Raw genomic sequence first — 55,530 nt, forward strand, 5'->3', positions numbered from 1 at the left:
GCATCTTCGCCGGCCGCGCCGAGATCGGGGCGGCGTGGAAGAAGACCTCGAACGAGGGCCGCGACTACCTCTCGGTCAAGCTCGACGACCCGTCCCTGCCGGCGCCGATCCTGGCGAACCTCTTCGAGATGGAGGGCGGCGAGTTCGAGCTGATCTGGTCCCGCCCCAACGGCAACCGCAGCAGGGAGTGAACGGCCAGCGGCGCCCCGCCCGGGAGGGCGGGGCGCCTCCCCGCGTCACGCAGGGCCCAACAGAACCTCCGCGCATCGCGTGAGCCGCCGAACCCGCGCCTCCACGATCGGGCCGCGCATCTCGAAGTGATCCGTTTCGTACTCTGACATCGCATAGGCCGTAGCCAGCCACAGCGCGTACCAGCGACCGCGCGGACGCCCGGAACGGCCTGTCGCCTCATCGAACACCGCACGAAGAAAAAGAAGCCGCCGGTCCGCGGTGATCCAACCGTGCCCATGCACGCTGCGACGATGGCGCCGCCGCGGCGCTGCAGCCAGGATCTCTGGACCAAGCGCGATGATCGAACGCGTTCGATCCGGGCTGGGCTGCTCGACCGCGCAAAGCATTCGATCAACCAACGCGCGAACGGCCGGTGTGCACGACGCATCGGCGGCCGCTTCCGCCGCCACGTCGTCGATGAGAAACCGCACGAGATCGTCCGACCTTGCCGGCTCCGCGATGCAGGCCCTGGCCAATGGAATGAAGCGCTGCGGCGTCTCACGTCGGCCTTGCCGAAGGTTCTCGGCAACCGCATCGAGCCGCGCCGCAATGCCTGGACGCCGCCGCACGGCCCGGTGAGCAGTCTGCGCCGCGCTCAGCACCGACGAATCAGTTGCCGAGCGCCCCGCCACGCGACCGCCGATCAGCGCGGCGGCGCGCCGTCCGCATGCACCTCATGCGCGCGGACTTCGTCCTCGATCCGCGAGACGAGCTCGTCGATCTCGGCTTCCTCGACCACCTCGGGCCCCAGCGGCGCCTTCCGGATCATCGCAACCGCCTTGTCGTACGCCGACGCCAGCGCAGGATCATGAGGGGCGCCGACGATGAGGTGGAGCTTCAGCGCCTCCGTCACGCCGTCCTTCGCCGTTGTCAGATGCCCAACCAAGCGGCGAGCCTTTTCGAGGATGCCATCCTGGCTCGCGAGGTCGAGCGATACGCCCTCATACGCGTGCCACTGCCCGTTCTTCCACGCGTGCCGGAAGGTGATCGCGTCCACCTCTCCGGCAAATGTCTTCTCCTCGAACGGCACCGTGACACCGCGCGCCACCAGCTTCTCGCGCACCGGACGCCAGATCTCCTCATCATCGCGGCGCCGCGCCACGCGCTCGTCATGCCGCCGCACGAAGCGGTCATACAGGCGGTCGAGCGTCGCGGCTCCGTCGTCAGTCAGGCCCGAGCCGACGGGCGACCACTGCAGCGCGCTGTCATCCTCCGGCATGCCGCGCCGCGCGAACGCCGCGGCGTCGCCCGCGGCCGCAAGGAGGCCACCCTTCTGCATTTCACGAGCCACGCGCTCGATGCCGCGTTCGACATCGCGCAGGGCCTGGTTGAAGGCCTCCCCGTCCAGATCGGGAAACGCCCGCTTCACCCGACCAAAGGTCGAGCGAACGCGAACCAGCAGCTTCTGCTCGGCCGCGACGTGAAGGACCACGCCGACGTTCAGCGCCTCGCCAGCGCGCGGGTCATGCACGTAGCGCAGGATGGTGTAGGTATAGGGCCGCTGCGTCATGCCAGAACCCTCCCGATTTCAGCCAGGCATTCCTCCATCCGGTCGCGGACCTCCTTGATGGTCCGGACCGCGGCGTCCGCATCGGCGCCCGCGCTGGCCCACTCGGCCGGCAAGGCGGCGACATAGCCGTCCACCATGCCATCCGACAAGGCCGCCCAGGCGGCCCGGATGGACGCGAAATCCAGCACCTGCCCGCGCAGCTTGTCACGGAAAATGTGGCGGCCGGGTGTCATCAGGTCCTGCAACGCGCCGGCGCGCCAGGGTGTGAGCCGCGGGATTACCATATGGTGTGTGAACGCCATCTCGTGATCGAAGATCTTGATGTGCTCGCCCTTCACCAGGCAGTTCGGGTTCTCTTTGCGGCGGTCCGGATTGGCGGTCAGCGCATCGAAGACGAAGACGGCGAGCGCGACCGGCACCATGGCGGCGGTCAGCCGCGTCTCCGGCTTCCAGGTGGAGAACTGGCTGCCGACATGGCGCGATCCGAACGCGACCGGCAGGCTGGCACGCAAGGCGCGCTGCACCTCGGCATCGGCCACGCTGCCGATCCAGGCGGCTGGCAGTTCCACTAGGAGCGGTTCGGCGACCGGCAGGCCAAGGTCACCGGCGAGGCAGGCGGCGACGACCTCGCGCGCGAGGCTGACCTCCTTCTGCTCGCAGCCGGCCGACAGCTTCGCGACCACCTCCACCTCCTCGCCGGCTGCGTCGATGCAGGTGAGGAAGAGGGGGCGCGTCTTGCCGCTGCGTGCCGGACGGTCGAACTGCGTGGCGACGACGCGTCTGAGCATCGCTACGGCGCGAAGGCTTCGGCGAGCAGCGCGGGCACTAGGTGGTCCAACTCGGCAGCGGCAGCAGCCTGGGCCTCTCGCGCGGCGCGCGCTTTCTGCTGGAGCGCATCGAACCACTGCTGGGCATCGAGCGAGGGCACCGGCACGGTGATGTTGGGCAGTTCTTCGGCGGAGAGCGTCTTATTGCGAGCGATCGTCCCTGGCGAGGCTGCGACGACCTGGGCGAAGCCCTCCTCGGTCGTGAAATAGAACCACAGGAAGCCCGGCACCAAGCGGTCGCGGTCTGCCTCGCAGGTGAGCATGCGGTGATTGCCCACGCAGCCGTCATCGGCTGCGCCGGCGAGTGCGATCCCCTTTTCCCAGGCCATCAGGTTGCTGAAGATCAGATCGCCTTCGTTGACGCGAAACAGCTTCTGCCACGTGAATTCCGCGCCGCTCACGGTACGGCGATGGAAGACACCCTTGAAGAAGCTGCGCACCCCGATCTCGGTGTAGCTCGCTTCCGGATCGATCATCACCGAACGTCGCACCAGCGGTGCAACGTCACCCATACGCGCGCGCGGCGCGTCCTGGGCGATGCGGTGGAACGCGGCGGCGAGCAGCCTGGCAAGCTCCTTGTCCACGGCGTCGGCCTCGCTCTGCCGCTGCGCAATCCGCGCCTCGACCGCGTCGAGCCGCTCCACGATCCGCCGCTGCACGTCAGGCGGAGGCATGGGCACGGGCATTCGGCTCGCGGCCTCGATGCCGAGCGTTCGGTTCCTTCCCGCACCGCCTGGTGATGCGCGCCCAAGAACTTCGAGACCAGCGGGAGTGCTGAACCACGCCTTGATGAAGCCGGCATCAGCCCGCTTCGGATTGGGCACAAAGGTCAGGAACCGATGCGAGCCAAACCTGCCGTTGTCGTTTGGTCCAGCGACAGCGACCGCGCCTTCCCATGCGAAGACGATATTGAACACGAGATCGCCCGTCTCGATCAGGAACAGCCGCTTCGAGCCAGCATCCGCCCCGGTGAGTGGCGGCTTATGGAATGTGCCGCGGCCGAACGACCGTACGCCAAGCTCGGGATAGAGCCCGTCAATATCGACTTCCACCGGGCGGCGCACCAGCTCCGCCACCTCGCCCAGCGGCACCATCGGCCAACGCACCGTCACGCCACCCGCTCAGCGACCAGCGCCTTGATCTCGTCGAGCAGCGCCAGGACCTGCCGCTCCTTCTCGATCACGCTCGCGACGATCTCGGCCGGCGCGCGGTGGTCCACTGCCTCCTTCGCCGCCGGGTTCTTCAGGTCGAGGTTCACCGCGACAACGCGGCCCGCCTCGTCGCGCCGGATCAGTTCCGGCCCGCTGACCTTCCAGGCCTGCGGGCCCTCCTCCCGCCGGCCCCACCAGGCGATGCAATCGGCGAATTCCTCGAGCTGGACCGGCCGCGTCTTGGAGTATTTCCGCCGCCCCTCCGGCATCGGCTGCTCGTAGAACCACACGTCCCGCGTCGGCCCCGCCGTGTCGAAGAAGATCACGTTGGTGGGGATGTCGGTGTAGGGCGCGAAGACGCCTTCCGGCAGACGCAGCACGGTGTGCAGGTTGAACTGCTCCAGTATGTCCGCCTTGATGCGCGCGCAGACGCCATCGCCGAACAGCGTACCGTTCGGCACCACCACCGCCGCGCGCGCCGGCCGCCCCGCCGAGGTCTGCGCCCGCTTCAGCCGACGCATGATGAGTTGGAGGAACAGCAGTGCCGTCTCGGCCGCCTGCCGGTCCTCCGGGAAGTTGCCCTGGATGCCGCGCTCCTCCTCGCCGCCGAAGGGCGGGTTGGTGAGGATCACGTCCACCCGATCTCGCTCGCCGATCTCGGTGAGGCGATGGCGGAGCGCGTTGCCGGGATCGATGCGCGGCGCATCCAGCCCGTGCAGCAGCAGGTTCATCTGGCAGAGCAGATAGGGCAGCGATTTTGGCTCGCAGCCCATGAGCGAAGCAGACTGCAGCACGCGACGGTCGGCCACGGTCTGCACCTGGCCGGCGAGATGCGCGAAGGCCTCGACGAGGAACCCGCCCGTGCCGGCTGCGGGGTCCAGCACCGTCTCGCCCAGGCGCGGATCGGTCACCTGCACCATCAGCCGAACCACGGCGCGCGGCGTGTAGAACTCTCCGGAATCGCCCGCCGCGTCGCGCATCTCGCGCAGCATGGATTCGTAGAGCGCGCCGAGGGTGTGCAGCTCCTCCGACGAGGTGAAGTGGATGGCGCCGATCTTGTCGATCACGTCACGCAGCAGGTAGCCGCTGCGCATGCGGTTATCGACGCCACGGAAGACGGTGGCGATCACGTCCCGTCGGTCATCGCCGTTCGCGCTCGTCAGCCCGCGCAGATAGGCGAAGAGGCCAGGGCCGCGCGTGCCGTCGGGCCGGACGCCTTCATCGTTGTTGATGAAGGCCAGCAGCTCATCGCCGGTGATGCCCTGCGGGTTGGCCGCCCAGTCGCGCCAGCGATAGGGCGGCTCGATCGCCGGCCGGAAGCGCGTGCCGGCCAACGCCGCTTCCTGCTCCCGCTGCTGCTCGAGGTCATCGAGAAACTTCAGGAACATGATCCAGGTGAGGAGCGGCAGCCGATCGAGGTCGCCGTTCAGCCCCTTGTCCTTGCGCATGATGTCGCGCGCGGATTTCAGCAGCGAGCCGAGCGCCTGGGCCGTGGTCAGCGCCGGCTTCGTGGTGGTGGCGCGTGGCTTACGCGGCATAGAGCTGTTCCTGCAGTTCTGCGACAGCGGCGCGCAGCTGATCCGCCCCTCCGAACAGGCGGATGATGTCGGCGACCTGCCCGTGGTTGGAGATGGGCGGCACCTTCAGCACGTCGGGCAGGACGAATTCGGCCTCGCCGTGGGCAGCGTACTTCTCCAACAGTTCCTCCAGGATGGCGCGGCCCTCGGGGCCGAATTTCGTGAACACATCAGGCTGACGCGTGCGCAGCTGCTGCGCCCGTTCCCGCCGCGTGCGCAGCGGTGCGTTGAAGGCCAGGTGGCAGAGCAGATCGAAGGGGTCGGCCTCCGGCTGCTGCGCTGCCTCGGCCAGCTGGTCGAAGCTGATGCCACGTTCGGCGAGGCGCTGCACGATGGCGGAGCGCTGCGCCGCGTTCATCCAGGCCGCGCGCAGCTCCTTCGAGGTGGGGTAGAGCGAGCGGACGCTCTCGGCGGCATAGTCGGTGTAGCGCACGACGCGAAGCTGCGCGCCGGATGGGTCAAGCTCGTAGACAAGGTGGGCCGCGACCGCGACCTGACCGCTATCGAAGTAGAATTTCTGGCGCCTCGCCTCGGGTGGCTCGATGATCTCGGGCTCACCGGGCTCTGGCTCGGGTTCCGCACCCTCGACCGGAATGTCGGTCTCGGAGACGGTCTCGCCGGCTTCGTTCAGCTCCTCCTCGGTCAGGCGGGCGGGATCGCCGTCGAAAGCAGGGTCAGCGAACAGGCGGGTGGCCGAGCCGGTGTAGTCGATGATGTTGAACCAGAGCTTCCCGTAATCGTCCCTCACCCGCGTGCCGCGGCCGATGATCTGCTTGAACTCGCTCATGGAGCCGACGATGCGCGCCAGCACGACGTTCTTGCAGGTCGGCGCATCCACGCCGGTCGTCAGCAGCTGGGATGTGGTGAGGACGGTCGGCGTGCGCGTGTCCACGTCCTGGAACCGGCTGAGATGGCCGCGGCCGATGTCGCCTTCATCGGCGGTGACACGGCACACATAGTCAGGGTGCTGCGCCACCATGTCCGCGTTCAGCGCGACCAGCGCCTGGCGCATCTCGGCCGCGTGTTCCTGGTCGACGCAGAAGACGATGGTCTTGGCGTAGCGATCCGTCTTTCGCAGGAAGCCGTCGAGGTGCTTCGCGATGGCCTGCGTGCGCGCGCGCAGGGCGATGATGCGCTCGAAGTCCTGGGTGCGATACTCGTCGTCCGGGATCTCGCGGCCGTAGCGGTCAAGGTCGCCCTGGCTCGGCCGCCAGCCAGCGGCGTCCCATTCGGTGATGACACGGTGCACCCGGTAGGGGGCGAGGAAGCCGTCATCGATCCCCTGGCGCAGGCTGTATTCGTAGATCGGGTTGCCGAAGTACCGGTAGCTGTCGCGGTTGTCCTCGCGCAGCGGCGTGGCGGTCATGCCCAATTGAAAGGCGGGCGCGAAGTGTTCGAGGATCACGCGCCAGGAGCTGTCATTGCGCGCGCTGCCGCGGTGGCATTCATCGACGATGATCAGGTCGAAGAAATCGGGCGGGTAGGCGCGGAACAGGCCTTCGCGGGACGCGTCCTCGGCGAGCGCCTGGTAGATCGCGAAGTAGATCTCGCGCCCCATGACGACCTCGCCCGATTCGATCTTGCAGCGGGCGTCGCCGAAGGCGGCGAAGATGCCATCCTTCGGCTGATCGACGAGGATGTTCCGGTCAGCCAGGTAGAGGATCTTCGGGCGCCGATGGGCGCCGTCGCGGTTCCAGCGACTGTTCCAGAGCTTCCAGCAGACCTGGAAGGCGACCGTGGTCTTGCCCGTGCCCGTCGCCATGGTGACGAGCATGCGACGCTGGCCTTGCAGGATGGCTTCGACGATGCGGTTGATCGCGCTCTGCTGGTAGTAGCGTTCGTTCTTGCCGACGGTGTGATTGAAGGGGGTGAGCAGGCGATCGGCTGCCTGATCGCTCGCGAGGCCCGTGCCCGCGCGATAGCGGGCCCAGAGCTCCGCCGGCGCCGGGTAGGAGTTACGTGGCGTCTCGGCGCCGGTGAAGTAGTCGATCTCGATGATCTCGGGGCCGTTCGTCGCATAGGCGAATTTTAGGCCCAGCATCTCCGCGTATTGCCGCGCCTGTTGCACAGCATCCGCGGCGCTCTTGTAGCTGGCCTTGGCCTCGACCACCGCGAGGGGGAAGTCGCGCCGGTATCGCAGCAGGAAGTCAACGCGCTTCGGCGGCTTTCGCACGAAGCCGCGGCCGACCGGGACGATGCGGCCATCGGTGATGGTTCGCTGCTCGGCGATGGAGTGGGGGTCGGCGTCCCACCCGGCGGCCTGGAGTGCGGGCACGACGTGCCGGCGGCAAGTATCGGCCTCCGTCTCCGTCATGCTGTTCCCCGGCCCCCATCCCGAAATGATGTAACCCCTCAACTCACGCCAGAATATCATCCTCGGCGTGCCACCATGAATACCCAAGTGCCTGGGAACAGGCAGATTCAGGCTCAGCGGTCGTCTGGCTCCTTCTCGGCGCTCGGCTTTCTTCGTCCCCCGCGCCGCATCGGCTTCGCCGCCTTCACCTCTCCATCTGGCTCGACCAGTGCGACGTGGCTGACGCCGAGCGCGCTGGCGAGCTCGAACAGCGTCACCACCGTCGGATTGCGCGTGCCGCGTTCCAGGCTGCTCAGGTACTGCTGGCTGAACCCGGACCGCTCGGCAAACGCCTCCTGCGTCAGGCCTTTCTCCAGCCTGATCCGACGCACGTTCCTCCCCACCAGCCGGCGCATATCCATGCCGGCACGGTCGGGTCGTTACATACTTTGAGTTTATCTTCCATAGTGTGTAAATCGCGCGCCTGCGTCCCCATGTAACGCCCCGTCTGGCGCTCGCGGCCCGGATGGGTGACTCTGCGGCGACAGCGCGATGAGACGCCGGCAGAGGGGGCGCCCGCATGACCGCCGCGAGGATCCTCGAGACCCCACCCGACGAGCCGCGCGTCACGGCCTATGACCTGGCCCACAAGATCCTCTACCTCCGCCTGCTCGATGCCGCCGCCGAGGGCGCCGACTGGCGGGAGGTCGCACGGATCGTCTTTGGCCTCGACCCCAACCGCGATCCCGACCAGGCACGGCGAATCCACGACAGCCATCTCGCCCGTGCCCGCTGGATGATCGAAACCGGCTATCGCGACCTTCTGCGCCAGGGCTCGACCAACTGACGGGCGTTGCGCCGACGGCAACACCTGTTGCCCGGCGCGCGCCTCCACAACACACCGGATAGTCGCATCTCTCGGCATGCTGCGCGCGGAGCGTGCGCTCCGCGCTGTGCCGGAGCCTTGCCATGCCGTCGCGAGACTGGCGGTCGGCGGCCGCCTACGCAGAGCTGGAGAACGCCTCGGCGCGCGATCTCGCCTGGGAGTTCCTCCGACGCAACCCGCGCTATGTGCGCGACTGGGAAGAGCTCGACGACACGCGGCCCGACGACGCGGCCGACGCCGTCGCCGAGCGCTGGGGGTTGCGATTTCCCGGCCGACCCGACGCTCGACGCGCCCGCGGCGGGTGTCGTCTGGATGCAGGCGCTCTGCACCGCCACCGTGGCGCTCTCGGCCTTGCCGCCGTCATTCTCGCCACGCTCTCCGGCTGCCCTGCCGCCTGTGAGCTCGCCGCGCCAAGCGAGTGACGGGCTGCACGGCGCGGTCGGCAACCCGCCGATCCCGGTCTGGGTCCCGCGCGGCGCGCCGCCGGACAGCCATCTCGGCGCCCTGATCCCCTTCGATGACGCCCTGCCGCAGCGCCTCGCCGCCGTACTGCGCCTCTGGCACGTACTCCAGGGCCGGGCGCAGCCTGACGTCGGCCTGACAGCGCTACAGCGCCGCCGCCTGGTCCTGGCGCTCCGCGCCCATGACGGGCACCGAGACGGCCACAGCTACCGCGATATCGCCATCGGGCTGTTCGGTGCCGCGCGCGTGCCCCGCGGCGCTGCCTGGAAAACTCATGACCTCCGCGCCCGCACCATGCGCCTCGTTGCCGATGCCATCGCGCTCCGCGACGGCGGCTATCGCGGCCTGCTGCGCGTCGGTCCGCGCGTGAAGCTCACGCATTGACGCGCCGGGGTACGCGGAGCCGACCAGCACCTTCGTACTCCCCCGGCGCTGCCGCCCTTCGCCAGCCTCCGATGCGACCGCCGCGCCCCATGCGCGGCATCCGACAGCATCACCGGAGGCTCCCGATGCCCGACCCGAATGCCGGCCTGCCGCCACGCTACCTCCGCACGCCCGAGGCCGCGCGCTTCCTCGGCCTGTCCGGCCGCACCCTCGAGAAGCACCGCACCTACGGCACGGGGCCGCGCTACTCCAAGATCGGCGGGCGCGTCGTCTATGCCGTCACCGATCTCCAGGCCTGGGTGAACCGCGGCACCAAGGCCTCGACCAGCGACGACACGGGCGAAACCGTGCTGCCCGCCAAGCGGCATGTCGCGGTCTCGCCGGCCTACGCCGCGCGGCTGCGCGGCTGACGCCATGGCGCCGCGCCGTCTCCAGCAGCCGGGGAGCGAACGGGCTCGGCTCGACCCGTTCGACGCGCTCGCCGGCGACGTGCCGCCGCGCGACCAGCGCGACCTCATGGAGCGGCCCTTCTTCTCGTTGGCCAAGGCCAAGCGCACGGCGCCGATCCTCTACGTCGCGGGTGACACGCAGGTGCAAGTCCACGGGCTGCCCGAGCACGGCATCGCGACCATCTGGGATGCCGACGTGCTGATCTGGGCGGCCTCGCATCTCGTCGAGGCGCTGGACCGCGGCCTGCCCACCTCGCGCTTCTTCCGGTTCACGCCCTACCAACTGCTTGGCGCCATCGGCCGCGGCCGCGCGCAGCGCGACTACCTGCTGCTCAAGGGCGCGCTGGCGCGCCTACAATCCACCGTCATCCGCACGACGATCCGCCACGGCGCGCACTGGCGCCGACAGCAGTTCAGCTGGATCAGCGAGTGGGAGGAGCTCACCACCTGGTCCGGCCGCGTCGAGGGCATGGAGTTCGTCCTGCCCGACTGGTTCTACCAGGGCGTGCTTGACCGGCGCCTCGTGCTGAGCGTCGACCCTGCCTATTTCCGGCTAACGGGCGGACTGGAGCGCTGGCTCTACCGCGTCGCGCGCAAGCATGCGGGGCGGCAGGCCGGCGGCTGGCGCTTCGAGCTCCGCCACCTCCACGCCAAGAGCGCGAGCCTCGCCCGCTTCTCCGACTTCGCGCTCGACATCCGGCGCCTCGTCGCACGGCAGCCGCTGCCGGGCTACGCGCTGGCGCTGCGGCAAGAGGCTGCCGGCGCGCCACTTCTCCACATCCGACCTGTGGATAACCTGTGGACAAGTGCTGCAGGTCACGGGACTTCAGGCGCATCCGATATCGGGACTTCGGGCGCACCAGGCACGGGACTTCGGGCGCAGGAATCGCCCGATCCGCCAGCCGGATCAATGCGTTGCGGCAGCCGTAACTTCTCTAACCAAGAGTCTAACCTTCAAGAAGTGGTTGGGCCGGCGCGCGGCGGGGAACGCGACCGGGACGGGGAGCGGGGGGCGGCGCCATGATGGCGCTGACCCGCGTCGAGTTGCTGTGGCTCGAGGGCCGCGTCGAGCGCTGGATCCGCTTCGGGCGGATCGCTGAGGAGACGATCCTCGACCGCCGCCGCCGCGTCGTCGCCTTCGCCGCGGGTGATGTCTTCGCCTTCGTGCGGTGGGCGTCGAACGGCTACGGCACCGTGGTCAGCCGCATCGACATCCTGCGCGCGGTCGAGCCCGGCGAGGCCTTCAGCATGATCGGCTTCGTGGAGCCGGGGGCGGAGATCCTGCTGCGCATCTCCGGCTGGCCAAAGGTCAACGAGGTGCTGCGCGCGATCGACGCGGTCGAGCAGACCGGCGTCGCGCCGGAGGCGGCCTGCCCGGACCACTGGCGGCACGTGATGAACCGCCTCGCAGCCGGCGAACCGCCGCGCGCCTACACGCGCGAGCGCCACCGCGCCTGGCTGCTGCGGCGGAGGATCGACGCATGACGGCGCGGCGGAGACGGCGCGCGGCGCCGGTCGCGGTCATGCTCGCCGGGCTTGGGCTGATCGCCGTCCCGACGGTCGCCGGCTGGCAGCCGCGAATCATTTGGAACGCGTCGGCGAGCGTGCCGCTCGGCCTGTACGCCGCGACGCCTGCTGGGGAGATCGCGCACGGCGACCTCGTGCTCGTCCGCCCGCCGGAGACGCTGGCGGCGTTCCTTACCGAGCGAGGCTATGTCGCGCGCAGCGTGCCGCTGCTGAAGCACGTCGCCGCCATGTCGCCGCAGGTGGTGTGCGCGGAGGGCAGCGCGATTACGGTAGACGGCGAGACCGTGGCGCACCGCCGCACGGCTGACCGCCTGGGTCGATCGCTGCCGACCTGGCACGGCTGCCACAGGTTGGAACCCGGCGAGGTATTCCTCCTCAACCCTGCTGAGCCGAACAGCCTCGACGGCCGCTACTTCGGGCCTCTCCTACGCACGAGCATTGTCGCCCGGCTGCGTCCGGTCTGGATCACGGTGCGCGGACCATGAGTACGACGCGCCCTTCCCACGCGCGCCCATTGGCGACGCCCGGCGCTCTGGCAGGGCGCGCTGGACATCTCGGTTCCTCCCTCCCGTCCCGGTCGTGGCCCTGTATCGCCGCCGTGCTGCTGCTGGTCAGTCTGTCGCCGTCCAGGCTGGCGGCGCAGACGATCCATGCTGTCGAGATCGCGGCCGCCTCGCAGCGCTTCGGCATTCCGGAAGCCTGGATCAGGGCAGTGATGCGCGCGGAGAGCGCCGGCGATCGGCACGCCGTGTCGCACCGCGGTGCCATGGGGCTGATGCAGGTGATGCCAGCGACCTGGGCAGGCCTGCGCGCCCAGCACGGCCTCGGCGCCGATCCCTTCATGCCGCAGGACAACATCCTGGCGGGCACTGCGTATCTGCGCGAGATGCTGGACCGGTTCGGATCGGTGCCGCTGATGCTGGCGGCCTACAACGCCGGGCCGCGTCGCGTAGAGATGCACCTGGCGACGGGGCAGCCGCTCCCTGCGGAGACGCGCGCCTATGTCGCAATCCTCGCGCCGCTGCTTACAGGTGACGCCGGGACCGTTGCGCCTGGCCAGCTTGCGGTGCGTGCTGTGCGCGGCGCTGACGGCATCTTCGTGCGGCCCGGCAGTGAGGATATGGAACCGCCGCGGTCAATCTTCGTGCCGGTTGCCGGTGCGACAATCGCAGCCGATACACCACCCGCGCAGCCGTTCGTCGGCCGATCCCGAGCAGCGGAGGCGCACGAGGCCGACGGTTCAGCGGGCCATCGCGGCTCCATCTTCGCCGTCCGTCGCAGCTCGGGTGGTGCACCGTGAGCGATAGCGTTGGGACGCAGGGCATCGTACGGCCCTGGAGTCTCACCGATGTCGCACGTGCGCGCACGCTCGGGTGCTTCTGTCGTGCTGCTGGCTATCCCAGCGCCGACCACCAGCGTGATGGAGCGCGACGTCCCAGGAACCCCGACCGCAGATTGCAAGATAAAGGCCGCGATGTGCGCGCCGTCGGCCGGGGCGAAGCAGGCAGGCAGATCAACATACTCGCGCGAGGTGCGTCCTGCGCTCGCAGCCTGCGGAACGCGGCAACCCGCTGCACCAGCATCACTTCGCGCGAGGTGCGCGTGGCCAGCCCATGACCCGCGACGATGATCTGCGCGTCCGGCCTGGCAGCATTCGCGATGTCAAGGCGCCGCGCCGGGCGCGCACCTTCATGGCCGAGGCGCTTGCGGCCACCGAGAAGGCTGGCGGCTTCCAGCGCGGCGGCAGCCGTCCCGCTTCCGGCCGCAGCACCTTCGGTCGCGGCCGGGTCGCCGCCATCCAGGCACGCGTCCGGTTGCGGCCAAACAGCCGCGTCGTCGCGATCAAGGCACGCGTGGTCCGCCACGGCACTCGGGGCGCCCCCATGTCGACGCACCTCGCCTACCTGCGGCGCGACGGCGTCACTCGGGACGGCACGCCGGGACGCGTGTTCGACGCGACCGGCGACGCCGATCACCGGGCTTTCGCCGAACGCTGCGAGGGCGACCGCCACCACTTCCGCTTCATCGTCTCGCCGGAGGATGCGGCCGAACTCTCTGACCTCCGCGCCTACACGCGCGACCTGATGGCGACCGCCGAGCGTGACCTCGGCACGCACCTCGACTGGGTCGCCGTCGATCACTGGAACACCGAGCATCCCCACATCCACGTCCTCGTCCGTGGCCGGGCCGACGATGGCGAGAACCTGGTCATCTCGCGCGACTACATCAGCGACGGTCTGCGCGCCCGCGCGGCGGAACGCGCGACGCTGGAGCTGGGTCCACGGACCGAGCAGGATATCCGCCGAGCCATGGAGCGGGAGGCCGATGCCGAGCGCTGGACGGGCCTGGACCGCGACCTCGTGCAGCGCGCTGACGCTGGGATCGTCGACCTGCGACCGGCGGCGGGCGTCGCGGATCGCGACGACATGGCCCTCCGCATCGGGAGGCTTCGGACGCTGGAGCGGCTCGGCCTCGCTGAGCCAGTGGGTCCGGCGCGATGGCGCATCGCCGATGATCTCGAGCCCCGCCTGCGCGCGATCTCCGAGCGCGGCGACATCATCAAGCGCATGCATCGCGAGCTGACGGGCAGGGGCTGGGATCGCGGCGCGGAGCGTTACGTGCTCGACGGCGACCGCGGCGCCGTCGTCGGGCGCCTGGTCGCACGCGGCCTGGACGACGAATTGAAAGGCACGGCCTTCGCCATCGTGGATGGCCTGGACGGTCGCGCACATCACCTGCGCTTCCGTGACCTCGACGCCACCAGCGACGCGGCGCCTGGCGCCGTCGTCGAACTGCGCCACTTCACCGACGCCAAGGGGCGGGAGCGCTCAGTGCTGGCGGTTCGCTCCGACCTGTCGATCGAGGCGCAGGTGACCGCACAGGGAGCGACTTGGCTCGATCACCGCCTGCTCGACCGGGCGTCCAACGCCCTGAGCGGGGACGGCTTCGGCGGCGAGGTCCGCGCCGCCATGGCGGCACGGACCGACCATCTGATCTCGGAGGGTCTCGCGCGGCGGCAGGGTCAGCGCGTGGTCTTCGCGCGTGACCTGCTCGACACGCTGCGGGAGCGGGAGGTGCGGGGCGCCGCCGCGCGGATCACGGCCGAGACGGGAAAGGCATTGCGGCCGATGCAGCAGGGTGATCCCGTCGCCGGGGTGTTCACCCGGAGGCTCGACCTGGCCTCAGGGCGGTTCGCGATGCTCGATGACGGGCTCGGCTTCCAGCTTGTGCCCTGGAAGCCATCGATGGAGCGGGAGCGCGGGATCAGCCGGCGCCTGGCCGGCGGCGCTGACGACCTTGCAAACCTTCATCAACGGCGTACCCGCAACCTGTCCATCTAGCGGCGTCGGATCTCCCCATCCGGCACTGCGGCAGCGCCGTCAAATCGGTGACGCTTGCTGGCACGGTCGATCTTCCACCGCAGGCCCTCTCAACTTCTGCCTACAAGCATCCGCAGCTTCTCCAGCGCCACCCGTTCGCTTTCCTTGTAGTCCAGCGTGCCTGCGAACCGACCCTCGGCGTCCAGAAGGAAGACGCTCGCCGAATGATCCATCGTGTAGCTGCCGCCTTCCAACGGCACCCGAAGGTAGAAGACGCGGAAGGCCCGCGCTGCGGCGGCGATCTGGGCCTCGGTCCCGGTCAGCCCGATGATCCGGCGGTCGAACGCCGCCAGGTAGGTGGCCAGGGCCTCCGACGTATCGCGCTCGGAGTCCACGCTGACGAAGACCCACTGCACGCGGTCGGCGTCGGGGCCGAGCGCCTCGATGAAGCCTGTCATCTCGGTCAGCGTGGTCGGGCAGACATCGGGGCAGTAGGTGAAGCCGAAGAAGATCGCCATCGGGCGGCCACGGAAGTCACGCTCGGTCACCGCGCGGCCGCGATGGTCGGTCAGCGCGAAGGGCCCTCCGATCCCGAGCGACTGCGGCCCCGTCGCAACCCGCGATGGCCCGAGCGGACCGTCGGAGACCAGCCAGCCGCCGGTGGTCGCCAGCAGCACGAAGCCCAGGATGCCGACGGCACCCCAGGCGACCCATCGGATGGTTCGCAGCATCGCGCGCCTCAATGGCCCCGATGTTGCCCGACGCCGCGCGCGCCGGCGGCTTCGACCGCGAGTTCGACGGCGACACGCCCGGCGCGTTCGAAGACCAGCGTCACGGGCACGCGCGCACCCTGCGCGAAGCCGCCCTGCGGGGCGATCAGCATGAGGTGCTGCCCGCCGGGCGCCAGCCGCACCTCCGCGCCTGGCGGCAGGGCGATGCCGTCCGTGATCGGGCGCATGCGCATGATGCCGTCGGTGACGGACATCTCGTGCATCTCGACGCGCGATGCGCGCGGCGTCTCCGCGGCGATCAGGCGATCCGGCGTCGCTGCGGTGTTGCGGATCACCATGTAGCCGGCCGCGGTCGGCGCGCGGTCGCTCACGGCACGGGTCCAGGGGTGTTCGATCAGCAGGTCACCGACACGGAACTCGTGCGCGGCGGCAGGGGTGGGCAGCGAGACGACGGCGATGCCGGCCGCGAGGGCCGCGCGCAGGACGATGGGACGCATGGGCGAAAACTCCGACAGGGATTGGAACAGCCCCGCACAAGCGGGAGCGGCTTCAGTCGAGGGTCGGATCGTCAGGCGGTGCGCGGGCTGGCGGTGGCGTGCGCGGCGAGACCGGCCGCGCCGCATCGACCGTCGCCGCGTGTGGCGAGGGCATCACCGTCCAGGCGAAAGCGGCCGGGACACGCGCTGGTGCCGGCGGCACATCGGCGGTTTCGGGCAGACGACACAAGGGGCAATGCGCGCCGAGGGGATTTCGCGGCGCCTCGTCGGGCGCGCCTGGAGCCGGCAGTCCCGATGGCAGACAAAGGCTGGCGCGCAGCGCGGCGTCGAAGGTCGCCCGGTCAGTCGCGGCCAGGGCTGACAAGGGCGCCAGCAGCCGGGCCAACAGGCCAAGCAGCACCAGCACGGAGATCGGTGCGCGTAGCTCGGCCCAGGCGCGCCTCATGTGCTGCGCGGTCCCGGCATCTGGATCGCCGTGCCGACGAGCGCCATCGCCGAGGCCGCAGATGTCGCCGGCGGCCTCATCGGCGCGGCGACGCCTCCGCGACTTCCATCATCGGCACGCAGGCGGTGGCGGTGAGCCAGGGCCAGGGATCGATGGCGCGCCCGTCCCGGCGGAGCTCGACATGCAGGTTGGCACCCGTCGTGCGCCCCGTCCGCCCCACGTCGCCGAGGCGCTGGCCGGCCCGCACGCTGGTCCCTGCGATGATTCCCGACGCAAAGCGGACGAGATGGGCGTAGCGCGCCCGCGATCCGTCCGCGTGCTCGACCTCGACCATCAAGCCATAGTCGAAGTACCGGCCCGCGAAGACGACGGTCCCGCCGCCCGCCGCTTCTACCGGGGTCCCGATGGGGGCGCGGATATCCACCCCGGGATGCGGCCGCCCGTGGCGCATCCCGAAGCCCGAGGAGAATTGCCCCTCGACGGGCAGCGCCGGCGGGCATGGCGCGGCGATGACGGCAGACGGGATGACGAGCGCGCCCGCAAGTGCGCAAAAGATCTGGCGATGTCGGATCATGCGCGATGCTCTGCCCTTGCAAGCCGTGGGACGCAAGCCCGGGTGTTCAGCCACGCGGAGCCGTCCCCGGCGGCAGCAGCGGCCGCACCAGCGCGGAGAAGCGCTCGAAGCTCTGCACGCCGCGATGCAGCTGCCCGTTGATGACGAAGGACGGCGTGGCGTCCACGCGGAACTCACGCTCGCCCTGCAGCCGCATTAGTAGGATCTGGTCGGTGAAGCCGCGGTTGGACATGCAGGCGTCGATGCGGGCGGCCGGTATGCCCGCCACCGTCCCGGCGCGGCGCAGCCAGGTGCGCGCATCGGCGCTGTGCGCCCAGCTCTCCTTATTCGCGTAGAGCGTGGAGATCAGCGCCTCGTAGCGCTCCGGCCCGCCGCAATGGACCATCGCCGCAGCCTCGAGCGCGACGCGGTCGAGCGGGAAATCCCGCATCACGAACCGCACCAGGCCAGGCTCGATGAAGGCCGTGCGGATGCGCGGGAAGATCGTGGTGTGGAAATTCGCACAATTACCGCAGGTGAGGGAATGATACTCGATCACCGCCACCGGCGCGTCGGCGAGGCCGATGATGCGTTCGCCCGGCAGCGGCCGCGGCGTGTCGGGACCGGGCGCCGTCGGCTCGAAGGCCTGCGGCCCGGGCGCCTGCGCCAGCGCGGTAGCCGCCGGAACGGACAGCGCGGCCGCGAGGGCTGTGCGGCGGTGAATGGCGTGGGACATGCGTCGTTCTTCCTGCTTGCGGACGTGGATCATTGCTGTGTCGCCTGTGGCGCCGCGGCACGAAGGCCGAACAGCACCAGCAGCGTGACGCCGCAGACGATGGCGACGTCAGCAAGGTTGAAGGTCGGCCAGTGCGAGCCGCCGTAATGCGCGTCGATGAAGTCGGTGACCGCGCCGATGCGCAGCCGGTCGAGGATGTTGCCGAGCGCGCCGCCGATGATGAGGCCGATCGCCACGGCCTCGATCCGCGACGCCGCGCGCCAAAGCCAATGCAGCAGCCAGGCGACGATCGCCAGCTTGATGCCGACGAGAAGCCACACCGCGCCGGCCGCGCTTTCGGCGAACATGCCGAAGGTCACGCCAGTGTTGAAGCCGAGCCGCAGGTTCAGGACCGGCAACAGCGTAATTCCCTCGCTGTAGGGCGGCCAGAGCGCATCGAGCGCCCAGGCCTTGCTCGCCTGGTCGATGGCCGCCGCGGTCGGTGCGGCCATGAGGCCGAAATATCGCGCAGGGCGGTGGACCGGCGTCGTCATCCCAGCCGTGCCAGCCATGGGAAGGCCTCCAGGATCCAGACGGCGAGACGTGTCATCTCGCCCGTTGCGATGGCGAGGCCTGCGGCAATCATGATGGCACCGCTGATGACCTGCAGGATGCGCCCGAGCCGCCCCAGGTGGCGTGCCCGCGCCATCGCCGCCGGCAGGTAGAAGGCCGCCAGCAGGAAGGGCACGCCGAGGCCGAGCGCATAGGCCGCGAGCAACCCTGCCCCGACGCCAGGCGTGACCGCGGCGGCCGCCAGCACGCCGGCGAGGACGGGTCCGATGCAGGGAGTCCAGCCAAATCCGAATGCGACGCCGATCAGCGTGGCGGAGGCAGGACCACCGCCTTCGCCGGGTGGCCTGAAGCGCAGATCGCGCATCAGCGGTGCGAAGCGCAGCACGCCCATCTGCACGAGGCCCATGGCTGCGATCAGCACGCCGGCGGCGATGGTGAGCTCGTAGGACCACCGCCGCAGCAGGCCGCCCAGCGCGGTTGCACCGAGGCCAAGCAGCACGAAGACCAGCCCAAAGCCGAGCACAAAAAAGGCCGAGAGCCGCAGCGCCCGCCAGCGCTCCGCACGGGCCGTGGCGAGGTCGGTCCCGGCGACCCAGGCGACATAGCCCGGCACCAGCGGCAGCACGCAGGGCGAGAGGAAGGAGACCAGCCCGCCGCCAAAGGCCAGGAACAGCCCGAACAGGGTGAAGTCGAGCGTCATGCGCGGCGCCGCCCGACCAGTGCGAGCCCTGCCAGCGCCGCGACGCCCATGCCGAAGGGCAGGTCGCCATGCCGTGCGTAGAAGCTTCCGCCGGCGAGTGCCGCGGGCAGCGCCACATCCAGCACGCCCTCGGTCGCAAGCGGCAGCCGCGCGCCTTCGCGGCCCATGGCATCGGTCACCAGCGTGATGCCGCTGTTCGCCACCCGTACCAGCGGCAGCCCAAGCTCGATCGCGCGCACGCGCGCAGCCAGCGCATGCTGGTAGGGGCCCCATGAGGTGCCGAACCACGCATCGTTCGTCACGTTCAGGATCCAGCTGGGCGCCGGCGTCTCCCCGGGCAACGGGCCGGGGAAGATCGCCTCGTAGCAGATCAGCGGCCAGAGGGACGGCAGCCCCGCCACCTGAGTCGGCTGCCGTGACGTGCCCGGGATGAAGTCGATGGCGCCGACGGTGAGCTTCGGCAGGCTCGCGAACAGCGCCCGCAGCGGCTGGTATTCGCCGAACGGCACCAGCCGCACCTTGTCGTAGGCGGCAATGATCGCTCCCGTGCCATCGAGCGCCAGCAGGCTGTTGAGCAGGGCGGGATTGCCATCCTCCGTCTGCGTGCGGCGGACCGCGCCGGTCAGCAGCGCGCCGCCGGGCGGGACGATGCGCGCGATCGCGGCGCGGATCGCAGGCGCCTCGGCCAGCAGGAAGGGCACCGCGCTCTCCGGCCAGACGATGTGCGTCGGCGCCATGCCATCCGCCGCTGGCGCGCCGCTGAGCGCGAGCAGCCGGGCGAGGATGCGCTCGCGCTCGCCTTCCGCCCATTTCAGGTCCTGGGCGATGTTGGGCTGCACGAGGCGCAGCCGGGGGCCAGTTGTCTCGGAGGGGACCGTGCCCGCTATCCGTACCGCGCCCCAGAGCCAGGGCAGTGCGACGATCAGCGCGGCCGCGGCGGCGGGCCCGACGCTGCGCTGCCGCAGCGCGACGGCGGCCAGCACCGACCCGAGCACGGCCAGCAGCCCAAGGCCATGGATGCCGACCAGCGCCGCCGCCTGCAACCCGGCATCGCTGCCGCCCCAGGCATAGCCGGCGATATTCCACGGAAAGCCCGTCAGCACGGCGCCACGCAACCACTCCCCTGCCGTCCAGGCTGCCGCAAGGGCGAAGGCGAGTGTCAGGCCACCGGCCGGTCCCGCAATCAGGCGCGCGGCCGCGGCCGAAACGGCCGGGAACAGCGCGAGGCCGGCACTGAGCGCGAGCAGCGACGGGATCGCGAACGCGCCGAAGCGCGCCGCGTCCACGCTGAAGGCCTCGGTGATCCAGGACAGGCCAACCAGGAATGACCCGAGGCCGAAGAGCCAGCCGATCGCGAAGGCGCCGCGCCGCGATGGCGTGCGGACCAGCAGCATCCACAGACCGCCGAAGCCGATGACCCCTGAAGGCGCCAAGTGCAGCGGCGCCAGTGCCGTTGCGCTGATCGCGCCGAGCCCGAACGCGGCGCAGCCCCGGGTGACACCTCGCCCCAGGGTGCGAAGGGGCAGCCACGCAACCGCCAGCGGATCGCCCGGCACGGTGGGCGCAGCTGCGGAGCGATCCACGCCCGTCACGCGCGGACGCGAGAGGTGGTCGCGGCGGGCGCGGTCCGTGGGAGCCATGGTCAATGCCAGTGCGTACGGAACGGCACGACGACCGTTCCAGCCCGTTCGAAGCGAAGCAGCACGCGGATCTCGTCGCCGAGCGCGAGCGGCCCCTGCAGGTCGCGCAGCAGGAGGTGGGCTCCGCCCGGTTCCAGCGCGAGCAGGCCGCCCGCCGGAATGACGAAGCCCTCGGTGATGACACGTGCCCCACCTTGCGCGGCGGCATCCGGCTCGCGCAGCTCCACCACGGCAGCGGCCGAGGAGGCGGTCATCAGCCGCTCGGCCTCGCCTCCGCGATTGCGGATGGTGACGAATGCGAAGGTCAGGCGCTGGTCCGCATCCGCGGCTCTTGCCCAGGCGCCGGTCAGGACCAGGCTGCCGGCGTGGACTTCCTGTGCCATCGATGTCCCGGACGCGATGAGCCGCCATGCCAGAACCGTCGCCGGCATGAGCCAGCGCCGGTGCACGCTGCCGCCGAGGCTCGCCCACGGGCCGCCGCCGAACGGTCCGGCCTGTGCGTCGTCACGCCGACCGGGCATCAGGCGGATGGCCGTGCTGCAGCGGGCGACCAGCGCAGCAGCCGCAGCGCGTTCAGCGTCACCAGGACGGTCGCACCGGTATCCGCCATGATGGCCGGCCACAGCCCGGTAATGCCGAGCAACGTCGTCACCAGGAACACGCCCTTTAGTCCCACCGCGACGGCGACGTTCTGCTTGACGTTCGCCATGGTCGCGCGCGAGAGCGAGACGAGCTCGGCCACGCCCGTCACACGGTCCTTGAGCACGGCGGCATCGGCCGTCTCCAGCGCCACGTCGGTGCCACCGCCCATGGCGACGCCGACCGAGGCGGCGGCAAGCGCCGGCGCATCGTTGATGCCGTCGCCGACCATGATGACGGGTCCCCGGTCCCGCAGCTTCCCGATCTCGCGCAGCTTGTCGTCGGGCAGCAGCTCGGCCTTGGCGTCGAGGCCGAGCGAGATGGCGATGGCTTCGCCGGTGCGGCGGTTGTCGCCGGTCAGCATGACGGGGCGTACGCCGAGCGCGCTGATCGCGGCTACGCCCGCCGCCGCATCCGCGCGCGGCTCGTCGCGCAAGGCGACCAGGCCCGCCACCGCGCCATCCGCCAGCACGACCGAGACCGTCTTGCCCTCGCGCTCCAGCCGGTCAAGCGCCGCTGCAAGCGCACCGAGTTCGGCGCCGGATTCGCGCGCATGGCGCGGGCTGCCGATGCTCACCCGCAGCCCCGCCACCGTGCCGGTGACCGCGCGGCCGGGCAGGGCCGCCTGCGCTTCGGTGGCCGAGACATCGACGCCGCGCGCGGCGGCCTCGGCCAGGATCGCCTTGGCGAGCGGGTGCGACGATCCCTGTTCGACTGCGGCGGCGAGTGCCAGCACCCCCTCCGCGCTGCGCCCTTCGGCTGGCAGCACGTCGGTGACGCGCGGGCGGCCTTCGGTCAGCGTGCCGGTCTTGTCGAAGGCGACGGTCCGCGCGCCGCCGATCGTCTCGAGCGCCGCGCCGCCCTTGATGAGCAACCCGCGCCGCGCCCCCGCCGACAGCCCCGAAGCCATCGCTGCCGGCACCGAGATGACCAGCGCGCAGGGGCAGGCGATCAGCAGCACCGCGAGGCCGCGGTAGATGCTCGTCCACCAGTCCCAGCCCAGTGCGAAGGGCGGGATCACGATCACCAGCAGCGCGACGATCATCGCGCCGGGCGTCCACCACGACGAAAAGCGCTCGATGAAGCGCTGCGTCGGTGCGCGCGACGCCGTCGCGTCCTCGACCATGCGGATGATGCGGGCGATGGTGTTGTCGGTCGCGGCGCGGGTCACGCGGACCCGGATCGCCCCCTCCGCGTTGATGCTGCCGGCCATCACGGCATCGCCCGGGCCGCGCGAGACGGGGATGCTCTCGCCCGTCACCGGGCTTTCGTCGAGGGCGGAGGCACCATCCTCGATCACCCCGTCGCAGGGCACGCGGTCGCCGGGGCGCACCAGCACCAGGTCGCCGACCGCGATCCGGTCCGCCGGGACCTGCTCCGTCGTGCCATCGGCGCGCAGCCGGAGCGCGACCCGCGGCATCAGCGTGGCCAGCGCACGGATGCCGTCGCGCGCCCGCCCGGCGGCGACATTCTCCAGCAATTCGCCGAAGGCAAACAGCAGCACGACCACGGCCGCTTCCTCGGCCGCGCCGATGATCGCGGCGCCGATCGCGGCCGTGCACATCAGCGTCTCGATGCTGAAGGGGCTGCCCGACCGCGCCAGGGCGATGGCACGCCGCCCGAAAGGCACCAGGGCGACCAGCGTCGCGACGAGGAACAGCGGGTAGGCCAGCCGCGCCGGCAGGACGAGGGAGAGCGCGTAGGCGCCGAGCACGAGCGCGCCGAGCGTCCAGACGAGCATCGCCTTGCCGGTCCGCCACCAAGGCTTTCCGGCATCGGCGGGGCTGTCGTGGTCATGGCCATGCGCCGGGGGCGGAGCCGCGTCATGCGTGTGATCGCCGCGGCTGTCGTGCCCATGGCCGTGGCCACAATCACACCCGGGCGGCGGCGCGGACGCCGGGCCGGCCTCGGCCATCCGCCGCGTGGCATAGCCGAGGGACGCGACCTGCGCCTCGACGGCCTCCGCCCTGCCGTCGTCACCAAGTTCCAGGGTCAGCCGCTCGGCCATGAGGTTGACCTCGACGGCGGAGACGCCTGGCAGGCGTTCCACGGCCTTGGTCACCTTGGCGACGCAGGAGGCGCAATCCATGCCCTCCACGCGCCAGGTCAACTTCGTCGTCGCGCCCATGTTGCCCGTCTGGTCATGCCGAACAGCGGTATGGAACCTACAGCGACTAGAGGTTCAAGCCCCTTTTCGCACCGTCAGGCCGGGCGGCTGCCAACGAAACGCATGAAGGGGCGGTGCGGGCCATCGCCGAAGGCGATCACGTCGTAGGTGTCCGGCGCCTGTCCCGGCACTTCCATGCCTGGCGACCCCACGGGCATTGCCGGCACGGCGAGGCCGCGGACCCCGGCGGGTCGCTCGGCCAGCAGGCGCCGGATGGCGGCGGCCGGCACATGCCCTTCGAGGACGAAGCCCTCGACCTGGCCCGCATGGCAGGAGAGCAGGTCGGCTGGCGTGCCGAGCCGGCGGCGCATCGGTGCGACGCTCGGCACGACCTGATCCTGCACCGCGAAGCCTTCCGCGCGCAGGTGGTCCACCCAGCCGGTGCAGCACCCGCAATTCGGGTCACGCCAGACCGAGACGGGAGAGGCTGACCGAGCCCGGAGGGGCGCGGCGACAAGGCCGGCGAGGCCGGCGGCGATCAATTGGCGGCGTGGTGGCATGGCTCGGTCCTCCGGCTGTCTGAATGGCCGGAGTGCCGGCCCGGGACCATCGCTGGCGTCGCCTGGGCCCCCTCAGTCACCGAACGCCACGTTCAGCAGCACCTTGACGTTCAGCGCCACGATGACCGCCGCGATCACCCAGCCGGTCACCACCTGCCAGCGTGGTGCGGCGAAGGCGCCCATGCGCGCCTTGTCCGAGGCGAACATCATCAGCGGGATGACCGCGAACGGCAGCTGCATGGACAGGATCACCTGCGACAGGATCAGAAGCTGCGCCGTGCCGGAGGCGCCATACATCCAGGTGACCACCACCGCCGGGATGATCGCGATCAGCCGCGTCACCAACCGGCGGAACACCGGTGGCAGCCGAAAGCGCAGGAAGCCTTCCATCACCACCTGGCCGGCGAGGGTGGCGGTCACCGTCGCGTTCAGCCCGCACAGCAGCAACGCCACGGCGAACAGCTTGGCCGCCAGGACACTACCGAGCAGCGGCGCCATCAGCTGATAGGCGTCCTGGATCTCCGCGACCTCCGTGTTGCCGGAGGTGTGGAAGGTCGCCGCTGCGGTGATCAGGATGGCCGAGTTGACCAGCAGCGCGAGCGACAGGGCGATGGTGCTGTCGATGGTGGCGAAGCGGATCGCCTCCTTCTTGCCGGCATCGTCCATCGTCCAGGCGCGGGACTGCACCACGGCGGTGTGCAGATAGAGGTTGTGGGGCATCACCGTCGCACCGAGGATCCCCATCGCGATGTAGAGCTGGGTCTCGTTCGTCACGATGCTCGCGGCCGGGATGTAGCCGCGCAGCACCGCGCCCCATTCCGGGTCGGACAGCGCGATCTGCACCGCGAAGCAGCCGAAGATCAGCACGATGAAGCCGAAGATCAGCGCCTCGAGCCAGCGCACGCCTTTGTTCTGGAGCCAGAGGATGAGAAAGGCGTCGAGCGCGGTCAGGATCACGCCGTAGAGCAGTGGAATGCCGAACAGCAGCTCAAGCGCGATGGCCGTGCCGATCAGCTCGGCGAGGTCGGTCGCGCAGATCGCGACTTCCGCGAACAGCCAAAGCGGATAGGCGACCGGCTTCGGAAAGCGTTCCCGGCAGAGCTGCGCCAGGTCACGCCCGGTCGCGACGCCGATCCGCGCGCACAGCGCCTGCAGAAGGATCGCCATCAGCGAGGAGGTGAGCGCGACGGCAAGCAGTGTGTAGCCGAAGGCCGAGCCGCCCGCGAGCGAGGTGGCCCAGTTGCCAGGGTCCATGTAGCCGACCGCAACCAGGTAGCCCGGCCCCATGAAGGCGAACAGCTTGCGCAGGAAGCCGGCGGCATTGGGCACCGCGACGCTGCGGTGGACCTCCGGCAGGCTCGGCGGGCCCGCCACGGGCGGAACGGCGGCGTCGGATGGCGAGTTCATGGCGTGCCTCCAAAACTTAGCCTAGGCTATAGAGTGATTGTGCGGCTATCAAGAGCGTCAAGCCGGGAGACCCGGAGCACCGCATGCGTCGCAATGCCGTCCTGAAACCGCTGCCGTCCGAGGATGACCAGGCCGCCCGCTTCGTGCGCCAGCGCGAAGCGGACCGAACCGCCGTCGCCGAGGACTATGTCGAGCTGATCGCGGACCTGCTCCGTGCCGAGGGCGAGGCGCGGGCGGTCGATCTAGCCCGGCGCATGGGCGTCTCGCAGGCGACCGTCGCGAACACGATCACCCGGCTGCAGCGCGACGGGCTTGTCGAGACAAGGCCCTATCGCGGCCTGTTCCTCACCGAGGCCGGGGCAGAACTCGCCACACGGGCGAAGGCGCGGCACGAGCTCGTCGTGCGCTTCCTCATCGCCGTCGGCCTTGATGCGGAGACGGCCGAGGCCGATGCCGAGGGCCTCGAGCACCATGCGAGCGAGAAGGCACTCGCGGCCTTCGCCCGCTTTCTCGACGCGCACAATGGCAAGCGCAGATGAGCGCGGCCTACTCGATCGGCGATCTCGCCCGCGCCACTGGCGTCAAGGCCACCACCATCCGCTGGTACGAGCAGGAAGGCTGGCTGCCGCCGCCCGCCCGCACCGAGGGCGGCCACCGGGCCTATTCAGAGGCCCATCTGCGCCGCCTCGGCTTCATCCGCCATGCGCGCGAGCTCGGCTTCGACAGCGCGGCGATCCACGCCCTGCTCGACCTCGCGGACCACCCGGAAGCCGATTGCAGCGCTGCGCATCGGCTGGCGACGGCGCAGATGCGCGAGATCGACGCCCGCCTGCGCCGCCTCGAAGCCCTGCGCGCGGAGCTGGATCGCATGGCCACAAGCTGCGCCGGCGCTGTCATCGGTGAATGCCGGATCATCGAGACCCTGGCCGATTTCGAGCACGGCCATTGCGATGACCCGACCCATGGCGGAGATCGCAGAGCGGGCTGAGCTACTCCGCTGCGGGACGATCGCCTCGCAGCGCGCCCCGCGCCACCTCGATGATCCAGCCGGCCGCGAGGCCGACCGCCGGGTCGAAGGCAAAGGTCCCGAGTGCAGCGGCGGCGATCGCTGGGCGGCAATCCGGCCGCGCCTCGACCAGACGCGTCGAAAGGGCCAGGTCACCCCCGGCGAAGACCAGCAACGCGCCCACGGCCGCCAGTGGAATGGCGCCGAGCAAGGCCGCCGCATCCCCGGCGAAGCCGAGCCCAAGCACGAGCAGGATCGCGCCCCGCAGGGCCGGCGCCCAGCCGGTCCGTGCGCCGAAGCGGTGTTGCGCCACCAGCCCACCGGCGCCGTGGCACATCGGCATGGCGCCGAACGGGGCGAGCAGCAGGTTTCCCGCGCCGGTCGTCAGCGCCAGCCGCCGCTCAGTCACGCGTCCATTCGTTGGAAACATCTCGCGCGCCAGCAGCGCCGTCACGATCACCGCATTGGCAAGCGTCAGCGGCAGTTGCGGCAGTGCGCCGACCCAGATCCCGCGCCATGCCGCCTCCCAATCCTGTGGCAGGACCAGTGCGGGCAGTGCGGGAGCGAAACCCGGCCAGGCCGGCATCGCTGCCCCCGCCATCGACGCGGCGAGACCGGCGACGAAAAGGGCCAAGGGTGCCGCGGGCCAACCCGCGCGCCATCGCGGCAGCAGAAGCAGCACCGCGGCCGCAATGCCGCCCGAGATGGGGTCGTCCATGGCCAGCGTCAGGCCAAGCCATGCCATCGACACGCCGAGACCGAGCTGCAGGCCGATCACGGCGGAACGCGGCACCGCGCGCGCGACCCAGGCCATCGCGCCAGTTGCCCCGAGAGCCAGCAGCATCACGCCAGTGGCCAGCCCTGCCGCGGCGACCTCGCCACCGGAAAGCCCACCGGTCAGGACCACGGCGCCGATTGCCTTCATCGGCTGGACCGGCAGCGGCAGGCGGTAGATCGTGGCCGTCGCCAGCAGGAAGGTGCCGAAGCCGGTCAGCACGCCGCCCGGCGCGAACCCCGCGACGGCGATCGCACCCAGCATGATCGGCAGCAGCGTGCCGAGATCGCCGAAGGCTCCGCCGACTTCGCCCGCCAGGCTGGGTCGCGCGCTCACGCCGGCGGACCCGCGAGCCGGACGCCGCCGCGGCCGTCACGCCTGACCAGGCCCGCGCGCTCCAGACGCGCCAGCGCGCGATAGGTCGCCTCATGCGTGAGGCCGAGCTCCGCGGCGAGCGTCTTCCAGGATCGGCCCAGGTGGCGCAGGCCGTCATCGTCCTCTGGCAGCGCATGCAGCGCATCGAGCAAACGGTCAGCTGCGCGCGGCTGCGCGAGGCGTTCCGCGCGCGCCCGCTCTGCCACGAGCCGCGCGGCGAGATGCGCGGCAAGGCGCCAGCCGATCGACGGATCAGCCGCCGCCGCGCGGCGCAGCGCGGCCGCGGCGTGCACCGTGACGAGGCTCGGTGCGGTCGCGACGGCGTCGCAATGGTGGCGCGGCTCGAACAGCGAGGCCTCGGCGAAGCTGTCGCCCGGCCCTGCGCGGTGCAGGACGATGAGACGCCCCTCGGCCGAGACGCGGCGGAGTTCGAGCGCACCGCGATGGACTAGAACGAGGCCGAGCGGGGGATCGCCGGCGCGGAACAGGGCGTCTCCACGCGCAAGGCGGAGATCCTGACCATCCGGGAGGGCGGCAAGCTGGGCGGGATCCATATGATCACAGTCATACACAGTGGCTCCCTGCTGCGCTACCAGCGCTCGAACAGGAGATTCCGATGCGTCCTGCCGTCGTCGCCATTGTCCTTGCATTCGCTGCCACGCCGATAGCCGCGCAGCATGCCCACATGCCGAGCCATCACATGCCTGGTCACGGTGCGGCGCCGGCGCAGCCCTATGCGGGCATGCAGGAGCGAGGCATCAAGGCGCTGTCAGCGGAGCAGGAAGCGGATCTTCGCGCGGGGCGTGGCATGGCACTCGCCCTCGCCGCGGAACTCAACGGCTACCCTGGTCCGATGCATGTGTTGGAACATGCCGAGGCGCTGCGGCTCACCGCCGCCCAACGTGCGGCCGCCGAGACGCTGCGTCGCCGCATGTTGGCCGACGCAAGCGAAATCGGCGCACGCATCGTTTCGCTGGAGATGGAGCTGGATGCGCTTTTCGCCGGCGGCACGGCTGATGCCGGGCGCCTCGCTGCGATCACGGCAGCGCTGGGTGCAATGAACGGGCGCTTGAGGGAGGTGCATCTCGCGACACATATCGAGATGCGCGAGGCGCTCGAAGCGCCGCAGCTTGAAGTCTACCAGCGCGTGCGCGGATATCGCCCGACGCCATAGGTGGGACGTTGCGTCGCAGGCCATCACGCGCTTTGCGTCGGATGGCTGACGAGCCAGGAATCGATTTGACCGACACCCGTCGATCGAGCTGGATCGCGCGCTATCGGCGTGATGCACGCCGAGAACACGTCCCGCCTTTTTGCGCGACACGGTCGCCTGTTCTGCGCGACGCGTGTCATGCGCCTTGAAGCCACCGCCATCGGCCGCGCACGTCTCGCGCCATGGTCATCACGATCCCCACCCACCCATGACGGCCACCAAGATCCTCTGGGGCCAGGTGCTCGTTGTCTTCCTGATCGTCCTCGCCGCGGTCTGGGGCTCGACGCAGTGGGTCGCCTGGCGCCTCGGCTATCAGGCGCAGCTCGGCCAGCCGATGGATGTCTGGGCGGGCGTGCCGGTCTATCCGCCGCCCGCCTTCTTCCTGTGGTGGTACTGGTACGACGCCTACGCGCCGCGGGTCTTCTACGAGGGCGCCGTCATCGCCGCGGCCGGGGGCTTCGCGGCGATCGGCATCGCCATCGGGATGTCGGTGTGGCGCGCCCGCGAAGCGCGGGACGTCACCACCTACGGCTCGGCCCGCTGGGCGACGGAGCGCGAAGTGCGCGACGCCGGGCTGCTCGCCCCCGATGGTGTCGTGCTCGGCTGGTTCGCGCAGCGCTACCTCCGGCACGACGGGCCGGAGCATGTGCTTTGCTTCGCGCCGACCCGCTCCGGCAAGGGCGTGGGCCTCGTCGTGCCGACGCTGCTGACCTGGCCGGGGTCGGCCATCGTCCACGACATCAAGGGCGAGAACTGGCAGCTCACCGCCGGCTGGCGGGCGCGCTTCGGCCGGGTGCTGCTGTTCGATCCCACGAATCCGGCGAGCGCCGCCTACAACCCGCTGCTCGAGGTCCGCCGCGGCGACAGCGAGGTTCGCGACGTGCAGAACATCGCCGACATCCTTGTCGATCCGGAGGGCGCGCTGGAGCGGCGGAACCACTGGGAGAAGACCAGCCACTCGCTGCTGGTCGGCGCCATCCTGCACGTCCTCTACGCCGAGCAGGACAAGACGCTCGCTGGCGTGGCGGGCTTCCTCTCCGATCCACGTCGCCCGATCGAGCGGACGCTGGCGTCGATGATGGCGACGCTGCATCTCGGCGACCGGCCGCATCCTGTCGTCGCCTCCGCCGCGCGCGAGCTGCTCAACAAGTCGGACAATGAGCGATCCGGCGTGCTCTCGACCGCGATGAGCTTCCTGGGGCTCTACCGCGATCCCGTCGTCGCGCAGGTCACTCGGCGCTGCGATTGGCGGATCACCGACCTGGTCGAGGCACGCGAACCGGTGACGCTCTACCTCGTCGTCCCGCCCTCCGACATCGTGCGGACAAAGCCGCTGGTGCGGCTTGTACTGAACCAGATTGGTCGCCGACTCACCGAGGCGCTGGAGAACGAACGGCGGCGCCATCGCCTGCTGCTGATGCTCGATGAGTTCCCTGCCCTCGGCCGGCTCGACTTCTTCGAGAGCCAGCTCGCCTTCATGGCCGGCTACGGCATCCGGTCCTTCCTCATCGCGCAGTCGCTGAACCAGATCGAACGCGCCTACGGGCCGAACAACGCGATCCTCGACAACTGCCATGTCCGCGTCGCCTTTGCGACGAATGACGAACGCACGGCCAAGCGCGTGTCCGATGCGCTCGGCACGGCGACGGAGATCCGTGACAGCCGGAACTATGCGGGGCATCGCCTGTCGCCATGGCTCGGCCACCTGATGGTCAGCCGCCAGGAGACCGCGCGGCCGCTGCTGACGCCCGGCGAGGTGATGCAGCTGCCGCCGACGGAGGAGATCGTCCTGGTGTCGGGCTGCCCGCCGATCCGCGCGCGGAAGGCGCGCTACTACGAGGACCGGCAGCTGCGTGCACGCGTGGTGGTGCCGCCGGACCCCGCGGCGGCGGCGTGCGCGCCTCGTGAGGATGACTGGAGCGCGCTTAAGCCGGTCGCGCCTGACACAACACCACCAACCGCCGGCGCGGGCGACGATGCCGACGGTGGCATCCGCCGCGAACCGACACTGCCCGAGCACGAACAGATCGCGCCGGAGCCAGGCCCTCCGTCCGAAAAGGAGCTGCCGCTGCTCGACGACGACCAGGAAGACGATGCCGTGCGTGCGCGTGCGCTACGCATACGGTCCGGGCGGCTCGCGCGCCAAGCGGCGCTCGACCCCGATGACGGCATCTCACTCTGACGCGCCACCGTGAAGAAAGTCCGACTCTCCGTCTATCTGGACCCGAAGCTCGCGAAGCAGCTCGAGTCCTACGCGCAGGAGCGCCGCCGCTCGCTCTCCGTCGTAGCCGAGGCGTCGATCGCGTCATTCCTCTCACCCGACGCGCCGGATCGGATGGAGGCGGTGATGGCGAAGCGCCTCGACCGGATGAGCCGCCAGATCGAACGGCTGAACCGCGACACTGGCATTGGCCTCGAAACGCTGGCGCTCTTCGTCCGGCACTGGCTGGTCGCCGTGCCGGCACCCCCCGAGGCACACTATGCCGCCGCGCAGGCCAAGGGCCGAGAACGCTACGAGCGATTCCTCGAAGCCCTCGGTCGGCGCCTGTCGAAGGGGCCTACGCTGCTGCGCGAGGTTTCGCTCGACGTCGCGGGCACCGCGGAGGGCGCGCTTGTAGGCGAGGGCGACGAAGTGGGCTGAGTTCGGTTTCGCCAAGCCGCTTCTCTCTACACGCCACCCCGCTACGCCCATGCTGGACTTGTTGAACCCACCCAGACTTGCCGCTCTCTAATCGTCCCCGTCCGCTCCGGCGCTTCCGTCGCGGCACCACCACGGGGACCGCATGTCGCTGCATCCGCTCAAGGCCGAGACGACCGCCCGTGGCGCGAGGATGTTGCGCACAGCCTTTGGTCCCGACATCGCGACCTGGCTCGAGGACCCCGCCGTCGTCGAGGTGATGCTGAACCCCGACGGCCGTCTCTGGATCGACCGCCTCGCGGGAGGCCTCACCGACACTGGCAAACGCCTCGCCTTCGCCGATGGCGAGCGCATCATCCGCCTCGTCGCGCATCATGTCGGCGCGGAGGTGCATGCGGACTGCCCCTGCGTCTCGGCTGAACTGCCCGAGACGGGTGAGCGCTTCGAGGGTCTGCTGCCACCCGTCGTCGCCGCCCCGGCCTTCGCGATCCGCAAGCCCGCCGTCGCGGTCTTCACGCTGGAGGACTATGTCGCAGCCCGCATCATGACGGCTGCCCAGGCCGCCGTGCTGCGCACCGCCGTCGCGGATCGCCGCAACATCCTCGTCGCCGGCGGCACGTCGACCGGCAAGACCACGCTGACCAACGCCCTGCTCGCCGAGGTCGCACGCGAGGGCGGCCGCGTCGTGCTGATCGAGGACACGCGCGAACTCCAATGCCGCGCCCCGAACCTGGTCGCGCTGCGCACCAAGGACGGCGTCGTCTCGCTGTCGGAACTCGTCCGGCGCGCGCTCCGCCTGCGCCCCGACCGCATCCCCATCGGCGAGGTGCGCGGCGCCGAGGCGCTCGACCTGCTCAAGGCCTGGGGCACCGGCCATCCCGGCGGCATCGGCACCATCCACGCAGGCTCTGCCCTCGGCGCACTGCGCCGGCTCGAGCAGCTGATCCAGGAAGCCGTCGTCACCGTCCCGCGCGCGCTGATCGCCGAGACCATCGACGTCATCGCCGTACTCGCCGGCCGCGGCGCCGACCGCCGCCTTGCCGAACTCGCCGAGGTCCGCGGCCTGACCCCGACCGGCGACTACGACCTCACCCCCACAGGAGACACACCATGACGTCCACGCTGCGCACGCGCCTCGCCGGCGCGGCTGCCTTCACGCTCTGTCTCGCCCTCGCGGCACCCGCCCATGCCGCCGGCTCCAACATGCCCTGGGAGCAGCCGCTGCAGCAGGTGCTGGAGTCCATCGAGGGGCCGGTCGCCAAGATCATCGCGGTGATCATCATCATCGTCACCGGCCTGACGCTCGCCTTCGGGGATACCTCGGGCGGCTTCCGGCGACTGGTGCAGATCGTCTTCGGGATCTCGATCGCCTTCGCGGCATCGAGCTTCTTCCTGTCGTTCTTCCAGTTCGGCGGCGGGGCGCTGATCTGATGGCAGCGCCGGCCGACCCCGTCCCGGGCTACTCGGCGCCGGTGCACCGCGCGCTGATCGAGCCGATCCTGCTCGCCGGCGCGCCGCGCGCGGTCGCCATCGCCAACGGGACGCTCGCCGCGGCGATCGGCCTCGGGCTGCGGCTCTGGGTCGCGGGCGTGCTGATCTGGCTGGTCGGCCACCTCGCCGCGGTCTGGGCGGCGCGTCGGGATGCGCAGTTCGTCGAGGTGGTGCGCCGGCACCTGCGCTACCCGGCCTGGCTGCGCGCGTGAGGCGGCGATGCTTAACCTCGCCGAGTACCGCCGGAAGCCCCAGACCCTCGCGGACTTCCTTCCGTGGGCCGCGCTCGTGGCACCCGGCGTCGTGCTGAACAAGGACGGCTCCTTCCAGCGCAGCGCCCGCTTCCGCGGCCCGGACCTGGACAGCGCCACCCCGGCCGAGCTCGCCGCCACGGCCGCGCGATTGAATGGCGCGCTGCGCCGCCTCGGCTCGGGCTGGGCAGTCTTCGCGGAGGCGCAGCGCGTCCCTGCGCGCGGCTACCCGGCCAGCACATTCCCAGAACCCGTCTCGGCTCTGGTCGACGCTGAGCGGCGCGCCCAGTTCGAAGAGGCCGGCGCGCATTTCGAGAGCAGCTACGTCATTACCTTCGCCTGGCTGCCGCCGGGCGATGACGCCGCCCGTGCCGAGGGCTGGCTGTACGAGGGCACGCAAGGCGTCGACGCCGCGACCGGCAGAGAGGCGCTGCGCAGCTTCATCGACCGGACCGACCGCGTGCTCGACCAGATCGAGGCCTTTGTGCCGGAGGCGCGCTGGCTCGACGACGCCGAGACGCTGACCTTCCTGCACTCGACGGTCTCGACCCGCCGCCACCTCGTCCGCGTGCCCGAGACGCCGATGCATCTCGATGCGCTGCTGGCTGACCAGCCGCTGGTGGGCGGCCTCGCGCCGCGGCTCGGCGACGCGCATCTGCGCGTGCTCACCATCATCGGCTTTCCCAGCGCGACCTTCCCCGGGATCCTCGACGAGCTGAACGCGCTCGCCTTCGAGTATCGCTGGTGCACCCGCGCGATCTGCCTCGACCGGACCGATGCGCAGAAACTGCTCACGCGCATCCGCCGCCAGTGGTTCGCCAAGCGCAAGTCGATCGCCGCCATCCTCAAGGAGGTGATGACCAACGAGCAGAGCGTGCTGCTCGACAGCGACGCCGCCAACAAGGCCGCCGACGCCGACGAGGCGCTGCAGGAACTCGGGCAGGATTCTTGGGGCTGGGCCTATGTCACGGCGACCGTCACCGTCTGGGACGAGGACGCCCGCGCCGCCGACGACAAGCTCCGGCTGGTCGAGAAAGCCATCCAGTCCCGCGACTTCACCGTCATCCGCGAGGGGGTGAACGCCGTCGAGGCCTGGCTCGGCAGCCTGCCGGGGCATCTCTACGCCAATGTCCGGCAGCCGCCGATCTCGACGCTGAACCTCGTCCACATCGTCCCGATCTCGGCGGTCTGGGCAGGGCCGGAGCGGAACGAGCATCTCGTTGGCCCGCCGCTCTTCCACGCGCGGACGGAGGGTGCGACGCCGTTCCGCTTCTCGCTGCATGTGGGGGATGTCGGGCACACGCTGGTCATCGGCCCCACCGGCGCGGGCAAGTCGGTGCTGCTGGCGCTGATGGCACTCCAGTTCCGCCGTTACGCGGGCGCGCAGGTCTTCGCCTTCGACTTCGGCGGCTCGATACGTGCTGTGGCGATCGCCATGGGCGGCGACTGGCACGACCTCGGCGGTGCGCTCGCCGGCGACATGGCCGAGCCGGTCGCGCTGCAACCGCTCGCGCGGATCGACGCGCCAGAGGAGCGCGCCTGGGCGGCGGAGTGGATCGCCGGCCTGCTCGCGCGGGAGGGCGTCGCGATCGACCCGGCGGTGAAGGACCATCTCTGGTCCGCGCTGACCAGCCTCGCCTCCGCGCCCGTGCACGAGCGCACGCTGACCGGCCTCGCCGTGCTGCTGCAGTCCCAGGCCCTCAAGCGGGCGCTCGAACCCTACACCCTCGCCGGCCCCTGGGGCCGGCTGCTCGACGCCGAGGCGGAGCGGCTGGGTGCGGCTGAGGTCCAGGCCTTCGAGACCGAGGGGCTGATCGGCACCGCCGCAGCCCCCGCCGTGCTGGCCTATCTCTTCCATGCCATCGGCCGGCGCCTCGACGGCCGGCCGACGCTCATCATCGTGGATGAGGGATGGCTCGCGCTGGATGACGCCACCTTCGGCGCGCAGCTGCGCGAATGGCTCAAGACGCTCCGCAAGAAGAACGCCTCGGTGCTCTTCGCGACGCAGTCCCTGGCCGACGTGGATGGCTCGGCCATCGCGCCGGCGATCATCGAGAGCTGCCCGACCCGCGTCTTCCTGCCGAACGAGCGCGCGCTCGAGCTGCAGATCGCCGCCATGTATGCGCGCTTCGGGCTGAACGACCGACAGGTCGAAATCCTCGCCCGGGCCACGCCCAAGCGCGACTACTACTGCCAGTCCCGCCGCGGCAACCGGCTCTTCGAGCTGGGGCTGTCCGAGGTCGCGCTCGCCTTCTGCGCCGCCTCCTCCAAGACCGACCAGGCCGCCATCGCGGAGATCCTCGCCACCCATGGCCGCGCCGGCTTCGCGCGCGCCTGGCTGCTGCGCCGCGGCCTCGACTGGGCCGCCGAGCTCCTGCCCGACCCTCCGGAGGACACCGTTCCATGATCCGCCGCCCGCTCCGCGCCGCGCTGCTCGGCGCCGCCCTCCTCGCCCTGCCACTTTCCGTCGCGGTCACGCCCGCCCAGGCGCAGTGGACCGTCTTCGACCCGTGGAACTACGCGCAGAACATCCTCTCCGCCGCCCGCGCGCTCGACCAGATCAACAACCAGATCGCCTCGCTCCAGAACGAGGCGCAGATGCTGATCAACCAGGCCCGCAACCTCGCGAGCCTGCCCTACTCCTCGCTCATGCGGCTGCAGCAGTCCTTCGCGCGCACCCAGCAGCTGATCGCCCGCGCACAGCGCCTCGCCTACGAGGTCACCGACATCGAGCGCGCCTTCACGCAGGGCTATGGCAGCGCGGCCTCGCTCGGCTCCAGCCAGCAGATGTTCGCCAATGCGCGCGACCGCTGGCAGACCTCCGTCGCCGGCTTCCAGGACGCGCTGATGACCCAGGCGACCGTGGTCGGCAACTTGACCGGCACCCGCGCCGAGATCGAGGCGCTCATCGGCCAGAGCCAGGGTGCGACCGGCGCGCTCCAGGCGGCGCAGGCGGGCAATCAGCTCCTGGCGCTGCAGTCCCAGCAGATCGCCGACCTCACCGCGCTTCTCGCCGCGCAGGGCCGCGCCCAGGCGCTGGAGGCCGCGCGCGTGGCCAGCGGCGAGGAGCAGGCGCGCGAGCAGCTGGAGCGCTTCCTCGCCCCGGGCGCCGGCTACCAGCCGGGCTCGGCGCAGATGTTCCATGGCCGCTGAGGGATGGTCGTGGCGTCGCATCTCCGCACATCCCGAGACGTGCCATGAACGGCACCGGCGTCATCGACCGCTTCCTCGACGTCTTCACCCGCTACATCGACAGCGGCTTCGGGCTGCTCGGCGGCGAGGTGGCGTTCCTCGCCGCGACGCTCATCGTCATCGACATCACCCTCGCCGCGCTGTTCTGGGCCTGGGGCGCCGACGACGACATCATCGCACGCCTGATCAAGAAGACCCTCTTCGTGGGGGTCTTCGCCTGGATCATCGGCAACTGGAACTTCCTCGCCCAGGTCATCTTCGACAGCTTCGCGGGCCTCGGCCTGGTCGCCTCGGGCTCCACCATCACGGCGCAGCAGCTGCTCCAGCCGGGGCGCGTCGCGCAGGTCGGCCTTGATGCCGGGCGGCCGCTGCTCCAGGCCGTCTCCGGGCTCATGGGCTACATCTCGTTCTTCACGAACTTCGTCCAGATCGCGATCCTGATGTTCGCCTGGGCGGTGGTCCTGCTGTCCTTCTTCATCCTGGCGATCCAGCTCTTCGTCACGCTGATCGAATTCAAGCTGACGACGCTGGCGGGCTTCGTGCTGGTGCCCTTCGGGCTGTTCGGCAAGACCGCCTTTCTTGCCGAGCGCGTGCTCGGCAACGTCGTCTCCTCCGGCGTGAAGGTGTTGGTGCTGGCCGTCATCGTCGGCATCGGCTCGACGCTCTTCTTGCAGTTCACCACGGGCTTCGGTGCGAACCAGCCGACGATCGACGAGGCGATGTCCATCGTGCTGGCGGCGCTGGCGCTGCTGGCGCTCGGAATCTTCGGGCCGGGCATCGCCAACGGGCTGATCTCCGGCGGGCCGCAGCTGAGTGCCGGGGCAGCCGTGGGCACGGGCCTTGCCGTCGGCGGTGCTGCGGTCGCGGGCGTCGCGGCAGCCAGGACAGGAATGGCAGCCGTGGGCGCCGCAGCATCAGCGGCCGGGGCGACCGCGCGCGGCGCCGCCTATGCGGCCGGCGCGACAGGCACGGCCTATCGGAGCGGCGGTGCCTCGGGTGTGGTGATGGCCGGAGCGTCCGCCGCCGCCAGTCCGCTGCGCAGCGCCGCAGACAGCCTCCGCGCCAGCCACGCCGCCGGCAGCGCGGCCGTGTCGGGCGGCGGGCAGCCATCGGCGCCGGAGCCGTCGGGACCAGCGGGCGGCGCTCCAGCCTGGGCCCGCCGCATGCGGCGCGGCCAGGCGCTCAGCCACGGCGTCACCACCCTCGGCCACGCCATCCGATCCGGCGATGGCGGCGGTGCGGGCTCCTCCATCCGCCTTTCGGAGGATCGCTGATGTTCCGCCGCCCCTCCGTCCGCTACGGCCGCACGCCGGAACCCGAGACGCCCTACCAGCGCGCCGCCCAGGCCTGGGACGAGCGCATCGGCTCCGCACGCGTCCAGGCGCGCAACTGGCGCCTCATGGCGCTCGGCGAGCTTTTCGTCATCGCTGGCCTCGCCGCCGCCCTGGTATGGCAATCCGGCCGCGGCACCATCGTGCCCTGGGTCGTGCAGGTCGACCGGCTCGGCGAGGCGCAGGCGGTCGCGCCCGCCATCGCCAACTTCCGTCCGACCGAACCGCAGATCGCCTGGCACCTCGCGCGCTTCATCGAGCAGGTGCGCGGCATCGCCGCCGACCCGATCATCGTCCGCCAGAACTGGCTCCGCGCCTATGATTTCGCGACCGATCGCGGCGCGCTCGCGCTGAACGACTTCGCGCGCGCCAGCGATCCTTTCGGGCGCGTCGGTCGCCAGCAGGTCGCCGTCGAGGTCTCCAGCGTGATCCGCGCCTCCGACGACAGTTTTCGGGTCGCCTGGATCGAACGCACCTACGAGAACGGTCAGCTCGCCCGCACCGAGCGCTGGACCGCGATCCTGACCATCGTCGTCCAGCCGGCGCGCGACGCCGAGCGGCTGCGCAAGAACCCACTCGGCATCTTCGTCCACGCCATCAACTGGTCGCGGGAGCTCGGGCAATGAGGTACGCACATCCCACCCTGGCGCTCCTGCTCGGCCTCGGCGCCTGCGCCTTCCGCCCGCCCGAGATCAGCTACGACGACGAGCCGATCCAGGCGACGCAGATCCCCGAGCCGCCACGGCCCGTGGAGATCGTCGAGGTGCCGACGCCGCTGCCGCTCCCGGGCCAGCTTCAGCGCATCCCGCCCGCGCGCCGCACGCCAGAGCCGCCCGATCCCGCGGTCCGCGTCAACCAGGCCAACGCCGCCGCGCGCGTGCAGCCCGTGCGCGCTGGCTTCATCAACGCGGTGCAGGTCTATCCCTTTACGCCCGGCGCGCTCTATCAGGTCTACACCGCCCCCGGCCAGGTCACCGCCATCATGCTGCAGGAGGGCGAGACGCTGGTCGGCAACGGCCCCGTCGCCGCCGGCGACACGGTGCGCTGGATCATCGGCGACACCGAGAGTGGCACCGGCCCGACGCGCCGCGTGCACATCATCGTCAAGCCGACGCGCCCCGACCTCACCACCAACCTCATCATCAACACCGACCGCCGCACCTACCTGCTGGAGCTCCGCTCGATTGAGCGCACTTACATGGCCTCCGTCTCGTGGCAGTATCCGCAGGACGCGCTGATCGCGCTGCGCCGGCAGAACGCCGCCGCCCCCGTCGAGCAGGGGCTCGATCTCGCGCGGCTGCGCTTCCGCTACGAGATCGAGGGCGACAGCCCGGCCTGGCGGCCGCTCCGCGCCTTCGATGACGGCCGGCAGGTCTTCATCGAGTTCCCGCGCGGCATCGGCCAGGGCGAGATGCCGCCGCTCTTCGTCATCGGGCCGGAGGGCGAGGGGCAGCTCGTCAACTACCGCATCCGCCAGAACTTCATGATCGTCGACCGGCTCTTCGCGGCGGCCGAGCTGCGCCTCGGCGACCGGCAACAGCGCGTGCGCGTCGTGCGCACCGATGGCCGGGCGCGATGAGTGGCGCGGCGCCGGAACGGGGCGGGAGCGAGCGCGACATCGCCGCTGCGCTGCGCCTGCGCCCCGATCCGCCGCGCGTGGTGCGGCTTTCCCGGCGGGTGCTGATCGGGCTTGGCGTCGCGGCCGGGCTTGGCATCGGCGCGGCACTGATCGTCGCCCTCCAGGGCCGCAGCGGCGGTGAGGGGCCGCGCGAGCTCTACAGCACCGACCGGAACCCGCAGGCCGACGGCCTCGCCACTCTGCCGCGCGACTACGCTGGTATCCCGCAATTGGGGCCGCCGCTGCCTGGTGATCTCGGGCGTCCGATCGTGCGGGCGCAGGAGCGCGGGCAGCCGGTCGTGCCGCCGGCCACGCCCACGAGCGCTGATCCGGCCGAACAGCGACGCCTTCAGGAGATCGAGGCGGCGCGCACCAGCCGCCTCTTCGTGCAGGTGGAAGCACGCAGCGAGCCGCGCGGTGCTGCGCCCGCCGCGCCGCAAGCAGCAGACCTCGGCGCCATACCCGTGGGGTCCGACGTTACCGACCGAAGGCTTGCCTTCCTGGGCGGCCCGGCGGACCGCCGCACGACATCGCAGGATCGGCTCCAGGCGCCGGCCAGCCCCTTCGTCATCCAGGCTGGCAGCGTCATCCCCGCGGCGCTGCTCACCGGCCTCCGCTCCGACCTGCCGGGCCAGATCACCGCCCAGGTGACGGCGAACGTCTTCGACAGCCCGACCGGGCGGCACCTGCTCATCCCGCAGGGCGCGCGCCTGATCGGCGCCTACGACAGCCGCATGAGCTTCGGGCAGCGCCGCATCCTGCTCGTCTGGAACCGGCTCATCCTGCCCAACGGCCGCTCCATCGTGCTGGAGCGCATGCCGGGCGCGGATGAGGCAGGCTACGCGGGGCTCGAGGATGCCGTGGAGTACCACTGGGGGCGGCTCTTCCTCGCTGCGGGCCTGGCGACCCTGCTGAACCTCGGCCTGGAACTCGGCCGCGACGACGAAAGCGACATCGCCCGCGCCATCCGTGAGAGCGGCCAGGACACCGTCGGCCGCGCCGGCGAGGAGATCGTCCGCCGGCAGCTTTCCGTCCCGCCGACGCTGACCGTGCGCCCTGGCTTTCCGGTGCGCGTCATCGTCCACCGCGACCTCGTGCTCGAGCCCTATGGAGGCTGACCCATGCCGAAGCTGAAGCTCGGCCCGATCCTCGACGACCGTCCGGTGAAGCTCACCGTCGAGTTGCCGGCGGAGCTGCACCGCGACCTGGTCGCCTACGCGGATGCGCTCTCGCGTGAGACAGGGCAGCAGGTCGAGCCCACGAAGCTGGTCGCGCCCATGCTGGCGCGGTTCCTCGCGAGCGACCGGGGGTTCCGCTCAGCGCGACGGTCCGCGCGCCCCACGCTAGCGCGGCAGCGTCAGTCTGCACCGCTACCGCGCGAAGACGGATCCTGAGTCGCGCGGAGCAACGCAAGGAACCGACGTAGCGCCGGATTATCACGCCGAGGGTCCCAATACGCGGACGCCTCCACCATGGTAGGCCCATTCTCGTCGCCGACCGGCCGAAAGACGACACCCGGGTAGGACGCACCCGAGGCGGATTCCGCCAGCACCGCGACGCCGAGGTCGGCGCCAACGAGGTTGAACATCGCCTCGCGGCCGACATCGTGCGCTGTGAAACGCGCCGCATGACCGGCCGGCAGCAACGCCTCGACCTTCGCTCGTGCCTCTGGCCCGGAGCCGCGTGGCGTAACGATAAAGGTCTCACCGGCGAGGCTTTGCCATGGGACAAGCGTTCGATCAGAAAGGTGATGCTGCTCGGGCAGGGCGACCATCCCGGACTCATGCCAAAGAGCCAAACGCTCGAGCCCCGGTTCCTCGTTCGGGCCCAGCAATAGGGCGAGGTCAACATCTCCGCGACGGACCGCGGTCAGGAGGTCGTGCCTCCCTCCCTCCCGAAGCCACACCTCGATCCTTCGACGCTGCCGGACAAATCGGATCAGTGCGTCCCGGAAGCGGCCAGTTGAGGCCGAAAAGTAGGTGCCGATCACCAGCCGACCGGTCGCTGCCGATCCGGCGTCCCGCGCGCGGCTCGCCGCGTCCTGTACCTCGTCGAGCAGCCGCGTCGCGTCCGCGAGGAACCTTTCGCCTGCCTCTGTCAGCTTCATGCCCGATGATCGCCGCTCGAACAGGGACACGCCGAGCCCATCCTCCAGCGCACGAAGCCGCCGGCTGACCGCCGATGCCGTCAGACCCGCGCCGCGCGCCGCCACTCGGATGCTTCGGCTTCGAGCTACCGCGATCGCCAGCGTCAGTCCACGCAGGTCGATCGCCCCCAGGAGGCCGGCGTTCGCTCCCCACCATTTAGGCTGTCGCGGCACCCAGGCCAGCCTCCATTGCCGGCCGACCCCGATCCCGGTCGAGCGCGGGCCATGGAGCGCGATGCCCTCATTCGGTCGCGCAGGACCGGCCGCAGAGATCGCTGAGATAGTATGTGCAGCGGCTGCCTCAACCACCGGCCTCGGCAGCGCCCATGCAGAGGGGCATGACCGGTCGCTGCCAGCCAATGGCGATCTTCTTCAGCGTCACCTCTCCGTGTCCCGGCCCAACCGTGAACCGGATTGTCTCCGCCCACGGCGATCAAAGAAACGGGAGGCAGGTCCGCCAGCTTCCACTGGCGTTGCTCGTATCTCGCGCCTTCGAGTGGGGTACCGCCGATCGTGGGACATGGAGAGAAAGACGCCCTACCGAGGCGGAGCCCGAGTGATGCTCGCGTGTCGCAGTCTCTCGGCGGGGTGCGCGCCTCCGTCGTTTCGCATCGGCGCCAAGGTCCGTGCCCCGGAGATACCCTTGAGGATCGGGCAATCCGGCCGGTGGTCGCCATGGCAGGACGCAGCAAGCTCCCGAAGCGTATCGCCCATCGCCTGCAGCGCCTTCAGCTTCTCGTCGATGGCGGCGACATGCGCCAGCGCGAGGCGCTTCACCTCCGCGCTCGCGCGCGCCCGGTCGCGCCAGAGGCCGAGCAGTTCCTCGATCTCCGCGAGCGGGAAGCCGAGGTCGCGCGCGTTGCGGATGAAGCGCAGCGCGTGCACGTCCTCGGGCCGGTAGACGCGGTAGCCGCTCTCGGTCCGCGTGGCCGCCGGCAGCAGGCCGATCGCCTCGTAGTGGCGGATCATCTTCACCGAGACGCCCGACACCTTCGCCGCATCACCGATATTCATCACCGTCCCTCCCGCCCGGTGGCCGCGGCGGGTTGGAACCGCCGCAGCCGGAGTGCATTCGCCAGCACGAAGACGCTGCTGAGCCCCATCGCGCCCGCCGCCAGCATCGGCGAGAGCAGCGTGCCGCCGAAGGGCCAGAGTATGCCAGCCGCGACCGGGATCAGCGCAACGTTGTAGGCGAAGGCCCAGAACAGGTTCTGCCGGATGTTGGCCATCGTCGCCCGACTGATCCCGAAGGCCGTCGCCACCGCGCCGAGGTCGCCCGACATCAGCACGACGTCGGCGCTCTCGATCGCGATGTCGGTGCCGGTGCCGACCGCGAGGCCGACATCGGCGGCGGCAAGCGCCGGAGCATCGTTGATGCCGTCGCCCACGAAGGCGACCTTCCGCCCGCCTTCGCGCAGGCCCTGCACGGCGGCGACCTTGCCGTCCGGCAGCACCTCGGCCACCACCTCCTCGATGCCGAGGCCCCGCGCGATCGCCTCCGCCGTGCGCCTGTTGTCGCCGGTCACCATGGCGATGCGCAGGCCCTGCGCCCGGAGCGCGGCGAGTGCCGCAGGCGTCCCGGGCTTGACCGGGTCAGCCACCGCCAGCGCCGCGACGAGGCGCCCGTCCATCGCCGCATAGAGCGGGGTGCGTCCCTGGTCCGCGAGCGCGGCCGCCGTGGCGGCGAAGGGGGCCACGTCGAGGCCGAGCCGCGCCATGTAGCGGTCGGCGCCGACCGAGACGCGCTGCCCATCCACCAGCGCCGTGGCGCCGAAGCCGGGCACGGCCTCGAAGGCAGCCGCCTCGGGCAGCACCAGGCCGCGCCTCCGCGCCGCGGCGACGATGGCCTGCGCCACGGGATGTTCGGACTGCGCCTCGACCGCGGCGACCAGTGCCAGGATCGTGGCCTCATCCTCGCCTTGTACGACCGAGAGGTCGGTCAGGGTCGGGCGGCCTTCGGTCAGCGTACCCGTCTTATCGAGGGCGACGACCTCGACATCCCGCAGCGCCTGCAGCGCCTCGCCCTTGCGGAACAGCACGCCGAGTTCCGCCGCGCGGCCGGTGCCGACCATGATCGAGGTCGGCGTCGCCAGGCCCATCGCACACGGGCAGGCGATGATCAGCACCGCGACCGCATTCACCAGCGCGAAGGCGAGCGCCGGATCCGGCCCGAAGACCAGCCACACGCCGAAGGTCAGCGCCGCGATGGCGAGCACGGCGGGGACGAACCACATCGTCACGCGGTCCACCAGCGCCTGGATCGGCAGCTTCGATCCCTGCGCCTGCTCCACCATGCGCACGATCTGCGAGAGCACTGTCTCCCCGCCCACGGCGGTGGCGCGGAAGCGGAAGGCACCGGTGCCGTTCACCGTGCCGCCGGTCACCTTCGCGCCCAGGGTCTTTTCCACCGGGACGGGCTCGCCGGTGATCATCGCCTCATCGACGAAGGAGGCGCCCTCGGTCACCTCGCCATCGGCGGGGATGCGCTCGCCCGGCCGCACCAGGACGATGTCGCCGGCCAGCAGTTGCGCCGCGGGGATCTCCTGCTCCTGCCCGTTGCGCAGCACGCGCGCGGTGGGGGGTTGCAGACCCATCAGCCGCCGGATCGCCTCGGAGGTACGGCCCTTGCTCCGCGCCTCGAGCCAGCGGCCGAGCAGGATCAGGGTGACGATCACCGCTGCCGCCTCGAAGAAGACATGCCGCGCGCCCTCGGGCAGCAGGGCGGGCGCGAAGGTCGCGACGGTCGAATAGGCGAAGGCCGCGCCGGTGCCGATGGCGACCAGGGAGTTCATGTCTGGCGCGCCGCGCAGCAGCGCCCGCCAGCCCTTGGTCTGGAAGCGCAGGCCGGGAATGAACATCACCAGCGAGGCGAGCACGAACTGGATCTGCCAGCTCAGCGCGAAGCCGATGCTGTCGCGAATGGCGTGATGCAGCGTCATCGAGAGATGGGCGCCCATCTCCAGCGCCACCAGCGGCAGGGTCAGCGCGGCGGCGAGGCCGAGGCTGCGCGCCAGGCCGCGGATCTCCGCCGCACGCGCGGCGCGCTCGCGGTCGCCGCGATCGGCCGGGGCCTCGGTGCCGAGGCGCTCGGCGCCGTAGCCGGCGCCACGCACCGCCCCGATCAGCGCCGCGGTGGCGACCGAGGGCAGGTGCGTCACGCGGGCGCGGTTGGTGGCGAGGTTCACCGCGGCCTCCGTCACGCCGGGCACGGCCTTCAGCGCGCGCTCGACGCGGCCGACGCAGGAGGTGCAGGTCATGCCCTCCACGGCGAGGTCGGTCGTCTCGGTGCCGATGCCGTAGCCGGCCTGGCTGACGGCGCCGAGCACCGCCGGCAGGTCCGGCGTGCCGTCGAAGCGGATCTCGGCCCGTTCGGTCGCGAGGTTCACGGCTGCGGCAGACACGCCGGGGACGGCGGCGATGGCCCGCTCGACGCGGCGCACGCAGGAGGCGCAGGTCATGCCCTCGATCGGGACCGAGACCCGCGCTTCGGGCGGCAGAGGGCTGGAGGCCGCACGCGCAGGCATCGCCTCCATCATGTTGGTGTCGGGGGCCATGCCTTGTGCTCCGGCGTCAGGCGCTTGGCGTGTTGCGGTAGCCGGCCGCCGTGATTGCGGCCGACAGACTCATTGCGTTCGCGTTGCTGATCACGCCGATGCTGTGCGTCGCGAGGTCCGCCTGAACCTGCGCGACCGGATCGACCGAGCGCACCGCCTCGGTCACGGTCTTGACGCAATGACCGCAGGTCATGTCGGGGATTTCGAAGCGGGTCATGCTTGTCTCCTGTTCGAGTATTGCGGGAGACACGTCGATCGCGCTTCCCACATTGGGAAGGTCAAGCGAAATCTCAACCTCCATGTCGGTGAGTCTGGTCGGGGGCAGGTCAACGCCACGCGTCTTGCCAGCTTGGCCAGGCAGCCTTGTCGCCGGTCACGCAGCGACAAGCCGACTGCTGCAATGTTTTGTCATGAACGGGAAAAGACCCGTTCGCGTGCGGCGGGCATACGCGGTTCTCCGAGGGGCGCGCGGAAAGGGGATTCGGTGCTGATCCGTTTGGTATTGACCGTCATCCTGACGGGCGGCGCCGTCGCGGCGCAGGCCAACCCGCTGCGCGACGCCTTCGAGGCGGCCGCCGGCCTCAGTCCCGAATTGCGCACCCTCGAGGTGCAGCGCGGGGCCATCGACGCACGCCTTCGCGGCGCAAACGCCCTCACACCGGGCGCGCCCAGCGTCGGGCTCGGCTACACGACCGATCGCTTCACCCAGAACCGCGGCTTTCGTGAAGCCGAAGTGGAGGTCGGTGTGCCGGTCTGGCTGCCGGGACAGTCGCGCGCCCAGCGAGGCCTCGCCGATGCCGAAGGCACGCGGCTCGCGGCGCAGATCGCGGCGCGACGCCTCCTCATCGCGGGGGAGGTGCGTGACGCGTATTGGGCGTGGGCCGTCGCGGACGCGGCCCTCGCGGCAGCGCGTGCGCGCGCATCGAGCACCGCAGCCCTCACGCGCGACGTTGCGCGCCAAGCGCGCGCCGGCCAGGTGTCGCGCGCGGAAGAACTTCTCGCCACAGCGGATGCTAGGGAGAGCGAGGGCGCGTTGCGGGAGGCGGAAGCCGCGGTGCGGGAAGCGCAGCTCGCGTTTCGCGCCTTGACCGGACGGAACGCCGCCCCTGGCTGGCAGGAAGTCCTGCGCGACGGTACCGCGCCCGCCGAGCATCCCCGGATCGTCGCAGCCAGGCTCGGCCTTGATGTGGCCCGCGCGGGCATTCGCATCGCCGAGGTGGAGGACCGCGAAAGCCCGGAGATCGCCGCCTTCATGCGCCAGGAACGCGACGATCGCGACTCCGGCTGGGACACCCGCTTCGGCGTGCGTGTCCGGATTCCGCTGGCGCATCCGCCGCGCAACGCGGAGCGGCGCGCGACCGCGCAGGGCGAACTGACGACCGCGACGGCCGAAGCCGGGTCGGCCGAACGGCTCGTCGCCGCCGAACGCGACCGCGCACGCGCCGCGCTCGCGGATGCCCGAGCCGCTTCCCGCCTCGCCGACCAGCGGCATGCCGCGCTGGCCGAGGCTGCGTCGCTTGGAGAGCGCGCCTTTCGCGAAGGTCAGGCAACGCTCGCAGAAACGCTGCGCGTACGGACCATCGTGACGGCGGCGGATGCCGACCGCCGGCGGGCGCAAGTGGCGCTGCGCCAGGCCATTTCCCGCTACAACCAAGCGATCGGGGTCGAACCGTGAAGCAGCCAGCGTCCATGATCCGTCGCCTCGTCTTCGCAGCCCTGTTCGGTCTCCTCGCTGCCGTACCGGCGCTCGCCCATCCTGGACACGGCGATGAGGCACCGCCCCCGGCGAATGCGGCACCGCGCGGCATCGCACATTCCGACATTTTCGATGTGGTCGGCGTGCTCGGACCCGATGCACGGCTTTGGCTCTACCTCGATCGCTATCCGTCCGCCGAGCCGGTCGACAATGCCGAGATCTCGGCGACCCTGGACGGTCAACCCGTGCCGGTTACGCGAAGCGCCGAGGCGACCTATGTCATCGCACATCCGCTGCTCGGCCAACCGGGCGCGCGCAGTCTGATCCTGACCATTACGGCAGGGGCCGACATGGATCTGCTGCCGCTGGACATCGAGGTTCCGGCCGCTGCGGCGGCGTCGGTCGTGACGCAGGGTTGGCGCGAGACGGCGACGCGGGCCGCGGCGGAACCCGTCGCATGGGCGGCCGGGCTGGCTCTGCTGCTGCTCGGCGTCGTGATCGGCAGGGCCGCGGCACCTCGCAACCTGCCGCCGATGGTGGCGCCGGATGGAATCGCCCTGAAGCCGATGACGGAAGCCGTGTCGGAGCCGCACCACAAGCCGGCGGCCGGGCGGGTGCCGGCGCGGGCGGCAGCAGCGCCGATGGCGCTGATTCTGGGGCTGTTGGCCCTTCCCGCGACCGCTCAGCCCATGGATCAGCCGCGCCGACAGCCAGATGGCAGCGTCTTCGTGCCGAAGCCGACGCAGCGACTGCTCGGCGTGCGCGCTGCGATGGTGGATCGCGCCGACGCGCCGGTTGCGCTCCAGCTGGTTGGCCAGGTCATCGCCGACCCGAACGCCTCGGGTCGCGTACAGGCGCCGCAGGCCGGCAGGGTCGAAGCGCCGCCAGCAGGGTTTCCGACGCTCGGCAGCCGTGTCGAACGCGGCCAGACGATGGCCTATATCGTACCCGTCCTCGGCGCGCAGGAACGCAGCGGCGTGCAGGCGACGCTGGCCGAGCTGGACTCGCAGATCGGCATCGCCCAGCAGCGGACGCAGCGGCTTGCGGGCCTCGCCGGCAGCGTCTCGGCGCGCGAGATCGCTGAGGCGCGGGCCGAGCTCGACGGACTGCGCGCCCGCCGGGCAGCAGTTGCCGAAGGTCTGAATGGCCGGCTCGCCGTGCAGGCGACGGCATCAGGGTTCATCAGCGTCGTCGCCGCCGTGGGCGGGCAGATCGTGGATGCGCGCGAGCCGCTGTTCGAGATCGTCGAGCCGACACGGTTATGGGTCGAGGCGGTGGCCTATGATGGGGGGATGGTCGCCGACATCGCCGGGGCGCGGGCGACGACCGCTGGTGGGTTGGGCCTCGATCTGGCCTTCATCGGACGTGGCCTCGCGCTCCGCCAGCAGGCGGTGCCCCTGCAGTTCCGCATCGTCAACGCGCCGCCCGGCCTGTCGGTCGGCACGCCGGTGACGGTCACCGTGCAGACGAACCGTCGTGCCGCCGGCATCGTCCTCCCCGGCGAAGCGGTGATCCGCAGCGCGGAAGGCCCGCCCATCGTGTTCGAGATGGCGTCGGCGGAGCGCTTCGTCCCCCGACCGGTGCGCGTACAGCCGCTCGATGGGCGCAATGTGCTCGTCCTGGCCGGTCTTGAGCCGGGCAACCGCGTGGTGACCGAGGCCGCAAGCCTCATCGCGCAGATCCGCTGAGGGCCGCGCGCCATGTTCAACTTCCTCGTCTCCACGAGCCTGCGCAATCGGCTCTTCGTTCTCGCGGCCGCGGCCATCCTGGTCGTCTATGGCTCGCTCACGCTGCGGCAATTGCCGGTGGACGTGTTTCCCGACCTGAACAAGCCAGTGATCACGCTGCTGACCGAGGCGGAAGGCCTGGCGCCGGAGGAGGTGGAGCTGTTGGTCTCCTTCCCCATCGAGACCGCGCTCAACGGCATGCCAGGGGTGACGCGCGTCCGATCGGTCTCGGGGGTCGGTCTGTCGATCGTCTTCGTGGAGTTCGACTGGGGCACGGACATCTGGATCAATCGCCAGCAGGTGGGGGAGCGGCTGTCGCTGGTGCGCTCGCAGCTGCCGCCGAATGTCGTGCCGCAGATGGCGCCCGTTTCCTCGATCATGGGCGAGATCATGCTCGTGGCGATGTCGACCGACGGCCGCGCGAGCCCGATGCAGCTGCGCGAACTCGCTGACTGGGTGGTGCGCCCGCGCCTGCTGACCATCCCAGGCGTGAGCCAGGTCATCCCGATCGGCGGCGAGGTGAAGCAGTATCGCGTCACACCGGACGTTGCGCGCATGCATGCGCTCGACATCACGCATGAGCAGATTGTGGCCGCCCTGCGCCAGTTCGGCGCGAACAGCGGCGGCGGCTACGTCGATCAGGCCGGGCGCGAATACCTGATCCGCAACATTGGCCGCACCACCCGGCTCGAGGACCTCGCCAACGCGCCGATCACGCTGCGCAACGGCCAGCCCATTCTGTTGCGTCAGGTCGCCGAGGTGGACTTCGCCGCGCGGCTGCGCCGGGGCGAGGCGGGCAGCATGGGCCGGCCGGCGGTGGTCCTGTCGATCCAGAAGCAGCCCAATGCCGACACGGTCGTCGTCACACGCGCCGTCGAGGAGGCCCTGCGCGACCTTCAGCGCGTCATGCCGCCCGGGGTGACCGCGGACAACGTGCAGTTCCGCCAGGCAGATTTCATCCAGGCCTCGATCGGCAACGTGCAGACCGTGCTTCTCGAGGCTGTGGCCGTCGTGGCCGTGGTGCTGTTCCTGTTCCTGCTGAACGTGCGCACCACCCTGATTTCACTGACCGCCATTCCGCTGTCGGTGCTGATCACCGTGGTCGTCTTTCACCTGCTAGGCCTGTCGATCAACACCATGACGCTGGGCGGCCTCGCGATCGCGATCGGCGAACTGGTGGACGACGCGGTGGTGGATGTCGAGAACGTCTTCCGCCGCCTGCGCGAGAACCGCGAAAGAGGGAATCCTCTGCCGGTCTTCACGGTAGTCGCGAAAGCCAGCCAGGAGGTACGCTCCGGCATCGTCTATGCGACCATGATCGTCATCCTGGTCTTCGTGCCGCTGTTCGCGCTGTCGGGCATCGAGGGACGCCTCTTCGCGCCGCTCGGCATCGCCTACATCGTCTCGATCCTGGCCTCGCTCATCGTGTCCATCACCGTGACACCGGTGCTCTGCTACTACCTGCTGCCGCGGATGAAGCGGATGGACCATGGCGACGGTTGGATGGTCCGCAAGCTGAAGGCCGGGAACAGGATCGCCCTGCTGTGGGCGTTCCGGCGGGAACGCCTGATGTATGTTGTTGCCGGCGGCGCCGTCGCCATCGCCGTCGCGACGCTGCCCTTCCTGCCGCGCGCCTTCCTGCCGCCCTTCAACGAGGGCACGCTGACCATCAGCCTGCAGTTCCAGCCGGGGATCAGCCTCGCCGAGGCAAACCGCCTGGGCACGGCGGCGGAGCGGCTGATCATGCAGGTCCCGGAGGTGCGCTCAGTCGGCCGGCGGACCGGACGGGCGGAGCTCGACGAGCATGCCGAGGGTGTCCACTCCTCGGAGATCGACGTCACGCTGAACCCGTCCGGTCGCGGCAAGCAGGAGATCGCGGCCGACATCCGCGCACGCCTCGGCATCATCCCCGGCAGCCTCAACATCGGCCAGCCCATCGGCCACCGGCTCGACCACATGCTCTCCGGCGTGCGGGCCGAGATCGCGCTCAAGATCTACGGCGATGACCTCGACACCCTTCGCACCATCGCCGAGCAGATGCAGCAGCGCCTGGCCGCGGTGCCCGGCCTGCGCGACCTCCAGATCGAGCGCCAGGTGCGCGTCCCGCAGTTGCAGGTCACGGTCAACCACGAACGCGCCGCGCTGCATGGCGTGTCGGCGGCGACCATCGGGCAGGCAGTGCAGGACATGTCGGGCGGCCAGGTGGTCAGTGAGGTGGTGGACGGCGCGCGGCGCTTCGACCTCGTGCTGCGCCTCGCCGACCAGGACCGCACCGGCACCGGCCTCTCGACGCTGATGATCGAGACGCCGGGCGGGCGCGTGCCGCTGTCGCTTCTGGCTGAGATCCGCGACACCGACGGCCCGAACCAGATCCTGCGCGAGAACGGTCGGCGCCGCATCGTGGTCCTGGCGAATACCGACGGGAGCGACACCGCCGCGATCGTGCAGCGCATCCGCAATGAAATGGCGAGCGCGCCGCTGCCGTCCGGCTACTTCGTCGCGCTGGAAGGCACCTTCCAGGCGCAGGAGGAAGCATCGCGGCTGATCGCCATGCTGTCGCTGGTCTCGCTGACCCTGATCTTCATGGTGCTCTACAGCCGCTACCGGTCCGCGGTGCTGGCGCTGATCATCATGGGCAACGTGCCGCTGGCGCTGGTGGGCGCGGTCGCGGCGCTGTGGATCGCCGGGCAGCCGCTCTCGGTCGCCTCCATGATCGGCTTCATCACGCTGGCCGGCATTGCCACCCGCAACGGCATCCTGAAGGTCAGCCACTACCTGAACCTTGCCCTGCTTGAGGACGAGCCTTGGGGCCTCGGCCTGGTGCTGCGCGGCAGCCTCGAACGCCTGACGCCGGTGCTGATGACCGCGCTGTCGGCGGGCTTCGCGCTGATCCCGCTGATGATCGGCGCAAGCGAGCCGGGCAAGGAAATCCTCCACCCTGTCGCTGTCACCATCTTCGGCGGCCTGATCACCGCGACGCTTCTCGACACCTTCCTCACGCCGCTGCTGTTCCACCGCTTCGGCCGGCCGGCCCTAGCGAGCCTGATGGAGCGGCAGCAGGAAATGAAGGTCGCCGAGGCCTATTGAGACGACGAAAGGATACCGACCATGCACCGACGCAGACTTCTCGCCGCAGCCGCCCTGCTTCCTGCGCTAACGCACGGCGCGCGCGCGCACACCACACGCGGGCCGAATGGCGGCCAGTTGATCGACCTTGCCGGCGGCCACGGGGAGCTGGTCGCGGAAGGCAACGAGCTGCGGCTCTTCCTGAGCGACAATGCCGATCGTCCGCGGTCTGTGGAAGGCGCGACCGGGCAGGCGGTGGTCCTCGCCGGCGGCCGGCAGGCGACCGTGACGCTCGCCCCAGCCGGTGCCAACGTCATGCGCGGCCAGGGGGACTTCACCGCGGCGACCGGCATGCGCGTCGTGGTCACGGTGACCCTGCCGGGGCAGCGCCCGGCACAAGGCCGTTTCACCCCGCGCGATTCGGAGTGAGGATGACCGGATGTCGCCGGACCTCCTGACGCCCGAGGCGCATCTGCTCGTCGTCGAGGACGACGGCGAGATGCGCACGCTGATTGCGAAGTTCCTGCGCCAGAACGGCTATCGGGTCAGCGGCGCGCGCGACGGGCGCGAGATGTGGGAGACCCTGGCGAATGCGCCGGTCGACCTCATCCTCCTGGACGTCATGCTTCCCGGACAGTCGGGCCTTGATCTCACGCGGGCGCTGCGCGCCAAGACGCAGGTGCCGATCATCATGGTGACGGCCCGCGGCGACGAGACCGATCGCGTGCTCGGCCTCGAACTGGGGGCGGACGACTACATCCCGAAGCCCTTCTCGCGCCCCGAGCTTCTTGCGCGCATCCGTGCCGTGCTGCGGCGTGCCCAGGGCAGCGAACCGCGCACGTCAGGCCTGGTCGCGGACCGTCTTCTGTTCGCTGGCTGGGCGCTCGACACGCGCCGGCGCGAACTCACCGCGCCGGATGGGGTTGCCGTTGATCTCTCCGGCGGGGAGTACGACCTGCTGCTCGCCTTCTGCGAACATCCGCAGCGCGTCCTCAGCCGCGACCAGTTGCTCGACCTGGCGCGCAACCGCGTCTCCGATACGCTCGACCGGACGGTCGACGTCATGATCAGCAGGCTGCGCCGGAAGATGGAACCGAGCGAGGACAGCCCGACCATCATCAAGACGATCCGCGGTGCGGGTTACATGTTCGTCCCCGCGGTCGTCCGCGGGTGAGCGGGGCATTGCCCGACCGGTCCCGGCTGCGCCTCGTGCCCGATACGCTGGGCGGGCGAATCGTCCTCGTGCTGCTGGTGGGGTTGCTGACCTTCCATGTCGGCAGCCTCTGGCTGCATCAGGTCGGGACGGATGCCGTGCTGGGCTCGACGCGGGAGCGACAGACCGCGGAACGCCTTGCGGCAGCGAAGCGTGCGGTGGCGGAGCTGCCGGTGGCCGACCGCGACAGGACGGCGCATGCGCTCTCCTCCGCAAGCCTCGACATGCACTGGACTCCGGCGCCGGCAGTCAGGCTTGTCGAGGAATCCAGTCCGCGCATCGAGGCGCTGCGTGCCCGGCTTGTCGAACTGGTTCCAGAGCTTCGAACCAGCGGCCTGCGGCTTGGCTATGCGGAGGACGGAACCGCGCCGATGCCGGATGGGGAGCAGTTTCGCCACGTCATCATCGGTGCCGTGGAACTGCCCGACGGATCATGGCTGAATTTCTCGGCGGGCCTGTTCCGGCCGCCCACGGCCGAACACGCAAGCCTGCTGTCCACCAGCGCGATGGCCGCTGGCATCCTGCTCCTCGGCCTGTTCGTGGTGCGGCTCATCGGGCGCCCACTGCGGCAACTGTCCGATGCCGCCGACCGCATCGGCCTGCCGGGTGCGACGGTACGCATGCCCGAGACCGGCCCGCGCGAGGTGCGCCACGCCGCACTCGCCTTCAACCGCATGCAGGCGCGCATCAACAAGCTGATCGCCGACCGCACCCAGGCGCTCGCGGCGGTCAGCCACGATCTGCGCACGCCGATCGCGCGCCTTCGGCTGCGCGCCGGCTTCCTCGATGATCCCGAGGCGCAGCGCCAGATCGATAGCGACCTCGACGAGATGGACGCGATGATCGGCGCGACCCTCGCCTACCTGCGCGGCGAGGACGAGCTCGAGGCCGAGCGCCCCACGGACATCGTCGCCATGCTGGAGACGCTGTGCGACGCCGCCGCCGATGCCGGCGCCGATGCGCGCTACGAGGGGCCGGGTCAGGCCCGCCTCACCTGCCGCCCAGTCGCCATCAAGCGGGCTTTCGCGAATCTCATCGACAATGCCGTGAAGTACGGGAAGGCGGCCCGCGTGCAGCTCGACGACGAGCCTGAACGCATCCTGGTGCGCATCGATGACGATGGGCCCGGTATTCCGGAAGCCGACATGGAAGCGGTCTTTGAACCCTTCCGGCGGCTCGAAGCCTCGCGAAACCGCGGCACCGGCGGAACCGGCCTCGGCCTGACCATCGCGCGCCAGGTGATCTCGCAGCATGGCGGCACGATCAGGCTCGCGAACCGGCCGGCGGGCGGCCTGACCATCCTCGCGGAGCTGCCGCGCAGGCGCTGATCCTACCGACCGACGATCGGCTGCCGTCCAGGGCCCCTGACATCTTTTGTCATACTGTGTTGATGCGCAGGACACGCGCCTGTCCGACCTTCGCGGCGTCACCGATCAGGTGCCCAGACCATGAAGGAGTTGAAGATGCGTCGTTCCATCCTCGCCGCGGCCGCGGTCGCCGCGCTCGCCGGCGGCGGCGCGGGCTACGTGCTCGCGCAGGGCATGCCGCCCGGGCACCGGATGCCGGGCGGGCAGATGATGCCCGGCATGCAGCACGGCCAGATGCCGATGCAGCCGGCTGGCCCGGGGGCTTCGGCGCCGTCCTCGCAGGCCTTCGCCGCGGCCATGGACAAGATGCACCGCGACATGGCGATCCAGTACAGCGGCAATGCCGACCGTGATTTCGTCGCCGGCATGATCCCGCACCACCAGGGCGCGATCGACATGGCGCGGATCGTGTTGCAACACGGCCGGGACCCGGAGATCCGCCAGCTCGCACAGGAGATCATCTCGGCGCAGGAGCGCGAGATCGCCCAGATGCGCGCCATGCTGGCGCGGCTGCCGGCGCGCTGATCCGGCATGGGTCCGGCCATGCAGACCAGCGATCTGCGGCGGTCCGACCCTGTCGCACGGTTCGGCGCGGAAACGCCGGTCCGTGCCATTCTTGCCGCAGACTTCGAGGTGATCCGCCGGTGGGTTCTGCGTCGCTGCGACGGTGACGCGCAGGCTGCCGGCGAGATCATGGCCGCGTTCTGTCTCCGCGCGCTGGCGCGGGCGCCGCAGCTGCGCGACACCGCCGCGGCGCGCGGTTGGCTCGCGGCCGTGCTGCGCAGCACCATCGCCGATCACCGCAGATCGGAACGGATGGAACGCCGGCGATATCGGTCCGATGACCCCCTCTCGCTGGCTCAGCGAAGTGAGTACGCGGTACCGCCGCCGGCCGATCCGGCGCGCGGCGACCCCTGCGCTTGCCTGCGAGAGGTGCTCGCCGCGCTGAGGCCCGAGGAGCGCGACCTGCTGCAGGCGATCGACCTGCGCAGCGAAGATCGAGCCGTGCACGCAGCGCGCCTCGGCCTGACGAGGAACGCGCTCGGCGTGCGATTGCACCGCGCGCGCGCCGCCCTGCGCGCCGCGATGCTGGCGCATTGCGATGCCTGTTCAGACGACGGGCGCTTCGATCCATGGATCTGCCCGTCGCCAGCCCTGCCGGACGTGTAAGGGATCGCGCCCGGCGCCGTCTGTTCACCTGAGGCTCGGCGAAGGCCGGGCCGGCCATGTGATGGAAGGAGAGAGCGGGACATGCACGAGGACACCAGGGCACCGACCGAGCCGGGTGACCACCGGCGCCTCGATCCGGTCGCACTCACGATGGACGTGACCACGCAGGTCCAGGCCATCGCCTCCACCTTTGCCGCCGCCCAGGCCGGCGCGGTCCAGGAAACGATCGACCGGCTCGCGGCGCATGGCCAGCGGATCGCGCAGGCGCGACATCCTCTATCGGTCATGGCGATCCAGATGGAATGCTGCGTCACGCTGATCGAGGCGGCAAGCGCGCCGTTCAGGGCCGCATTGCGCGCCTTTCCGCAGCCGCCGGACATGGCGGAGCCTGCGATGCCCACGGGACAGCCGCCATCCGTTCCGCACGGCACGGAGCAGGCCCGGGCTGCGGAGGCACCGCGCCGTCCCGCACGCGCGGGCGACGGAGCGGGCGCGTCGGCGCGTCCGGCGGCCGTCG

59 protein-coding genes (1 of these 59 only partly in view) are annotated in these 55,530 nt (G+C 70.5%); 34 read left to right on the forward strand and 25 right to left on the reverse strand.

What is annotated here, in order from left to right; genetic code table 11:
* The coding region (locus GXW74_RS20370) for a DUF736 domain-containing protein (RefSeq protein WP_211848395.1) at nt 1-191 on the forward strand (191 nt) is incomplete at its 5' end.
* A 45-nt stretch (nt 192-236) separates the two neighbouring features.
* On the opposite strand, the gene GXW74_RS20375 is transcribed toward GXW74_RS20370, so the two are convergent.
* The 7 genes from GXW74_RS20375 to GXW74_RS20405 form a co-directional block, all read right to left on the reverse strand.
* On the reverse strand, nt 237-833 hold the full coding sequence (locus GXW74_RS20375) for a hypothetical protein (protein ID WP_211848396.1): 597 nt from the start codon (nt 831-833) through the stop codon (nt 237-239).
* 41 nt (nt 834-874) lie between these two features.
* Nucleotides 875-1,741, reverse strand: coding sequence for a DUF3037 domain-containing protein (locus GXW74_RS20380; protein ID WP_211848397.1), 867 nt, complete (start codon nt 1,739-1,741; stop codon nt 875-877).
* Nucleotides 1,738-2,529, reverse strand: a complete 792-nt coding sequence (locus GXW74_RS20385; protein WP_338148291.1) for a HipA family kinase — start codon at nt 2,527-2,529, stop codon at nt 1,738-1,740. Before GXW74_RS20385 ends, GXW74_RS20380 begins: the two co-directional genes overlap by 4 nt.
* Before the next feature lie 2 nt (nt 2,530-2,531).
* Nucleotides 2,532-3,680 carry a restriction endonuclease subunit S domain-containing protein gene (locus tag GXW74_RS20390; protein WP_211848399.1) on the reverse strand — a complete coding sequence of 383 codons (1,149 nt, stop codon included), beginning with the start codon at nt 3,678-3,680 and terminating at the stop codon, nt 2,532-2,534.
* Entirely contained in the window at nt 3,677-5,257 is a 1,581-nt protein-coding gene (locus tag GXW74_RS20395; protein ID WP_211848400.1) for a type I restriction-modification system subunit M, read from the reverse strand. Before GXW74_RS20395 ends, GXW74_RS20390 begins: the two co-directional genes overlap by 4 nt.
* Entirely contained in the window at nt 5,247-7,610 is a 2,364-nt protein-coding gene (hsdR, locus tag GXW74_RS20400) for an EcoAI/FtnUII family type I restriction enzme subunit R (protein WP_211848401.1), read from the reverse strand. The genes GXW74_RS20395 and hsdR overlap by 11 nt, the downstream gene beginning before the upstream one ends.
* Nucleotides 7,611-7,723: 113 nt before the next feature.
* A complete protein-coding gene (locus GXW74_RS20405) occupies nt 7,724-8,011 on the reverse strand; it encodes a helix-turn-helix domain-containing protein (RefSeq protein ID WP_211848402.1) in 288 nt (95 codons plus the stop codon).
* A gap of 158 nt (nt 8,012-8,169) precedes the next feature.
* Here GXW74_RS20405 and GXW74_RS20410 point away from each other — a divergent pair, with 158 nt between their 5' ends.
* From GXW74_RS20410 to GXW74_RS20450, 9 genes are all read left to right on the forward strand, one after another.
* Nucleotides 8,170-8,436 carry a DNA -binding domain-containing protein gene (locus GXW74_RS20410; RefSeq protein ID WP_211848403.1) on the forward strand — a complete coding sequence of 89 codons (267 nt, stop codon included), beginning with the start codon at nt 8,170-8,172 and terminating at the stop codon, nt 8,434-8,436.
* Nucleotides 8,437-8,558: 122 nt separating this feature from the next.
* The gene (locus tag GXW74_RS20415) at nt 8,559-8,897 is read left to right on the forward strand and encodes a transcriptional regulator domain-containing protein (protein ID WP_211848489.1); all 339 of its coding nucleotides are present in this window, start codon (nt 8,559-8,561) and stop codon (nt 8,895-8,897) included.
* Nucleotides 8,872-9,321, forward strand: coding sequence for a DUF2285 domain-containing protein (locus GXW74_RS20420; protein ID WP_338148292.1), 450 nt, complete (start codon nt 8,872-8,874; stop codon nt 9,319-9,321). The genes GXW74_RS20415 and GXW74_RS20420 overlap by 26 nt, the downstream gene beginning before the upstream one ends.
* 125 nt (nt 9,322-9,446) lie before the next feature.
* On the forward strand, nt 9,447-9,731 hold the full coding sequence (locus tag GXW74_RS20425; RefSeq protein ID WP_211848404.1) for a helix-turn-helix transcriptional regulator: 285 nt from the start codon (nt 9,447-9,449) through the stop codon (nt 9,729-9,731).
* A gap of 4 nt (nt 9,732-9,735) precedes the next feature.
* The gene (locus GXW74_RS20430; protein WP_211848405.1) at nt 9,736-10,794 is read left to right on the forward strand and encodes a replication initiator protein A; all 1,059 of its coding nucleotides are present in this window, start codon (nt 9,736-9,738) and stop codon (nt 10,792-10,794) included.
* Nucleotides 10,791-11,255: a DUF2840 domain-containing protein gene (locus GXW74_RS20435; RefSeq protein ID WP_211848406.1), complete on the forward strand. Its 465-nt coding sequence runs from the start codon at nt 10,791-10,793 to the stop codon at nt 11,253-11,255. Before GXW74_RS20430 ends, GXW74_RS20435 begins: the two co-directional genes overlap by 4 nt.
* Complete coding sequence (locus GXW74_RS20440; protein WP_211848407.1) at nt 11,252-11,782, forward strand: S26 family signal peptidase; 531 nt, start codon at nt 11,252-11,254, stop codon at nt 11,780-11,782. Before GXW74_RS20435 ends, GXW74_RS20440 begins: the two co-directional genes overlap by 4 nt.
* A 113-nt stretch (nt 11,783-11,895) precedes the next feature.
* On the forward strand, nt 11,896-12,597 hold the full coding sequence (locus GXW74_RS20445; protein ID WP_408903886.1) for a lytic transglycosylase domain-containing protein: 702 nt from the start codon (nt 11,896-11,898) through the stop codon (nt 12,595-12,597).
* 313 nt (nt 12,598-12,910) lie between these two features.
* Nucleotides 12,911-14,638, forward strand: coding sequence for a relaxase/mobilization nuclease domain-containing protein (locus tag GXW74_RS20450; RefSeq protein WP_211848409.1), 1,728 nt, complete (start codon nt 12,911-12,913; stop codon nt 14,636-14,638).
* Nucleotides 14,639-14,727: 89 nt separating this feature from the next.
* Here the strand turns inward: GXW74_RS20450 and GXW74_RS20455 are convergent, their stop codons facing one another.
* From GXW74_RS20455 to GXW74_RS20510, 12 genes are all read right to left on the reverse strand, one after another.
* Nucleotides 14,728-15,348, reverse strand: coding sequence for an SCO family protein (locus GXW74_RS20455; protein ID WP_211848410.1), 621 nt, complete (start codon nt 15,346-15,348; stop codon nt 14,728-14,730).
* An 8-nt stretch (nt 15,349-15,356) separates the two neighbouring features.
* Nucleotides 15,357-15,845, reverse strand: coding sequence for a copper chaperone PCu(A)C (locus GXW74_RS20460; RefSeq protein ID WP_211848411.1), 489 nt, complete (start codon nt 15,843-15,845; stop codon nt 15,357-15,359).
* Between the two features lie 52 nt (nt 15,846-15,897).
* Entirely contained in the window at nt 15,898-16,251 is a 354-nt protein-coding gene (locus tag GXW74_RS20465) for a hypothetical protein (RefSeq protein WP_211848412.1), read from the reverse strand.
* Between the two features lie 115 nt (nt 16,252-16,366).
* Nucleotides 16,367-16,918: a M23 family metallopeptidase gene (locus tag GXW74_RS20470; protein WP_338148293.1), complete on the reverse strand. Its 552-nt coding sequence runs from the start codon at nt 16,916-16,918 to the stop codon at nt 16,367-16,369.
* The gene (locus GXW74_RS20475) at nt 16,911-17,579 is read right to left on the reverse strand and encodes a thioredoxin domain-containing protein (RefSeq protein WP_246523763.1); all 669 of its coding nucleotides are present in this window, start codon (nt 17,577-17,579) and stop codon (nt 16,911-16,913) included. The genes GXW74_RS20470 and GXW74_RS20475 overlap by 8 nt, the downstream gene beginning before the upstream one ends.
* A gap of 29 nt (nt 17,580-17,608) precedes the next feature.
* The gene (gene lspA, locus GXW74_RS20480) at nt 17,609-18,130 is read right to left on the reverse strand and encodes a signal peptidase II (protein WP_211848414.1); all 522 of its coding nucleotides are present in this window, start codon (nt 18,128-18,130) and stop codon (nt 17,609-17,611) included.
* Nucleotides 18,109-18,831: a cytochrome c biogenesis CcdA family protein gene (locus tag GXW74_RS20485; RefSeq protein ID WP_211848415.1), complete on the reverse strand. Its 723-nt coding sequence runs from the start codon at nt 18,829-18,831 to the stop codon at nt 18,109-18,111. The genes lspA and GXW74_RS20485 overlap by 22 nt, the downstream gene beginning before the upstream one ends.
* On the reverse strand, nt 18,828-20,471 hold the full coding sequence (gene lnt, locus GXW74_RS20490; protein WP_211848416.1) for an apolipoprotein N-acyltransferase: 1,644 nt from the start codon (nt 20,469-20,471) through the stop codon (nt 18,828-18,830). Before lnt ends, GXW74_RS20485 begins: the two co-directional genes overlap by 4 nt.
* A 2-nt stretch (nt 20,472-20,473) precedes the next feature.
* Nucleotides 20,474-20,854: a copper chaperone PCu(A)C gene (locus GXW74_RS20495; RefSeq protein ID WP_211848417.1), complete on the reverse strand. Its 381-nt coding sequence runs from the start codon at nt 20,852-20,854 to the stop codon at nt 20,474-20,476.
* A 137-nt stretch (nt 20,855-20,991) separates the two neighbouring features.
* Complete coding sequence (locus GXW74_RS20500) at nt 20,992-23,238, reverse strand: heavy metal translocating P-type ATPase (RefSeq protein WP_246523765.1); 2,247 nt, start codon at nt 23,236-23,238, stop codon at nt 20,992-20,994.
* A gap of 74 nt (nt 23,239-23,312) precedes the next feature.
* Nucleotides 23,313-23,777 carry a DUF411 domain-containing protein gene (locus tag GXW74_RS20505; protein WP_211848418.1) on the reverse strand — a complete coding sequence of 155 codons (465 nt, stop codon included), beginning with the start codon at nt 23,775-23,777 and terminating at the stop codon, nt 23,313-23,315.
* Between the two features lie 72 nt (nt 23,778-23,849).
* A complete protein-coding gene (locus tag GXW74_RS20510) occupies nt 23,850-25,184 on the reverse strand; it encodes an Nramp family divalent metal transporter (RefSeq protein WP_211848419.1) in 1,335 nt (444 codons plus the stop codon).
* A gap of 83 nt (nt 25,185-25,267) precedes the next feature.
* Between GXW74_RS20510 and mntR the strand changes: the two genes are divergently transcribed.
* Nucleotides 25,268-25,723, forward strand: a complete 456-nt coding sequence (gene mntR / locus GXW74_RS20515; protein ID WP_211848420.1) for a manganese-binding transcriptional regulator MntR — start codon at nt 25,268-25,270, stop codon at nt 25,721-25,723.
* On the forward strand, nt 25,720-26,172 hold the full coding sequence (locus GXW74_RS20520) for a MerR family transcriptional regulator (RefSeq protein WP_211848421.1): 453 nt from the start codon (nt 25,720-25,722) through the stop codon (nt 26,170-26,172). The genes mntR and GXW74_RS20520 overlap by 4 nt, the downstream gene beginning before the upstream one ends.
* 1 nt (nt 26,173) lies before the next feature.
* Here the strand turns inward: GXW74_RS20520 and GXW74_RS20525 are convergent, their stop codons facing one another.
* The gene (locus GXW74_RS20525; RefSeq protein ID WP_211848422.1) at nt 26,174-27,301 is read right to left on the reverse strand and encodes a putative sulfate/molybdate transporter; all 1,128 of its coding nucleotides are present in this window, start codon (nt 27,299-27,301) and stop codon (nt 26,174-26,176) included.
* Entirely contained in the window at nt 27,298-27,894 is a 597-nt protein-coding gene (locus tag GXW74_RS20530) for a Crp/Fnr family transcriptional regulator (RefSeq protein ID WP_211848423.1), read from the reverse strand. Before GXW74_RS20530 ends, GXW74_RS20525 begins: the two co-directional genes overlap by 4 nt.
* A gap of 62 nt (nt 27,895-27,956) precedes the next feature.
* Here GXW74_RS20530 and GXW74_RS20535 point away from each other — a divergent pair, with 62 nt between their 5' ends.
* The 13 genes from GXW74_RS20535 to GXW74_RS20595 all read left to right on the forward strand — a co-directional run bounded on the left by GXW74_RS20535 (nt 27,957) and on the right by GXW74_RS20595 (nt 40,468).
* Entirely contained in the window at nt 27,957-28,514 is a 558-nt protein-coding gene (locus GXW74_RS20535) for a hypothetical protein (protein ID WP_211848424.1), read from the forward strand.
* A 247-nt stretch (nt 28,515-28,761) separates the two neighbouring features.
* A complete protein-coding gene (locus GXW74_RS20540; protein ID WP_211848425.1) occupies nt 28,762-30,735 on the forward strand; it encodes a conjugal transfer protein TraG in 1,974 nt (657 codons plus the stop codon).
* A gap of 9 nt (nt 30,736-30,744) precedes the next feature.
* The gene (locus GXW74_RS20545; RefSeq protein WP_211848426.1) at nt 30,745-31,194 is read left to right on the forward strand and encodes a CopG family transcriptional regulator; all 450 of its coding nucleotides are present in this window, start codon (nt 30,745-30,747) and stop codon (nt 31,192-31,194) included.
* Between the two features lie 142 nt (nt 31,195-31,336).
* Nucleotides 31,337-32,305 (forward strand): P-type conjugative transfer ATPase TrbB, encoded by a 969-nt coding sequence (gene trbB / locus GXW74_RS20550; RefSeq protein WP_211848427.1) that lies wholly within the window; start codon nt 31,337-31,339, stop codon nt 32,303-32,305.
* Nucleotides 32,302-32,622: a TrbC/VirB2 family protein gene (locus GXW74_RS20555; RefSeq protein WP_211848428.1), complete on the forward strand. Its 321-nt coding sequence runs from the start codon at nt 32,302-32,304 to the stop codon at nt 32,620-32,622. The genes trbB and GXW74_RS20555 overlap by 4 nt, the downstream gene beginning before the upstream one ends.
* Complete coding sequence (locus GXW74_RS20560; protein ID WP_211848429.1) at nt 32,622-32,894, forward strand: VirB3 family type IV secretion system protein; 273 nt, start codon at nt 32,622-32,624, stop codon at nt 32,892-32,894. Before GXW74_RS20555 ends, GXW74_RS20560 begins: the two co-directional genes overlap by 1 nt.
* Nucleotides 32,895-32,901: 7 nt before the next feature.
* Nucleotides 32,902-35,340: a conjugal transfer protein TrbE gene (trbE, locus tag GXW74_RS20565; protein WP_211848430.1), complete on the forward strand. Its 2,439-nt coding sequence runs from the start codon at nt 32,902-32,904 to the stop codon at nt 35,338-35,340.
* Nucleotides 35,337-36,086, forward strand: coding sequence for a P-type conjugative transfer protein TrbJ (gene trbJ / locus GXW74_RS20570; protein ID WP_211848431.1), 750 nt, complete (start codon nt 35,337-35,339; stop codon nt 36,084-36,086). The genes trbE and trbJ overlap by 4 nt, the downstream gene beginning before the upstream one ends.
* Before the next feature lie 44 nt (nt 36,087-36,130).
* A complete protein-coding gene (gene trbL / locus GXW74_RS20575) occupies nt 36,131-37,399 on the forward strand; it encodes a P-type conjugative transfer protein TrbL (RefSeq protein ID WP_211848432.1) in 1,269 nt (422 codons plus the stop codon).
* Nucleotides 37,399-38,082: a conjugal transfer protein TrbF gene (gene trbF, locus GXW74_RS20580; RefSeq protein ID WP_211848433.1), complete on the forward strand. Its 684-nt coding sequence runs from the start codon at nt 37,399-37,401 to the stop codon at nt 38,080-38,082. Before trbL ends, trbF begins: the two co-directional genes overlap by 1 nt.
* Nucleotides 38,079-39,035, forward strand: a complete 957-nt coding sequence (gene trbG / locus GXW74_RS20585) for a P-type conjugative transfer protein TrbG (RefSeq protein WP_211848434.1) — start codon at nt 38,079-38,081, stop codon at nt 39,033-39,035. Before trbF ends, trbG begins: the two co-directional genes overlap by 4 nt.
* Nucleotides 39,032-40,192 carry a TrbI/VirB10 family protein gene (locus tag GXW74_RS20590; protein WP_211848435.1) on the forward strand — a complete coding sequence of 387 codons (1,161 nt, stop codon included), beginning with the start codon at nt 39,032-39,034 and terminating at the stop codon, nt 40,190-40,192. The genes trbG and GXW74_RS20590 overlap by 4 nt, the downstream gene beginning before the upstream one ends.
* A 3-nt stretch (nt 40,193-40,195) precedes the next feature.
* The gene (locus GXW74_RS20595; RefSeq protein WP_211848436.1) at nt 40,196-40,468 is read left to right on the forward strand and encodes a DUF2274 domain-containing protein; all 273 of its coding nucleotides are present in this window, start codon (nt 40,196-40,198) and stop codon (nt 40,466-40,468) included.
* Here the strand turns inward: GXW74_RS20595 and GXW74_RS20600 are convergent.
* From GXW74_RS20600 to GXW74_RS20615, 4 genes are all read right to left on the reverse strand, one after another.
* The gene (locus tag GXW74_RS20600) at nt 40,432-41,529 is read right to left on the reverse strand and encodes a LysR family transcriptional regulator (protein WP_338148296.1); all 1,098 of its coding nucleotides are present in this window, start codon (nt 41,527-41,529) and stop codon (nt 40,432-40,434) included. The two genes, GXW74_RS20595 and GXW74_RS20600, sit on opposite strands and share 37 nt — an antisense overlap.
* Before the next feature lie 228 nt (nt 41,530-41,757).
* Entirely contained in the window at nt 41,758-42,234 is a 477-nt protein-coding gene (gene cueR, locus GXW74_RS20605; protein ID WP_211848438.1) for a Cu(I)-responsive transcriptional regulator, read from the reverse strand.
* Nucleotides 42,234-44,774: a heavy metal translocating P-type ATPase gene (locus tag GXW74_RS20610; protein WP_408903887.1), complete on the reverse strand. Its 2,541-nt coding sequence runs from the start codon at nt 44,772-44,774 to the stop codon at nt 42,234-42,236. The genes cueR and GXW74_RS20610 overlap by 1 nt, the downstream gene beginning before the upstream one ends.
* 16 nt (nt 44,775-44,790) lie before the next feature.
* On the reverse strand, nt 44,791-44,991 hold the full coding sequence (locus GXW74_RS20615) for a heavy-metal-associated domain-containing protein (RefSeq protein WP_211848439.1): 201 nt from the start codon (nt 44,989-44,991) through the stop codon (nt 44,791-44,793).
* A gap of 267 nt (nt 44,992-45,258) precedes the next feature.
* On the opposite strand from GXW74_RS20615, the gene GXW74_RS20620 reads away from it, so the two are divergent.
* From GXW74_RS20620 to GXW74_RS20660, 9 genes are all read left to right on the forward strand, one after another.
* Nucleotides 45,259-46,449 (forward strand): TolC family protein, encoded by a 1,191-nt coding sequence (locus GXW74_RS20620; protein ID WP_211848440.1) that lies wholly within the window; start codon nt 45,259-45,261, stop codon nt 46,447-46,449.
* A gap of 155 nt (nt 46,450-46,604) precedes the next feature.
* Nucleotides 46,605-48,158 carry an efflux RND transporter periplasmic adaptor subunit gene (locus GXW74_RS28665; RefSeq protein WP_211848441.1) on the forward strand — a complete coding sequence of 518 codons (1,554 nt, stop codon included), beginning with the start codon at nt 46,605-46,607 and terminating at the stop codon, nt 48,156-48,158.
* A gap of 12 nt (nt 48,159-48,170) precedes the next feature.
* Nucleotides 48,171-51,284: an efflux RND transporter permease subunit gene (locus GXW74_RS20630; RefSeq protein WP_211848442.1), complete on the forward strand. Its 3,114-nt coding sequence runs from the start codon at nt 48,171-48,173 to the stop codon at nt 51,282-51,284.
* Nucleotides 51,285-51,305: 21 nt separating this feature from the next.
* Complete coding sequence (locus tag GXW74_RS20635) at nt 51,306-51,692, forward strand: hypothetical protein (protein ID WP_211848443.1); 387 nt, start codon at nt 51,306-51,308, stop codon at nt 51,690-51,692.
* A gap of 10 nt (nt 51,693-51,702) precedes the next feature.
* Entirely contained in the window at nt 51,703-52,437 is a 735-nt protein-coding gene (locus GXW74_RS20640) for a response regulator (RefSeq protein ID WP_211848444.1), read from the forward strand.
* 8 nt (nt 52,438-52,445) lie between these two features.
* Nucleotides 52,446-53,804 (forward strand): ATP-binding protein, encoded by a 1,359-nt coding sequence (locus tag GXW74_RS20645; RefSeq protein ID WP_246523767.1) that lies wholly within the window; start codon nt 52,446-52,448, stop codon nt 53,802-53,804.
* Nucleotides 53,805-53,939: 135 nt separating this feature from the next.
* Nucleotides 53,940-54,368, forward strand: coding sequence for a CopM family metallochaperone (copM, locus tag GXW74_RS20650; protein ID WP_246523769.1), 429 nt, complete (start codon nt 53,940-53,942; stop codon nt 54,366-54,368).
* A gap of 18 nt (nt 54,369-54,386) precedes the next feature.
* Complete coding sequence (locus GXW74_RS20655; protein ID WP_211848445.1) at nt 54,387-55,013, forward strand: RNA polymerase sigma factor; 627 nt, start codon at nt 54,387-54,389, stop codon at nt 55,011-55,013.
* A gap of 81 nt (nt 55,014-55,094) precedes the next feature.
* Nucleotides 55,095-55,530, forward strand: the 5' portion of a protein-coding gene (locus tag GXW74_RS20660) for a hypothetical protein (protein ID WP_211848446.1). Its footprint extends 14 nt past the window's final position; the window shows 436 of its 450 coding nt (coding positions 1-436); its start codon is at nt 55,095-55,097; the stop codon falls past the right edge of the window.

It is taken from the genome of Neoroseomonas eburnea, from assembly GCF_018129005.1.
Lineage (GTDB): Bacteria > Pseudomonadota > Alphaproteobacteria > Acetobacterales > Acetobacteraceae > Neoroseomonas > Neoroseomonas eburnea.

Excerpts from the sequence above, each read along its gene's own strand:
- GXW74_RS20435 (WP_211848406.1), top strand. The coding sequence starts at position 10,791 with ATGATGGCGCTGACCCGCGTCGAGTTGCTGTGGCTCGAGGGCCGCGTC.
- GXW74_RS20430 (WP_211848405.1), top strand. The coding sequence starts at position 9,736 with ATGGCGCCGCGCCGTCTCCAGCAGCCGGGGAGCGAACGGGCTCGGCTC.
- GXW74_RS20405 (WP_211848402.1), bottom strand. The coding sequence starts at position 8,011 with ATGGATATGCGCCGGCTGGTGGGGAGGAACGTGCGTCGGATCAGGCTG.
- GXW74_RS20460 (WP_211848411.1), bottom strand. The coding sequence starts at position 15,845 with ATGCGTCCCATCGTCCTGCGCGCGGCCCTCGCGGCCGGCATCGCCGTC.
- GXW74_RS20530 (WP_211848423.1), bottom strand. The coding sequence starts at position 27,894 with ATGGATCCCGCCCAGCTTGCCGCCCTCCCGGATGGTCAGGATCTCCGC.
- GXW74_RS20610 (WP_408903887.1), bottom strand. The coding sequence starts at position 44,774 with ATGGCCCCCGACACCAACATGATGGAGGCGATGCCTGCGCGTGCGGCC.
- GXW74_RS20630 (WP_211848442.1), top strand. The coding sequence starts at position 48,171 with ATGTTCAACTTCCTCGTCTCCACGAGCCTGCGCAATCGGCTCTTCGTT.
- GXW74_RS20500 (WP_246523765.1), bottom strand. The coding sequence starts at position 23,238 with ATGGGCGCGACGACGAAGTTGACCTGGCGCGTGGAGGGCATGGATTGC.
- GXW74_RS20640 (WP_211848444.1), top strand. The coding sequence starts at position 51,703 with ATGTCGCCGGACCTCCTGACGCCCGAGGCGCATCTGCTCGTCGTCGAG.
- lnt (WP_211848416.1), bottom strand. The coding sequence starts at position 20,471 with ATGGCTCCCACGGACCGCGCCCGCCGCGACCACCTCTCGCGTCCGCGC.
- GXW74_RS20410 (WP_211848403.1), top strand. The coding sequence starts at position 8,170 with ATGACCGCCGCGAGGATCCTCGAGACCCCACCCGACGAGCCGCGCGTC.
- GXW74_RS20475 (WP_246523763.1), bottom strand. The coding sequence starts at position 17,579 with ATGTCCCACGCCATTCACCGCCGCACAGCCCTCGCGGCCGCGCTGTCC.
- GXW74_RS20540 (WP_211848425.1), top strand. The coding sequence starts at position 28,762 with ATGACGGCCACCAAGATCCTCTGGGGCCAGGTGCTCGTTGTCTTCCTG.
- GXW74_RS20560 (WP_211848429.1), top strand. The coding sequence starts at position 32,622 with ATGGCAGCGCCGGCCGACCCCGTCCCGGGCTACTCGGCGCCGGTGCAC.
- mntR (WP_211848420.1), top strand. The coding sequence starts at position 25,268 with ATGCGTCGCAATGCCGTCCTGAAACCGCTGCCGTCCGAGGATGACCAG.
- GXW74_RS20635 (WP_211848443.1), top strand. The coding sequence starts at position 51,306 with ATGCACCGACGCAGACTTCTCGCCGCAGCCGCCCTGCTTCCTGCGCTA.
- GXW74_RS20505 (WP_211848418.1), bottom strand. The coding sequence starts at position 23,777 with ATGCCACCACGCCGCCAATTGATCGCCGCCGGCCTCGCCGGCCTTGTC.
- GXW74_RS20590 (WP_211848435.1), top strand. The coding sequence starts at position 39,032 with ATGAGTGGCGCGGCGCCGGAACGGGGCGGGAGCGAGCGCGACATCGCC.
- GXW74_RS20425 (WP_211848404.1), top strand. The coding sequence starts at position 9,447 with ATGCCCGACCCGAATGCCGGCCTGCCGCCACGCTACCTCCGCACGCCC.
- trbF (WP_211848433.1), top strand. The coding sequence starts at position 37,399 with ATGTTCCGCCGCCCCTCCGTCCGCTACGGCCGCACGCCGGAACCCGAG.
- GXW74_RS20385 (WP_338148291.1), bottom strand. The coding sequence starts at position 2,529 with ATGCTCAGACGCGTCGTCGCCACGCAGTTCGACCGTCCGGCACGCAGC.
- GXW74_RS20510 (WP_211848419.1), bottom strand. The coding sequence starts at position 25,184 with ATGAACTCGCCATCCGACGCCGCCGTTCCGCCCGTGGCGGGCCCGCCG.
- GXW74_RS20535 (WP_211848424.1), top strand. The coding sequence starts at position 27,957 with ATGCGTCCTGCCGTCGTCGCCATTGTCCTTGCATTCGCTGCCACGCCG.
- trbL (WP_211848432.1), top strand. The coding sequence starts at position 36,131 with ATGAACGGCACCGGCGTCATCGACCGCTTCCTCGACGTCTTCACCCGC.
- GXW74_RS20450 (WP_211848409.1), top strand. The coding sequence starts at position 12,911 with ATGACCCGCGACGATGATCTGCGCGTCCGGCCTGGCAGCATTCGCGAT.
- GXW74_RS20495 (WP_211848417.1), bottom strand. The coding sequence starts at position 20,854 with ATGGCACAGGAAGTCCACGCCGGCAGCCTGGTCCTGACCGGCGCCTGG.
- copM (WP_246523769.1), top strand. The coding sequence starts at position 53,940 with ATGCGTCGTTCCATCCTCGCCGCGGCCGCGGTCGCCGCGCTCGCCGGC.
- hsdR (WP_211848401.1), bottom strand. The coding sequence starts at position 7,610 with ATGACGGAGACGGAGGCCGATACTTGCCGCCGGCACGTCGTGCCCGCA.
- trbE (WP_211848430.1), top strand. The coding sequence starts at position 32,902 with ATGCTTAACCTCGCCGAGTACCGCCGGAAGCCCCAGACCCTCGCGGAC.
- GXW74_RS20440 (WP_211848407.1), top strand. The coding sequence starts at position 11,252 with ATGACGGCGCGGCGGAGACGGCGCGCGGCGCCGGTCGCGGTCATGCTC.
- GXW74_RS20380 (WP_211848397.1), bottom strand. The coding sequence starts at position 1,741 with ATGACGCAGCGGCCCTATACCTACACCATCCTGCGCTACGTGCATGAC.
- GXW74_RS20520 (WP_211848421.1), top strand. The coding sequence starts at position 25,720 with ATGAGCGCGGCCTACTCGATCGGCGATCTCGCCCGCGCCACTGGCGTC.
- GXW74_RS20485 (WP_211848415.1), bottom strand. The coding sequence starts at position 18,831 with ATGACGCTCGACTTCACCCTGTTCGGGCTGTTCCTGGCCTTTGGCGGC.
- GXW74_RS20395 (WP_211848400.1), bottom strand. The coding sequence starts at position 5,257 with ATGCCGCGTAAGCCACGCGCCACCACCACGAAGCCGGCGCTGACCACG.
- lspA (WP_211848414.1), bottom strand. The coding sequence starts at position 18,130 with ATGGCTGGCACGGCTGGGATGACGACGCCGGTCCACCGCCCTGCGCGA.
- trbJ (WP_211848431.1), top strand. The coding sequence starts at position 35,337 with ATGATCCGCCGCCCGCTCCGCGCCGCGCTGCTCGGCGCCGCCCTCCTC.
- GXW74_RS20455 (WP_211848410.1), bottom strand. The coding sequence starts at position 15,348 with ATGCTGCGAACCATCCGATGGGTCGCCTGGGGTGCCGTCGGCATCCTG.
- GXW74_RS20555 (WP_211848428.1), top strand. The coding sequence starts at position 32,302 with ATGACGTCCACGCTGCGCACGCGCCTCGCCGGCGCGGCTGCCTTCACG.
- GXW74_RS20615 (WP_211848439.1), bottom strand. The coding sequence starts at position 44,991 with ATGACCCGCTTCGAAATCCCCGACATGACCTGCGGTCATTGCGTCAAG.
- GXW74_RS20655 (WP_211848445.1), top strand. The coding sequence starts at position 54,387 with ATGCAGACCAGCGATCTGCGGCGGTCCGACCCTGTCGCACGGTTCGGC.
- GXW74_RS20415 (WP_211848489.1), top strand. The coding sequence starts at position 8,559 with ATGCCGTCGCGAGACTGGCGGTCGGCGGCCGCCTACGCAGAGCTGGAG.
- trbG (WP_211848434.1), top strand. The coding sequence starts at position 38,079 with ATGAGGTACGCACATCCCACCCTGGCGCTCCTGCTCGGCCTCGGCGCC.
- trbB (WP_211848427.1), top strand. The coding sequence starts at position 31,337 with ATGTCGCTGCATCCGCTCAAGGCCGAGACGACCGCCCGTGGCGCGAGG.
- cueR (WP_211848438.1), bottom strand. The coding sequence starts at position 42,234 with ATGAATATCGGTGATGCGGCGAAGGTGTCGGGCGTCTCGGTGAAGATG.
- GXW74_RS20595 (WP_211848436.1), top strand. The coding sequence starts at position 40,196 with ATGCCGAAGCTGAAGCTCGGCCCGATCCTCGACGACCGTCCGGTGAAG.